The 56,920-nt window shown below is 71.7% G+C and carries 46 protein-coding genes and 1 pseudogene; 26 read left to right on the forward strand and 21 right to left on the reverse strand.

Annotated elements, in window-relative coordinates:
* Window positions 1-178 (forward strand): non-reducing end alpha-L-arabinofuranosidase family hydrolase (locus Afe05nite_RS38275; protein WP_275407547.1); only part of this gene is annotated, 178 nt, incomplete at its 5' end.
* A 156-nt stretch (window positions 179-334) separates the two neighbouring features.
* Window positions 335-2,392 (forward strand): amidohydrolase family protein, encoded by a 2,058-nt coding sequence (locus Afe05nite_RS38280; RefSeq protein ID WP_239118512.1) that lies wholly within the window; start codon window positions 335-337, stop codon window positions 2,390-2,392.
* Window positions 2,393-2,457: 65 nt separating this feature from the next.
* Here the strand turns inward: Afe05nite_RS38280 and pip are convergent, their stop codons facing one another.
* A complete protein-coding gene (gene pip, locus Afe05nite_RS38285) occupies window positions 2,458-3,417 on the reverse strand; it encodes a prolyl aminopeptidase (RefSeq protein WP_203822225.1) in 960 nt (319 codons plus the stop codon).
* A 105-nt stretch (window positions 3,418-3,522) separates the two neighbouring features.
* On the opposite strand from pip, the gene Afe05nite_RS38290 reads away from it, so the two are divergent.
* Entirely contained in the window at window positions 3,523-4,617 is a 1,095-nt protein-coding gene (locus tag Afe05nite_RS38290) for a spore photoproduct lyase family protein (RefSeq protein WP_239118513.1), read from the forward strand.
* Window positions 4,618-4,765: 148 nt separating this feature from the next.
* On the opposite strand, the gene Afe05nite_RS38295 is transcribed toward Afe05nite_RS38290, so the two are convergent.
* Window positions 4,766-5,602, reverse strand: a complete 837-nt coding sequence (locus tag Afe05nite_RS38295) for an alpha/beta fold hydrolase (protein WP_203822226.1) — start codon at window positions 5,600-5,602, stop codon at window positions 4,766-4,768.
* 64 nt (window positions 5,603-5,666) lie between these two features.
* On the opposite strand from Afe05nite_RS38295, the gene Afe05nite_RS38300 reads away from it, so the two are divergent.
* Entirely contained in the window at window positions 5,667-6,077 is a 411-nt protein-coding gene (locus tag Afe05nite_RS38300) for a MarR family winged helix-turn-helix transcriptional regulator (RefSeq protein ID WP_203822227.1), read from the forward strand.
* A gap of 6 nt (window positions 6,078-6,083) precedes the next feature.
* On the opposite strand, the gene Afe05nite_RS38305 is transcribed toward Afe05nite_RS38300, so the two are convergent.
* Complete coding sequence (locus Afe05nite_RS38305; protein ID WP_203822228.1) at window positions 6,084-6,689, reverse strand: TetR/AcrR family transcriptional regulator; 606 nt, start codon at window positions 6,687-6,689, stop codon at window positions 6,084-6,086.
* Window positions 6,690-6,822: 133 nt separating this feature from the next.
* Here Afe05nite_RS38305 and Afe05nite_RS38310 point away from each other — a divergent pair, with 133 nt between their 5' ends.
* The 3 genes from Afe05nite_RS38310 to Afe05nite_RS38320 all read left to right on the forward strand — a co-directional run bounded on the left by Afe05nite_RS38310 (window position 6,823) and on the right by Afe05nite_RS38320 (window position 9,580).
* Window positions 6,823-7,380: a hypothetical protein gene (locus Afe05nite_RS38310; protein WP_203822229.1), complete on the forward strand. Its 558-nt coding sequence runs from the start codon at window positions 6,823-6,825 to the stop codon at window positions 7,378-7,380.
* Between the two features lie 275 nt (window positions 7,381-7,655).
* Window positions 7,656-8,306, forward strand: coding sequence for a hypothetical protein (locus Afe05nite_RS38315; RefSeq protein ID WP_203822230.1), 651 nt, complete (start codon window positions 7,656-7,658; stop codon window positions 8,304-8,306).
* Between the two features lie 797 nt (window positions 8,307-9,103).
* Window positions 9,104-9,580: a GvpU-like protein gene (locus Afe05nite_RS38320; RefSeq protein ID WP_203822231.1), complete on the forward strand. Its 477-nt coding sequence runs from the start codon at window positions 9,104-9,106 to the stop codon at window positions 9,578-9,580.
* Here the strand turns inward: Afe05nite_RS38320 and Afe05nite_RS38325 are convergent.
* The 3 genes from Afe05nite_RS38325 to Afe05nite_RS38335 are packed head-to-tail and all read right to left on the reverse strand — an operon-like array spanning window position 9,571 to window position 13,058.
* Complete coding sequence (locus Afe05nite_RS38325) at window positions 9,571-10,740, reverse strand: endonuclease (protein WP_203822232.1); 1,170 nt, start codon at window positions 10,738-10,740, stop codon at window positions 9,571-9,573. The genes Afe05nite_RS38320 and Afe05nite_RS38325 overlap by 10 nt on opposite strands.
* Before the next feature lie 52 nt (window positions 10,741-10,792).
* Window positions 10,793-11,980: a fatty acid desaturase family protein gene (locus Afe05nite_RS38330; RefSeq protein WP_203822233.1), complete on the reverse strand. Its 1,188-nt coding sequence runs from the start codon at window positions 11,978-11,980 to the stop codon at window positions 10,793-10,795.
* A gap of 7 nt (window positions 11,981-11,987) precedes the next feature.
* The gene (locus Afe05nite_RS38335; protein WP_203822234.1) at window positions 11,988-13,058 is read right to left on the reverse strand and encodes a ferredoxin reductase; all 1,071 of its coding nucleotides are present in this window, start codon (window positions 13,056-13,058) and stop codon (window positions 11,988-11,990) included.
* Window positions 13,059-13,142: 84 nt separating this feature from the next.
* On the opposite strand from Afe05nite_RS38335, the gene Afe05nite_RS38340 reads away from it, so the two are divergent.
* Complete coding sequence (locus tag Afe05nite_RS38340; RefSeq protein WP_203822235.1) at window positions 13,143-14,315, forward strand: PucR family transcriptional regulator; 1,173 nt, start codon at window positions 13,143-13,145, stop codon at window positions 14,313-14,315.
* Between the two features lie 159 nt (window positions 14,316-14,474).
* On the opposite strand, the gene Afe05nite_RS38345 is transcribed toward Afe05nite_RS38340, so the two are convergent.
* On the reverse strand, window positions 14,475-17,738 hold the full coding sequence (locus Afe05nite_RS38345; protein ID WP_239118514.1) for a S8 family peptidase: 3,264 nt from the start codon (window positions 17,736-17,738) through the stop codon (window positions 14,475-14,477).
* Window positions 17,739-17,971: 233 nt separating this feature from the next.
* Here Afe05nite_RS38345 and Afe05nite_RS38350 point away from each other — a divergent pair, with 233 nt between their 5' ends.
* The 7 genes from Afe05nite_RS38350 to Afe05nite_RS38380 all read left to right on the forward strand — a co-directional run bounded on the left by Afe05nite_RS38350 (window position 17,972) and on the right by Afe05nite_RS38380 (window position 27,697).
* The gene (locus Afe05nite_RS38350) at window positions 17,972-21,331 is read left to right on the forward strand and encodes a CARDB domain-containing protein (protein ID WP_203822236.1); all 3,360 of its coding nucleotides are present in this window, start codon (window positions 17,972-17,974) and stop codon (window positions 21,329-21,331) included.
* 685 nt (window positions 21,332-22,016) lie between these two features.
* Window positions 22,017-22,352: an RNA polymerase sigma factor gene (locus Afe05nite_RS38355; protein WP_239118515.1), complete on the forward strand. Its 336-nt coding sequence runs from the start codon at window positions 22,017-22,019 to the stop codon at window positions 22,350-22,352.
* Window positions 22,352-23,335, forward strand: coding sequence for a CU044_5270 family protein (locus tag Afe05nite_RS38360; protein WP_203822237.1), 984 nt, complete (start codon window positions 22,352-22,354; stop codon window positions 23,333-23,335). The genes Afe05nite_RS38355 and Afe05nite_RS38360 overlap by 1 nt, the downstream gene beginning before the upstream one ends.
* Window positions 23,336-23,345: 10 nt before the next feature.
* A complete protein-coding gene (locus Afe05nite_RS38365) occupies window positions 23,346-24,638 on the forward strand; it encodes a cation:proton antiporter (RefSeq protein ID WP_239118516.1) in 1,293 nt (430 codons plus the stop codon).
* 83 nt (window positions 24,639-24,721) lie between these two features.
* Entirely contained in the window at window positions 24,722-26,362 is a 1,641-nt protein-coding gene (locus tag Afe05nite_RS38370; protein WP_203822238.1) for a sensor histidine kinase, read from the forward strand.
* A gap of 58 nt (window positions 26,363-26,420) precedes the next feature.
* A complete protein-coding gene (locus tag Afe05nite_RS38375) occupies window positions 26,421-26,594 on the forward strand; it encodes a DUF1059 domain-containing protein (RefSeq protein WP_203822239.1) in 174 nt (57 codons plus the stop codon).
* Window positions 26,595-26,596: 2 nt separating this feature from the next.
* Window positions 26,597-27,697, forward strand: coding sequence for an EAL domain-containing protein (locus Afe05nite_RS38380; protein ID WP_203822240.1), 1,101 nt, complete (start codon window positions 26,597-26,599; stop codon window positions 27,695-27,697).
* Between the two features lie 12 nt (window positions 27,698-27,709).
* On the opposite strand, the pseudogene Afe05nite_RS44300 reads toward Afe05nite_RS38380, so the two are convergent.
* The 6 genes and pseudogenes from Afe05nite_RS44300 to Afe05nite_RS38405 form a co-directional block, all read right to left on the reverse strand.
* Window positions 27,710-27,991: pseudogene (locus Afe05nite_RS44300) on the reverse strand (STAS domain-containing protein); the annotation flags it as partial.
* 53 nt (window positions 27,992-28,044) lie between these two features.
* Window positions 28,045-28,587 carry a GerMN domain-containing protein gene (locus Afe05nite_RS38385; RefSeq protein ID WP_239118517.1) on the reverse strand — a complete coding sequence of 181 codons (543 nt, stop codon included), beginning with the start codon at window positions 28,585-28,587 and terminating at the stop codon, window positions 28,045-28,047.
* On the reverse strand, window positions 28,584-29,927 hold the full coding sequence (locus Afe05nite_RS38390) for a sensor histidine kinase (RefSeq protein WP_203822242.1): 1,344 nt from the start codon (window positions 29,925-29,927) through the stop codon (window positions 28,584-28,586). The genes Afe05nite_RS38385 and Afe05nite_RS38390 overlap by 4 nt, the downstream gene beginning before the upstream one ends.
* Window positions 29,924-30,601 (reverse strand): response regulator transcription factor, encoded by a 678-nt coding sequence (locus Afe05nite_RS38395; RefSeq protein WP_203822243.1) that lies wholly within the window; start codon window positions 30,599-30,601, stop codon window positions 29,924-29,926. Before Afe05nite_RS38395 ends, Afe05nite_RS38390 begins: the two co-directional genes overlap by 4 nt.
* Before the next feature lie 81 nt (window positions 30,602-30,682).
* The gene (locus tag Afe05nite_RS38400; protein ID WP_203822244.1) at window positions 30,683-31,336 is read right to left on the reverse strand and encodes a flagellar brake protein; all 654 of its coding nucleotides are present in this window, start codon (window positions 31,334-31,336) and stop codon (window positions 30,683-30,685) included.
* A 133-nt stretch (window positions 31,337-31,469) separates the two neighbouring features.
* A complete protein-coding gene (locus tag Afe05nite_RS38405; RefSeq protein ID WP_203822245.1) occupies window positions 31,470-32,132 on the reverse strand; it encodes a DedA family protein in 663 nt (220 codons plus the stop codon).
* Between the two features lie 177 nt (window positions 32,133-32,309).
* On the opposite strand from Afe05nite_RS38405, the gene Afe05nite_RS38410 reads away from it, so the two are divergent.
* The 3 genes from Afe05nite_RS38410 to Afe05nite_RS38420 all read left to right on the forward strand — a co-directional run bounded on the left by Afe05nite_RS38410 (window position 32,310) and on the right by Afe05nite_RS38420 (window position 35,074).
* The gene (locus Afe05nite_RS38410) at window positions 32,310-32,942 is read left to right on the forward strand and encodes an O-methyltransferase (protein ID WP_239118518.1); all 633 of its coding nucleotides are present in this window, start codon (window positions 32,310-32,312) and stop codon (window positions 32,940-32,942) included.
* 229 nt (window positions 32,943-33,171) lie between these two features.
* Entirely contained in the window at window positions 33,172-33,726 is a 555-nt protein-coding gene (locus tag Afe05nite_RS38415) for a DUF1062 domain-containing protein (protein WP_239118519.1), read from the forward strand.
* Window positions 33,727-33,808: 82 nt separating this feature from the next.
* The gene (locus tag Afe05nite_RS38420; RefSeq protein WP_203822247.1) at window positions 33,809-35,074 is read left to right on the forward strand and encodes an alpha/beta hydrolase; all 1,266 of its coding nucleotides are present in this window, start codon (window positions 33,809-33,811) and stop codon (window positions 35,072-35,074) included.
* Between the two features lie 7 nt (window positions 35,075-35,081).
* On the opposite strand, the gene Afe05nite_RS38425 is transcribed toward Afe05nite_RS38420, so the two are convergent.
* From Afe05nite_RS38425 to Afe05nite_RS38440, 3 genes are all read right to left on the reverse strand, one after another.
* Complete coding sequence (locus Afe05nite_RS38425) at window positions 35,082-35,756, reverse strand: GTP pyrophosphokinase (RefSeq protein WP_239118520.1); 675 nt, start codon at window positions 35,754-35,756, stop codon at window positions 35,082-35,084.
* 1,013 nt (window positions 35,757-36,769) lie between these two features.
* On the reverse strand, window positions 36,770-37,675 hold the full coding sequence (locus tag Afe05nite_RS38435; protein WP_203822249.1) for a polysaccharide deacetylase family protein: 906 nt from the start codon (window positions 37,673-37,675) through the stop codon (window positions 36,770-36,772).
* Between the two features lie 56 nt (window positions 37,676-37,731).
* A complete protein-coding gene (locus Afe05nite_RS38440; protein WP_203822250.1) occupies window positions 37,732-38,439 on the reverse strand; it encodes an HAD family hydrolase in 708 nt (235 codons plus the stop codon).
* A gap of 590 nt (window positions 38,440-39,029) precedes the next feature.
* Here Afe05nite_RS38440 and Afe05nite_RS38445 point away from each other — a divergent pair.
* Genes Afe05nite_RS38445 through Afe05nite_RS38455 form a run of 3 tightly spaced genes read left to right on the forward strand, consistent with a single transcriptional unit; the run spans window position 39,030 to window position 44,616 of the window.
* Window positions 39,030-40,892 carry a hypothetical protein gene (locus Afe05nite_RS38445; protein ID WP_203822251.1) on the forward strand — a complete coding sequence of 621 codons (1,863 nt, stop codon included), beginning with the start codon at window positions 39,030-39,032 and terminating at the stop codon, window positions 40,890-40,892.
* Window positions 40,892-41,542 (forward strand): hypothetical protein, encoded by a 651-nt coding sequence (locus Afe05nite_RS38450; protein ID WP_203822252.1) that lies wholly within the window; start codon window positions 40,892-40,894, stop codon window positions 41,540-41,542. Before Afe05nite_RS38445 ends, Afe05nite_RS38450 begins: the two co-directional genes overlap by 1 nt.
* The gene (locus Afe05nite_RS38455; RefSeq protein ID WP_203822253.1) at window positions 41,539-44,616 is read left to right on the forward strand and encodes a helicase HerA domain-containing protein; all 3,078 of its coding nucleotides are present in this window, start codon (window positions 41,539-41,541) and stop codon (window positions 44,614-44,616) included. The genes Afe05nite_RS38450 and Afe05nite_RS38455 overlap by 4 nt, the downstream gene beginning before the upstream one ends.
* Here the strand turns inward: Afe05nite_RS38455 and Afe05nite_RS38460 are convergent.
* From Afe05nite_RS38460 to Afe05nite_RS38475, 4 genes are all read right to left on the reverse strand, one after another.
* Window positions 44,613-45,848, reverse strand: a complete 1,236-nt coding sequence (locus Afe05nite_RS38460; RefSeq protein WP_203822254.1) for a 5'-methylthioadenosine/S-adenosylhomocysteine nucleosidase family protein — start codon at window positions 45,846-45,848, stop codon at window positions 44,613-44,615. The genes Afe05nite_RS38455 and Afe05nite_RS38460 overlap by 4 nt on opposite strands.
* A 162-nt stretch (window positions 45,849-46,010) precedes the next feature.
* Entirely contained in the window at window positions 46,011-46,694 is a 684-nt protein-coding gene (locus Afe05nite_RS38465; RefSeq protein WP_203822255.1) for an NUDIX hydrolase, read from the reverse strand.
* 36 nt (window positions 46,695-46,730) lie between these two features.
* A complete protein-coding gene (locus tag Afe05nite_RS38470) occupies window positions 46,731-47,417 on the reverse strand; it encodes a hypothetical protein (RefSeq protein WP_203822256.1) in 687 nt (228 codons plus the stop codon).
* Entirely contained in the window at window positions 47,390-47,992 is a 603-nt protein-coding gene (locus Afe05nite_RS38475) for a hypothetical protein (protein WP_203822257.1), read from the reverse strand. Before Afe05nite_RS38475 ends, Afe05nite_RS38470 begins: the two co-directional genes overlap by 28 nt.
* Window positions 47,993-48,123: 131 nt before the next feature.
* Between Afe05nite_RS38475 and Afe05nite_RS38480 the strand changes: the two genes are divergently transcribed.
* From Afe05nite_RS38480 to Afe05nite_RS38500, 5 genes are all read left to right on the forward strand, one after another.
* Window positions 48,124-51,078 carry an AfsR/SARP family transcriptional regulator gene (locus tag Afe05nite_RS38480; protein WP_203822258.1) on the forward strand — a complete coding sequence of 985 codons (2,955 nt, stop codon included), beginning with the start codon at window positions 48,124-48,126 and terminating at the stop codon, window positions 51,076-51,078.
* Window positions 51,079-51,266: 188 nt separating this feature from the next.
* Window positions 51,267-51,419 (forward strand): hypothetical protein, encoded by a 153-nt coding sequence (locus tag Afe05nite_RS38485; protein WP_203822259.1) that lies wholly within the window; start codon window positions 51,267-51,269, stop codon window positions 51,417-51,419.
* A 123-nt stretch (window positions 51,420-51,542) separates the two neighbouring features.
* Window positions 51,543-53,240 carry an AbeC-like domain-containing protein gene (locus Afe05nite_RS38490; RefSeq protein WP_203822260.1) on the forward strand — a complete coding sequence of 566 codons (1,698 nt, stop codon included), beginning with the start codon at window positions 51,543-51,545 and terminating at the stop codon, window positions 53,238-53,240.
* Window positions 53,237-54,130: a 5'-methylthioadenosine/S-adenosylhomocysteine nucleosidase family protein gene (locus tag Afe05nite_RS38495; protein WP_203822261.1), complete on the forward strand. Its 894-nt coding sequence runs from the start codon at window positions 53,237-53,239 to the stop codon at window positions 54,128-54,130. Before Afe05nite_RS38490 ends, Afe05nite_RS38495 begins: the two co-directional genes overlap by 4 nt.
* 10 nt (window positions 54,131-54,140) lie before the next feature.
* Window positions 54,141-55,130: an LLM class flavin-dependent oxidoreductase gene (locus Afe05nite_RS38500; protein WP_203822262.1), complete on the forward strand. Its 990-nt coding sequence runs from the start codon at window positions 54,141-54,143 to the stop codon at window positions 55,128-55,130.
* On the opposite strand, the gene Afe05nite_RS38505 is transcribed toward Afe05nite_RS38500, so the two are convergent.
* Window positions 55,131-56,726, reverse strand: a complete 1,596-nt coding sequence (locus Afe05nite_RS38505; protein WP_203822263.1) for a glycosyl hydrolase — start codon at window positions 56,724-56,726, stop codon at window positions 55,131-55,133.
* Window positions 56,727-56,920 lie beyond the last annotated feature (194 nt).

Consider the following 56,920-nt stretch of genomic DNA (forward strand, 5'->3'; position numbering starts at 1 on the left):
CGGGGCGACCTGGACCACCGACATCAGCCACGGCGACCTGGTGCGGACCAACCCGGACCAGACCAAGACCGTCGACGCCTGCAACCTGCAACTGCTCTACCAGGGCAAGAACCCCAACGCCGGCGGCGACTACAACAACCTGCCGTGGCGACCGGGCCTGCTCACCCTGCAGCGGTAACCCGTCGTTCGAGCACCCGCACCACCCCCGTCCCGCCGGTCCAGAACCGGCGGGACGGTCGTCTTTCCGGCAAGGCATACGTGTAAAAGTTTCATATAGCTAATGCCTTCGATCTTTTGCTGGCGTTGCACAGGCATGTCCACATACTCAGTGGCCATGCGAACTCGATCGCGCGGCGCTGCGGCGCTTGCCATCATCACCCTCCTCGCGCTGGTCCTGGCGCCGCTTCCGGCCGGCGCCGCCGCCGGCGAGACGGCCGCGACCGATCTCGACGGCGGCTGCTACAAACTGCGGGTGACCACGACCGGCACGACCGCCGGTTCCAGCAACTACGTCGAGAAGGCGAGCGTCGGGTACGGGACCCGCGGCTCCGCCACCACCGCCGAGCCGATCGCGTTCGAGGCCACCCAACTGGGCCGCTACCGCCTGTACGACCGGACCGGCGGCATCCTCTACCAGAGCATGCTGTCCTACGTGTGGGCCGGCACCTCCTACGGCGACCGGGCCGACTGGACCATCGCGCAGGGCCCGGCCGGCTACCGGATCCGCGGCACCCTCACCGGCGACCTGATCGGCAGCGTCTCCGGCAACCTCACCACCTCCGACGCCTCGTTCACCCTCGCTCCGGCGACCGGCTGCTACCAGCCGTACGAAATCGGCACCGGGCTCGTCAGCGCGGGCACCGCACCCGCCGTGAACAGCGACGGCACGCTCAACGGTTTCATCGACGCGCACGCGCACGCGGTGGCCAGCGCCGGGTTCGGCGGCAACTTCATCTGCGGTGAGCCGTTCGCCGCCGGGGGGCCTCAGGTCGCCCTGGCCGGCTGCCCGTCGCACGCGGCCGGCGCCGGGGCGCTGTTCGAGGCGATCATCGGAGGCACCGACCTGTTCGGCGGGGACGCCGGCTGGCCGACCTTCACCGATTGGCCGACCACCAAGAGCATGCTGCACGAGCAGTCCTACTACACCGGCATCCAGCGGGCCTGGCAGAGCGGTCTGCGGGTGTTCAACACCCTGTTGGTGGCCAACCGGGTGATCTGCGAGCTGTACCCGAGCCGGATCACCAGCTGCAACGAGATGGACCAGATCCGGGCCCAGGCCGCCCTGCTCTACGAGATGCAGGACTACATCGACGCCCAGAACGGCGGACCCGGCAAGGGCTGGTTCCGGATCGCGAAGACCCCGGAGCAGGTACGCGCGATCGCCGCGCAGGGCAAACTCGCGGTGACGATCGGCGTGGAGAACTCCGAGCTGTTCGGCTGCCGGGAGATCAACGGTGCGGCGCAGTGCACCGAGGCCGGCATCGACGCGGGCCTCGCCGAGCTCCAGTCGATCGGCGTGAGCGGCGTCTACCCGGTGCACAAGTTCGACAACGCGTTCGGCGGCACCCGCTTCGACTCCGGTCTCACCGGCGCCGCCCTCAACGTCGGGAACCTGCTCAGTACGGGCCACTGGTGGACCGCGACCAGCTGCGACGGGGCGTCCGACAACGAGCAGCCGATCACCAGCGACGCCCTCGCCGAACTGCTCACCTCGGTCACCGGGCTGCCGCCGGGCACCGTGCTCCCGGTCTACCCGACCGGCAAGATCTGCAACACGCGCGGCCTGACCACCCTTGGCGCGTACCTCGTCAATCGCCTGATGGACCGCGGCATGATCATCCACATCGACCACATGGGGGTGAAGACGGCGAAGGCCGTCCTCGACCTCACCGAGCAGGCCGGCTACCAGGGCGTGGCGGCCGTGCACAACTGGTCGGACCGGTCGATCAACGCGCGGATCGCCAAGGACGGCGGCTTCGTCGCCGGCTACGCCTACTCGGCGTCGGACGCCGGCAACACCCTGCCGGACTTCCTCACCGAGTGGCGGGCCAACCGCGCCGCCGCCGGTCCGAGCGTGCTGACCTCCTACGGGTACGGCTCGGACGTCAACGGCCTCGCCGAGCAGCCCGGCGCCCGCCTCGACGCGGCCGCCAAACCGCTCGTCTACCCGTTCACCGCCCCGAACGGCGCGGTCTTCGGCAAGCAGGTCTTCGGCCAGCGCACCTGGGACCTCAACACCGACGGCGTGGCCCAGTACGGCCTCTACGCCGACTGGATCACCGATGTGCTGCGCTACGCCGGCTCCGACAGCGCGGAGCTCAAGCGCGAGTTCATGAGCGGTGCCGAGGCGTACGTGCGGATGTGGGAGAAGTCGATCGCCTGGCAACGCTGACTTCACCGAGCGCCGTCCGCCCCGTGTCCCGGGGTGGGCGGCGCTCGGCGTCGGGCCGCAAGCCGTCAGCCCGACCGGCCGAAGCGGTCCAGCGCCTCGATGACGACGTCGCCGACGCCTCGGCCGGTTCCGTGCCCGGCCTCGTCGATCAGCTCCAACCTGGCGTCGGGCCAGGCCCGGGCCAGCCTCCACGGGATGTCGGCGGGACTGCCGAGGTCGAGCCGGCCATGCACGAGCACACCGGGAATGCCGGCGAGCCGGGCCGCACCCGCCAGCAGCTCGCCGTCGGCGAACCAGCCGTCATGCGCCCAGTAGTGGGTGACGAGGCGGGTGAAGGTCATCCGGAAGGCCGGCTCGTCGTAGCGCGGGTCGGGCCGGCTGCCGGGCACGTTGGAGACCAGCGCGTCCTCCCAGGCGCACCAGGCCCGCGCGGCCCGATCCCGCACGCTCTCGTCGGGATCGGCGAGCAGCTTCGCGTACGCGGCGGGCAGGTTGCCGTCGCGTTCACCGGCCGGCACCACGTCGAGGAACCGCTCCCACTGCTCGGGGAAGATCCGCCCGAGGTCGCGGGTGAGCCACCGGTGCTCGGCCGGCGTGCTCGTGACGACGCTGAACAGCACGATCTCGGTGACCCGCGCCGGGTGCCGCTGGGCGTAGCCGAGCCCGAGCGCACTGCCCCACGACCCACCGAGCAGCAGCCAGCTGTCGATCCCCAGGTGCTCGCGCAGCTTCTCGATGTCGGACACCAGATGCGGCATGGTGTTGGTGGACAGATCACTGCGCACGTCACCGGCGTCCGGGGTGCTACGCCCGCACCCCCGCTGGTCGAACAGCACCACCCGATAGACCGCCGGGTCGAAGAACCGCCGCCAGAACGCGCCCGCCCCCGAACCGGGCCCGCCGTGCAGCACCAGGGCCGGCTTGCCGTGCGGATCACCGCAGCTCTGCCAGTAGACCTGATGGCCGTCGCCGACATCGAGCAGGCCGTGGGCGAACGGTTCGATCTCCGGATACAGACGACTCATCCCGGTATCCAACCGGCTCGGCGCCGGCCGCGCATTCCCGTTTCGCCCGCCCGACCCGGCGCCGGCTCCGCGGTACACCTGCCGTACCAGGGGTAATGCCCGAGCATGACCGATCTTGACCAGCCGCTCGCCCGGCCGGCGGCCCGCCGCTGGGTCCCGCGGCGGGTGGTGGCCACCCCGCCGGCGTACGACCACCCGCACGGCCGCCGGATCATGGCACTGGTCGAGGCCCAGGGCATCGAGGTCGAACGGCTGCGTTCGGCCCGGCTGACCGGGGTCCGCGGGGAGAGCGACCGGGAAACGTACGCGCGGGCCAAAAGCACCATGGCGATCGTGGTGAGCCCGCCGTCCCGCCGGCGCCTGCAGCCGATCGCCCCGAGCGCCGACTGGCGGTTCGACCTCGCCGAGGGGTGCCCGGCCCACTGCCAGTACTGCTACCTCGCCGGCTCGCTGTCCGGGCCACCGGTCACCCGGGTCTACGCCGACCTCGACGAGATCCTCGGCGGGCTTGCCGAATATGCCGGTCGCGGCACTGTCACCAGCCGCCGGCCGGCCCGGCGCGAAGAAGGCACCACGTTCGAAGCCTCCTGCTACACCGATCCGCTCGCCCTGGAACACCTGACCGGCAGCTGGCGGCGCGCGGTCGAGCACTTCGGTGGGTGGGACGCGCCGGTCCAGTTGCGCTGGACGACCAAGTTCGACGATGTGGGCACCTTCGTCGGACTGACCCACCACCGCCGGACGAGGGTGCGGTTCAGCGTGAACTGCCTGCCGGTCACGATCCGCTTCGAGGGCGGCACGAGTCGCCTGGCGGACCGGCTGGCGGCCCTGCGGCGGCTCGCGCTCGACGGCTACCCGGTCGGCCTGACGATCGCGCCGATCATGCCGGTCGACGACTGGCGGACGTCCTACGGCGCGCTGCTCGAGGCGGTGGCGGCAGCCGTGCACGGCGTACCCGACCTCGACCTGACCGCCGAACTGATCACCCACCGGTTCACCCCGGGCAGCAAGGAGGTGCTGCTCGGCTGGTATCCGCGGACCCGGCTGGAGATGGCCGAGGACGCCCGGACCCGCAAGCACGGCAAGTTCGGCGCGGTCAAATACGTCTACCCGGCCCCGGTGATGGCCGAGCTACGCGGTTGGTTCGAGGCCGGGATCGCTGAGCGACTGCCCGGCTGCCGCATCCTCTACTGGACCTGACCGGCGTTCCCTGACCTTGTCGCCGGGCGTTCCTTCGCCGGGCGCCCCATTTCCGGGCGGCCCATTTCCGGGCGGGCCGTTCGGGCGGGCGTTCGGGCGGGCGGTTCGGGCGGGCGGTTCGGGCGGGCGGGCCGTTCGGGCCGGCCGGTCAGGGGTGCAGGAGGGCTTGCAGCAGGGCCTCGGGCGTCTCGAGCTGGGGCAGGTGGCCGGAGGCGGGCAGGACGGTCAGCCGGGACCGCGGGAGCGCGGCGGCAAAGGCCTTGGCGTGGCTGACGTCGACGATCCGGTCGCTCTCGCCCCAGATCACGTGGACCGGCAGGTCGAGGTGGGGCAGCCGGTCGAGCAGTGTCGGATCGGACATCGTCGGGCCCGCGTACACAGCCAGAGCTTGCAGGTCGGGTCGGGGCCCGCTGCTGCCGGCCGGCTGGGCCGGCGCGCGCCCGGGACCGGTCTGGTCGGCCGGCGCGGGCGCGGGGCCGGCGGCCGGTGGCGGGGTCGGGGCGCGGCGCGGGTCGTGCCAGGCGTGGGCGGCCAGTTCGGCCGGGGACAGCCGGCTGACGTCGGTGGCGGGGTGGCCCTCGACGTCGATCCCGATGGCGTCGATCAGGACCGCGGCGCTGACCCGGGGGCTGCCCAGCAGGGCGATCTCGGCCGCGAGCCAGCCGCCGAACGAGTTGCCGACGACGGTGACGCCGGTCAGGTCGAGCCGGTCGAGCAGAGCGACGTACGCCCTGGCAAGCACCGCGACGGAGTCGAAGCCCTCCGGTCGCGGGGTGCCCCCGAAGCCGGGGTGGGTGGGCAGCAGGACCCGCGAGCCGGTGCGCTCGGCGAGCAGCTCGGCGAAACCGGCCATGGTGGCGACGCCGCCGCCCCCGTGCAGCAGCAGGAACGTCCGGGTGCGGTCGGGCTCGGCGGGGGTGATCTCGACGGCGGTGATCTCGACGGCGGGGGTGTCGAGGTGAACTGTGGTGGAGGTCGAACTCATATCAGGAACCTTAACTAAGAAACCTTATATACGCAACCTGAGATCGGTCCGCTAGGCTGAGGTCATGTCCTACCGCCGCGCCGACGTCGGGCTGGCCGTGAAACGGCTCCAGCACCGCCACCACCGGGCGCTCAGTCAGGCGCTCGCGCCGCTCGGTCTCTCCCTGGTGCAGTGGGACACGCTGCGCCACCTGCACCGGCAGCCGGAGTCTTCGCTGCACGACCTGGCGGTGCTGACCTTCCAGACCGACCAGTCGTTCGGGACGCTGGCCGCCCGCATGGTCGATCGGGGGCTGATCGAGCGCGTACCGGGACCGGGTCGCGCCGTCCGGCACCGGCTCACCGACGAGGGCGAGCGCCTGCGCCACGCCGGCCAGGAACGGGCCGACGAGGTGGTCGCCCGGTCGTTCGCGGCCCTGTCCGACGAGCAGATCGACGAGCTGGGCGCCCTGCTCGACGCCGCTCTCGGCGCCTGACCTTCGTCAGGCCGACGGCGTACGCGCGGGACGCGTGCCGTGGATCTCGACCAGGCCGTCCACGCCGCGCAGGAACGTGTCGACGATCCGGTCGGGGTCGAACAGGCAGCCCGCCGCCATCGCGCCGTCGCGGAGCATGACGAAGTGCTGCGCGGCCGGTTCTGCCTTGTGCTCGTCGATGCGGGTCATCAGCTCTCGGACGGTGTCGAGGAACCACTGCCGGTGCGTGAGGACGGCCTGGTGGACGGGGTGGGCTGGATCCGGGTACTCCGCCACCGCGTTCAGGAACGCACACCCCCGGAAGCCGGGGGAGCGGATCCCCTCGGCGATCGATGCGGCGATGGCCCGGACCGCGTCGCTCGGCGGCAGGTCGTCGGCGGCCGGCTGGACCTGCGCGCGGATGGCCTGGTCGGCCGCTTGGAGATAGGCGAGGACGAGGTCTTCCTTGCCGGGGAAGTGGCGGTAGAACGTCGCCCGGGTCACCTTGGCCTCGGCGATGATCCGGTCCACCGGCACCGAGTGGATGCCCTCCGCGTAGTAGATGCGCGAGGCCGTGCCGAGCAGCCGGAGTCGTGCTTCGGACGGCCGGGGCTCGGTCTCGGTGCGTGCCATGGGTCCGATCGTAGCCAGTATCAACCCCCGATGGTGCGGGCATGAGATAGAACGTTCTGTCTTGACATTGTACGGGCCGAGGAGTCATCTTGTTCCAAGACAGAACGTTCGTTCTCCCTCCTTGAGGAGCCCCATGACCGCCGTGGCCGTACCCCGCCTCGCCCCCACCGCGTCCGCCCTGCGCCGCCTGTACTTCGTCCGCTTCGCGTTCGCCCTCGTCTGGGCCCTGGTGATGATCCCGCTGGCCAAGGACCTCAACCCGCTCACCGCGACGCTCCTGGTGGTCTACCCGCTGTTCGACGTCGCCGCCGCCGTGGTCGACGCCCGCGCCTCCCGAGCCACCGGATCGCCCACCCTGTTGTACGTCAACATCGCGATCAGCCTGCTGGCCGCCGCCGCCCTGGCCGCCGCCGGCGCCTCCGGCATCCCGGCCGTCCTGCGCGTCTGGGGCACCTGGGCAGTCGTGGCCGGCCTCATCCAACTCGGCGTCGCCCTCCCGCGCCGCCGCCTGGGCGGCCAGTGGCCCATGATCATCAGCGGCGCAATCTCCGTACTGGCCGGCGCCTCCTTCATCGCCGGCGCCGCCGCCGACCACCCCACCCTCACCAACGCCGTCGGCTACGCCCTCCCCGGCGCCCTCTTCTTCCTGATCGCCGCCCTCCGCCTGGGCCGCGCCGCCAAGTCCAACTGACGCCCCACCGTCGCTCCGCTCCGCCCCGCCCCGCTCCGCCCCGCCCCGCTCCGCCCCCGCCCTTGCCCGCTCGATGGCCCACCGCGCTGCGGCTCACGCTCCGTGGCCCACCGCTCCGTTGCCCCGGGTGACGCGAACGGCCGGTTCGCGGTGCTCGGCTGGGCGAAGGGATTCAACACCTCCGGGTACGTCGAACGCGACGTCTACTGGACGGTCGGATCGCCGAGCGGTGCCTACGTCCGGAAATCGCCGTCGCGATGATAAGGTCCCGCACCATGCCATCCGGACGTCTCGCCGCGGTGTCGGCGTTGATCCTCGCCCTGGGCTGCGCTGCCTGCGACAGCTCGGGCGGGGCCGCCGACGGCGGGTGGACGCCGTTGGAGGCACCCACCGGGCTGCAACCGGGCGCGTCGATCGCCGCCGACGCCCCCGATCGTGTCGAGAAGTCGCTGCTGACCACGCTGCCCGGCCTCGACCGGGTGGCGATCGACCCGGAGTACGCCGACGACGTCGCCTCGCCGGTCTGCGGCAACAAGCAGGGCCCGCAGGCGTACAGCAGTGAGTCCGGGATGCGCCGCGAGTGGCGTGGCCCGCAGGTCAAGGTGCACCAGTTCGCCGGCGCGTTCGGTGCGGTCACCGCCGAGCAGGCGATCGACCAGGTCGCCGGCAAGCTGGCCTGCGGCTCCTACCCGGCCCAGGACCGCGACGGCGGCGAATACACCGGTGTCCACAAGGTCACCGTGCCGTCCACCCGTCTCGCGTTCTGCGAGACGTCGCCCGGCAAGAACGCGTTCTGCACCGGCCTGCTGGCTCGCGACGACATCCTGGTGCGCATCCAGGTCGCGGCCGTCGACGAGGCCGCCGCCACGAAGCTTCTCGGCGACGTGACCGGCCAGTCCTCGGAGGTTCTGCGGAAAGCCTGGTAACGCCGCCACCGCAAGTTACGGTCCTGGGTGGGCCGGTTGTCGTTGCGCGATCTCAGCAAGATCGCGGAGCGGCGCCGGCTCGCCGACGGCGGGCGCACCGAGCTGCTGCCGCCGAGCACCACATCGGAGGTGCTGGCCGCAAGCGCCTGCCGAGACTCCCGCGGCTGGAGTTCGTCGAGGCGTACGTCTCGGGGTGCCGGTCCGCCGCCGAGCTCGACGAGCCGCGGATCGAGGCGGAGCTGGCCGGCTGGCGGGGGTGGTGGCGTGCCCTGGCCGAGCCGGAGCCCGACGGCGCGGCCGGCCCCCGGCGTCGTGGCGCCCGGCTCGGGTGCTCCTCGCGTCGTCGCGTTCGGCTCGGGTGCTTCCGGCGTCGTGGCGCCCGGCCTGGTGACTTCCGGTTCGGGGGCCCGGTCCGGGGGCGCCGGCTGCTGCCGCGGCCGATCGCGATCGCCTGGCCGGTGCTGGTCCTGCTCTTCCTCACCGGCGCCGGTGAGGGGGTGGCCGGCACCCGGTGGTGGAGCGTGCGGCATCCGGCCGCCGGCCGGCCCACCGGGGTGGGTGACGTCGTGAGCATCACGGCCGGAGCCCCTGCCGCCACATCTACGAGTTCACCGGCGGCCGGCCGAGCTCGCCCTCGGAGCTGCCGTTCCAGGTGGGCGGCCAGCCCGCCCGGTTCCACCTGTCGGTCTCCGAGGTGACCCTGGTGGAACGTCCGTCCTGATCCCTCGAAGCGGACAAATCTGGCAGTTGACTTGGCTAGAATTGCCGGAGATCGGACGACATGGCCGGAGGGTGACGTGACCGCGGAGACGAAGACGATCCGGGAATCAGCTCCCGACCGTGTTCTCGGCTTGATGATCGACGCCCTGAACTCCAGCCGCGAAGCCGTCGACACCGGCATCTGGGTGGCCCTCACCGTCCGAGGCACGATGATCACCGGCGAGATGATCCCGCACTGGCAGTGGTTCGACGAGCAGACCACGCTGTTCGGCGAAGGGTCCCACGTCGCCTACTTCGCCTCGGTGATGAAGGAATCCCGGGACGAACACGTGGCCCTGATGGGCAAGGACGACGCCGACTTGACGCCGGAGGAACGCTGGGAGCTCAACCAGCCCCCGGCGTTCGTCCATCTGCGTAAGGCGAAGACCTACCTGCCCGACCCCGTGTCCGAGGCCGGGCATTACTGGCGGGGGCGCCTGGAGGACGTGTCGGGCTGGTCCTTCGGGCAGTTGAGCCAGGTCACGCCGGGACCGGCGGAGCCCGCTCAGCCGTAGATCGACGACACCCACTCCGGGTGGTCGATGAACGGGTTGCGGTTGTGCTGGTAGGACGCGTAGATGACCTGGTTGCGGTTCTTCTCGAAGGCGTCCGGCGGGTCCTGTGCGTTCCACGCCAGCAGCTTGGAGAGCTTGCCGATGTAGGGCTTGGTCCCGTTCGAGACGGCGTCGTTGACCTCGAGATCGGCGAAACCGTCGCCACCCTCGTAGCGCACCGCCATGTAGAAGATCATGCGGGCCACGTCGCCCTTGACCGCGTTGCGGGGCTCCCACGAGTCGGAGTCGGTGTAGTTGCCCGCGGCCCCGGAGACCGCGCTGCCGCCGCTGTCGAAGTCCTTGTTGTCGCGCAGGGCGTTGACCGTGACGTCCTCGGGGCGCAGGTGGTGCAGGTCGGTGCCGGGGCCGGCGGTGGTGCCGAAATCGCCGTGCGACTTGGCATAGACGTGCTCCCGGTTCCAGTCGCCGGCATCGCCGCCGTTCAGTGACTTCGACCGGCTGATGCCCGAGTACAGCAGGATCACGTTCGACGAGTTCGACGGGTCCTGGTCGGTCACCTTCAGGGCGTTCCAGACCGCGTCGTACGACAGCTTCGTGACGCCGGTCGAGATGATCGTGTGCAGGGCGCTCCTGAGGCCGGCCCCGGACTTGCCGAGCGCGGCCGCGTAATAGGCGTCGGTCGAGCTGGACGAGGTCGGGGTGGCGGTGGTCGGGGCCGTGGTCGGGCTGGAGCCGCCCGGGGTCATCGCGGTCGGCGACTTGAGCCCGGGGTGGGAGAAGTAGGCGGTGAGCGTCCCGGTGACGGTGATCCGGGTGCGCAGCAGACCCGGGTTGCTGAGCAGCCCGAACGACGCCCGGTAGGAGCTGGTGATCTGCACGTACAGCATGGAGCCGGTGCTGGTCTGGCCGCTGCTGTCGGCGAGCGCCAGGGCGGTGTCGCCGGTGAAACCGCTGGTGCGGACCGTGGTGGTGGCGGTGGGCTCACCGACGACGTAGCCGGTGACCGTTCCGGTGCCGCCGGTCTGGCCGCTGATCGCCTGCGCGACCGTCAACGCGGCCGCCGCGTTCGCCTCGGGGGCCCGGACGAAGGTGACGACCAGAGCCAGGACGGCGAGCAGGGCGGGCGTGGCCAGCGCCGCCCTGCCTCGGTAGCGGGTCATGAGCACTCCGATCGCCAAGGATATAGATGGCGATCATGCTATGACGATTGGCTTAGGAGTTGGCCATATCAGAATTGTCATACGCGGGCCGGCGCCAGCGGACGGCGACCGCGGGCGCCTTCTTCTCCACCGGGCGCCGGGCGGCGGCGGCCCCCCGGTTGGGCAGAGCCAGCCGGAAGACCTTGGCCCAGGCGGAACCGACCTGCTTGGGCAGCGGACCGGTGACGTAGGTCAGCCCGTACCGCTGGAAGAGGTCTTTGATCCTGGGGGCGATCTCGTGGTAGCGGTTGCTCGGCATGTCCGGGAAGAGGTGGTGCTCGATCTGGTGGGAGAGGTTGCCGGTCATCAGGTGCATGGCCTTGCTGCCGCTGATGTTCGCCGAGCCGAGCATCTGGCGCAGGTACCACTCGCCGCGGGTCTCGCCCTCGATCGACGTCTTCTCGAACGTCTCGACGCCGTTCGGGAAGTGGCCGCACATGATCACCGAGTGCGTCCACACGTTGCGCACCAGGTTGGCGGTGAAGTTGGCGGCGATGGTGTGCAGGAACGACGGGCCGGACAGCGCCGGGTGCACGACGTAGTCCTTCAGCAGCTGCTTGCCGATCTTGCGGCGGGTCTTCTTGAGCTCACCCCGGAACCGGGGGTCGCGGCGGCGCTCCTTGGTGGCCAGGTTGCGGCCCAGTTCCAGGTCGTACGCGGCGATGCCGTACTCGAAGAAGCAGGCGTTCACGAAGTTCCACAGCGGCTGGCCCAGGTGCATCGGGTGCCACTTCTGGTCCTCGTCGACGCGCATGATGCCGTAGCCGAGGTCGTTGTCCCGGCCGACCACGTTGGTGTAGGTGTGGTGCAGCTCGTTGTGCGAGTGCTTCCACTGCTCGGACGGCGACGCGTTGTCCCACTCCCACTTGGTCGAGTGGATCTTCGGGTCCCGCAGCCAGTCCCACTGGCCGTGCATGATGTTGTGGCCGATCTCCATGTTCTCGAGGATCTTGGCGATCGACAGACCCGCCGTGCCGACCAGCCACGCCGGCGGGAACAGCGAGAACAGCAGGATGCCGCGACTGCTCAACTCCAGACCGCGCTGCCAGGCGATCACCTTGCGGATGTACTTGGCGTCGCTTTCGCCGCGGCTGCCCATCACCTCGTCGCGCAGCGCGTCGAGCTCGACGCCGATCCGCTCGATGTCCTCCGGGGTCAGGTGGGCGATCGGGTTGCTGGCCTTGCGCTGGAGCGTCGTCATCTTTTGATCAACCTTCGATTGAGCAGGGGCCGGCGGCGGCGTTGATGCAGGTCTGGATGGGGATGCTGTCGCCCGCTTCGGCGACCGTCAGCTGTCCGTCGCGCAGGTCGCGCACGGCACCCTCGCGCAGCGGCAGCACGCAGCTGAAACAGATGCCCATCCGGCAGCCCGACCGCATCAGCACGCCGGCCGCCTCACCGGAGTCGAGGATGGGGCCCGAGCCGTCGTTCTCGACGACGGTGCCGGACCTGGTGAACGTGACCGTGCCTCCGCCACCGGCCCCGCTGAGCAGCACCGGCCGGAAGCGCTCGGTGCGCAGCAGATGGGCGTGGCCGGCGTCGGCCCAGTGGGTCTCGAGGTCGTCGAGCATCCCGTTGGGCCCGCAGGCCCAGGTCGCCCGCTCGGCCAGGTCGGGGACGAGGTCGGCGAGGTCGGCGGGTTTGAGCCGGCCGTCGGTCGCGGTGTGCCGTTCGATCAGCCGGATGCGGCCCTCGGCGGCCAGGGTGCGCAGCTCGTCACCGAAGACGGCGTCGGCCCGCGTCCGCGCCGAGTGGGCGACCACGACGTCGGACATCTCGGCCAGCCTGCTGCGGAGCATGCCCATCACCGGGGTGATGCCGCTGCCCGCCGTGACGAACAGGGTCTTGCCGACATGTCCGCCGAGGAGGAACTCGCCCGCCGGCCGGTCGAGGTGCAGGATCTGGCCCTTGCGCGCGGCCCGGACGAGCTGAGTGCTCACCGCGCCGCCGGGAACCGCGTTCACCGTGATGGTGATCCGCCCGTCGGCCCGTGCGGGGGAGCTGGTGATCGAGTAGGAGCGCCACAGCCGTACGCCGTCGACGTCCACGCCGACCCGGACGTACTGTCCCGGCTCGTGCCGCGCCCAGCCGCGGCCGGGTCGCAGCACCAGGGTGACGCTGTTCGCCGTCTCGGGGCGGACCGCCTCGACCCGGGCCCGCAGCACCTGCGCGTTGCGCAACGGGGCGATCACGTCGAGGTAGTCGGCGGGCACCACCGGGGTGGTGACCAGCTCGACAACCCGCCACGCGCCGGCTCGTAGGTTGTTCAGCACAGCCATTGCTCAAGCTTTCCTGCGCGTGCGGGGTAAAGTCCTGACCACTCGAAGTGAATCTGGTCGGGCCTTTCTGTTCGCGGAGTACAAATGACACTTCCTGATGTCCGCGCGTACCGCCTGTCGCCGGAAGTGGTCGCCCCCCTGCGCGAGCGTCTGCCGCACGTCGCGACCCAGACCATCGACGCGATCATGACCGAGGTCCCGGCCTATGCCGAGGCGTTCACCGGCGGCCTCGGCGCCAAGATCGAGCGGGCCGTCCGCACCGCGCTGGGCACCTTCCTCGGACTGGTGTCGCGCGCCTACGGGCCGGAGCCGCAATCATCGCGCGGCTATGCCCCCGAGCCGCAATCGCCGCTCGCCCCGGCGCTGGAGGCGGCGTACGCCCTGGGCCGCGGCGAGGCCCGCAACGGCCGCAGCCTCGACGCGCTGCTCGCCGCCTACCGGGTCGGCGCCCGCGTCGCGTGGCACGAGCTGGCCGCGATCAGCGTCGCGGCCGGCCAGCCCGCCGCGATCATCGCGCACTTCGCCGAACTGGTGTTCGCCTACATCGACGAACTCTCCGCGGCCAGCGTCGCCGGGCACGCCGACGAACTCGCCTCGGCCGGCCGGGCCCGGCTGCGCGACCTGGAACAGCTCGCCCAGGCCCTGCTGGCGGGCGAGCCGGAGCACGCCCTGCTCGCGGCCGCCGAGCGCGCCGACTGGACACCCCCGCGCACGCTGACCGCCGTGCTGGTCCCGGAGCACGCCGCCCGCGGCGTGGTCGACCTGCTCGACAAGCGCACCCTGCGGCTGAGCGAGGAACTGGCGGTGTTGCTGGTCCCCGACGCCGACGGCGTGTCCCGGGCCGCGATGCTGGGCCGGCTGCGCGGCCGGACGGCGGTGGTCGGCCCGCCCCGGCCCTGGCTCGCGGTCAAGGCCTCCTACGACCGGGCCGTGCGCACCCGGGAGATCGCCGGCATGCCCGCCGGCCGGCTCGTCGACACCGAGGACCACCTGGCCGCCCTTGTCGTGACCGCCGACCCGCAGGCCCTGGCCGACCTGCGCGCCAAGGTCCTCGAGCCGCTTGCCGACGCCCCCAAACTGGCCGAGACCCTGCGCTGCTGGCTGCGCCACCAGGGCCGGCGCGACGAGGTGGCGGCCGAGCTGTTCGTCCACCCGCAGACCGTGCGCTACCGGATGACCCAGCTGCGCGAGATGTACGGCGACCGGCTGCGTGACCCGGAATGGACGACGGCCCTGCTCATCGCGCTGAGCACCTAGCCGTCCCGGCAGACCGGGCCCTCGGTGCTGAGGAACTGCATCAGGCGGACGGGCCGGTGGCCGGGACAACGTGAACCTCGAAGCCGAGAGCGGGCGGAAAGCCCGTCAATCCATTCTCCGTCCGGGATCCGCGCTGCCCCGTGCCACCGGCCCGGTCTCCTACCGGTACGCGTCGATCACGGTCTGCTCGATTCCGCTGCCGGCGCTACCGGTGGCGGTCACCTTCAGCGAGACGGTGCCGCCGGTGCGCGGCCTGGGCAGGGTGGCCCGGAACGTGTCGGGGCCGGCCCCGGTGACCGTCGCGGGCTGCCACGTCCGGCCGCCGTCGAGCGACGTCGCGACCGTGCACGCGGTGACTTCCTGCGCCCGTACGCCATGGGACTGCCGGACCGAGAACGTCGCCGCACCGGTCGGCAGGGGTTTGTTGGCCGCGTCGAGCGGCAGCTGGTAATCGACAGCGAACAATGGCAATGCGACGGTGCCGGTGTCCGCCGGGCCGGCCGAGCGGAAGGTCCACGACGTCGAGACGCGGGTCGAGACCGGAATGGCCCGGCTCGCGTCCACGTCGAAGGTGAGCCGGTAGTTCGCGGCGTCGCGAGGGACCGGGAAATCGGCAATCGAATCGGTTGCCGTGCCGATCACTTTGCCGTTCCTCGACAGCGTCAGCGTGCGCGGGATGTCGAGGCCGAAGCCGCCGGACAGGCAGTCGAAACGCTGATGCTGGTCGGTCAGCGTGACCAGACCGAAGCGCATGACTCCGCTGGTGCGGCTGGGCGGCGCGGGGGCGCAGCCGCTCGTCGAGCCGGCCGGATCGTCGAACCAGTCGGAGCGCAGCGGCTGCCGGACCCACGTCTTCTCCTGGCGGCTGCCCGGCGCGTAGTGGGCGATTCCCTCCTGCGTCACGATGTCGTTCCAGAATGCCTCGTCGAGCCAGGCGAATCCGGGGCTGACGTAATCGATGCGGTCACCGGCCACCGAACGGGTGGTGTTCTCGGCGACGAACTCGCCCTCGGGGCTCAGACCGTAACGCTTGTGGCCGGTCACCGAATCGGGCTGGTCGAGCAGGTGGAAATGCTGGTCGATGCGGGCCAGCCGGGCCCGTTCGGCGGCCGTCACCCGATAGGCCGGGTCGGCCGGCAGACCGCTGCCGGTCCGGTCGACCAGATCGTAGTGGCGCCCCGGCGCGTCCAGCCCGAACGCCGAGTAGAGCCGGAACTCGCCCATCGTCGCCCGGCCGGCGCTCGGTAGCACGAACACGTTGCCCTGCTCGGCCGGCTCGCCCCAGGCGAAGGCGTAGTCGGACCACGTCGGACCGCGCCGCCCGGTCTGCACGTAGGTCAGGCCCAGCGAGGTCGTCTCGGTCGGCACCCCGTCGACTGTCGCGCTCAGCCGCTTCGCCTTGGCCAGGTCGAACCGGAGTGTCGTGTCGGTGCTGACCACGAAGTCCGGTTCGCCGGCCAGCGCGGCGCGCTCGTCACCGTCGTCGGAGAACGAGTTGGCCGAGACCATGATGCTGTAGCGGCCGGCCGGCACCCGCAGGGTCGCGGTGTCGCCCGGGTCGCCGTCCAGGGTGGTGGCGAACAGCGCGGGGTCGTCGAGGTTGACCACGTTGAGCGTCGACCAGCCGAACGAACCGTCCGGCGTTCCCGGGATGGCGGTGGTCTGGATCGTCAGGTCGAAACCGGCCGGCTCGACGTAGAAGGTGACCGGCGTACGGGTGCTCCCCGTGGTGACCAGGGCCGTCCAGAAACCGGGCCGCAGCTTCGTCTTGTCGATGTTCAGCCGCACCCCGCCGGTGGCGCCCTTGTCGAGTCGCAGCGTGCTGTTCGACAGCGTGACCACGCCCGCCGGTGCGGCGGTGCCGTTGTGGTCGGTCGTGGTCACGGCGACGTGCACGGTGGTCGTGGCGGTGCCGGTGTTGGTCCAGCTCAGGTCCGGGGCGGCGACAACCCCGGTGAGGGTGCGGGCGGCGTTCAGGCGGCCGGAGCCGAGGGCGTACGCGTCGCCGGCCGGAACCGGATCGGCGGCCCCGACAAGCGCCGCCTTGAGTTGCGCGCCGGTCCACCCGGGGTGCCGCTGGGCCAGCACCGCCGCGGCACCGGCCACGTGCGGGGTGGCCATCGAGGTGCCCGACGACGCGACGTAGTCGTTGTCGATCGCGGTGCCCAGGGTGGTGCCGGCCGCGCGGGCCGCGACGATGTCCACGCCCGGCGCGGAGATCTCCGGCTTGGCCGCGTGCGACCCGATCAGCGGACCGTGACTGGAGAAGCCGGCGATCCGGCCCTGACTGTCCACCGCGCCGACGGTGAGCGCGTCCGCCGCCGCCCCCGGCCCCGAGACCGAGCCGTCGGCCGGGCCGCTGTTGCCGGCCGCCACCACGAAAAGCGTCCCGGTCTGCTCGCTCAGCGCGTCCACGGCGAGCGAGAGCGGATCGGTGCCGTCGCTCGGTTCGTCCCCGCCGAGGCTCATGTTCACCACGTCGGCGCGGCCGGCGGCCCACTCCATGCCCGCGATGACCTGGGCGTCGGTGCCGAATCCGTAGTCGTCGAGCACCTTGCCGACGGCCAGCCGCGCCCCGGGCGCCACCCCGCGCCGCGCCCCGTGCGAGGCCGCCCCGGTGCCGGCGATGGTCGCCGCCACGTGCGTGCCGTGTCCGAAGTGGTCGCTCGCGTCCCCGCCGTCGACGGTGAAGTCCGCTTTCTCGGCGATCTGGCCGGCGAGGTCGGGGTGCGTAGCGTCGATCCCGGTGTCGAGCACCGCGACCCGGGTGCCGCGCCCGGTGTAGCCGGCGGCCCAGGCCTGGGGCGCGGCGATCTGCTGGAGGTTGTCGTCGAGTTCGGTCGCGGTCGCCCGCACCCGGCGGTCGAGCCAGACCCGCACGCTCGGCGTGGCGCTCCGCTCCCGGGCCGGGGTCCGGGCGGCGAGTGCGTCGAGCAACGCCGGACCAGCCGACTTGGCGCGGCGTCCGGCCACCGCCGAGATGCTTGACAGCACGCGGGGGCGGGTGAGCCCGGCGGTGAGCGGGTCGCCGGTGAGCCGGGCCGAGCTACCGGATCGGATGATCAGCGGCAGGTCCGTGGTGCGGGCGTCGTCGTAACCGTTGGCGATCAGCGTGGTCACGTCGAACAGGGCCGGATCGAGCTGTTCGCCGACCATCGCGGCAACCCGGCCCGGGATGACGTGCACATGCCCGTCCGGGGTGCAGGTGCGGTGCAGGATGCCGCTCTTGGCCGCGGGCGTGACGCTGACAGTCGGACAGCCGGACGCCTTGGTCCGAACCGTGACCACATCGCCGGTCAAGAGCGTGACCTGGTAGGAGCTTCCGCCGGGCGGTGCCGCCGGCGGTGCCGCGGAGCTCACCCCCGGCACCCCCAGCGCGGCGACCAGGATCCCGACAGCGGGTAACGCGCGGATCATCGACATATTCACACGTCTAAGTCGTGTTCGGGCGGCCGGCAGGTTGCCCGCCCCGCCGACCGTTGACGAACTGGTCACACATCTGAAATCTTAGATGCCTGTCAACGCAAAAACTCGGCAGCGACTACGAAAATTATATGGATCAAGCCGAAACTTCGTGGCAGACATCCCATCCCCATCCCCTTTTGGCCGCCGCGGACCCCGACCGAGGCGGCCAGGCGCGCAGAACTGAGGGCTCCATGAGAGTTCGACCGCTCCTGCACACCCTGCTGGCCGCGACCCTGATCGCGGCCGGCCTCGCCCCCGGCACCGCCGCCCACGCCGCCGGCGGGGCCAACCTCGCCCAGGGCCGGCCGGCCACCGCCTCCGGCACCGCCGACGTCTACGGCGCCGGCCACGTCACCGACGGCAACGCCAACACCTACTGGGAGAGCCCGAGCAACGCCTTCCCGCAGTGGGTGCAGGTCGACCTGGGCGCCGCCGTCGCCGTCGACCAGGCGAAACTGAAACTGCCGCCGGCCACCGCCTGGGCCGCCCGCACCCAGACGCTCACCCTGCAGGGCAGCACCAACGGCTCGACCTGGAGCACGCTGTCCGGCTCCGCGGGCCGCCGCTTCGACCCGGCCACCGGCAACACCGTCACGATCGACTTCACCGCCGCCACCATCCGCTATGTCCGCGTCACCGTCACCGGCAACACCGGCTGGCCCGCCGGCCAGCTGTCCGAACTGGAGATCTACGGGGTGGCCGGGCAGAACCCGGACCCCGATCCCGATCCCGAGCCGCCCACCGGCACCAACCTCGCGGCCGGCAGGACGATGGAGGCCTCGTCCTCGACGTTCACCTTCGTCGCGCCCAACGCCAACGACAACAACACCGGCACCTACTGGGAGTCCAGCGGCTTCCCGGCGACGCTCACCGCCAAGCTCGGCGCCGACGCCGACCTCACCGGCGTCGTCGTCAAGCTCAACCCGGACCAGGCGTGGGGCACCCGCACCCAGAGCATCCAGGTGCTCGGCCGCGCCCAGGGGGCGACCGCGTTCACGACCCTGAAGGCCCGCGCCGACTACGTCTTCAACCCGTCGGCCAACCAGAACACCGTCACCGTCCCGGTCACCGGCCGGGCCGCCGACGTGCAGCTGCAGATCTTCGGTAACACCGGGGCGCCGGGCGCACAGGTCGCCGAGATCCAGGTGGTCGGCTCGTGGGCACCCGGCCCCGACCTCGTCGTCACCGGCCTGACCTGGGCGCCGGCCGCGCCGGACGAGGCCACCGCGATCACCGTCTCGGCCACGGTGCGCAACGCGGGCACCACCGCGTCGGCGGCGACCACCATCGACGTACGCGTCGGGGGCGTCACCGCCGGAAGCGCCGCCGTCGGCGCCCTCGCCCCCGGAGCCGGCACCACCGTGACCGTCAACGCCGGCCGGCTCGCCCAGGGCAGCTACCCGGTGTCCGCCGCGGTGGACCCGGGCCACACGGTGGCCGAGCAGAACAACGACAACAACACCCTGACCGCGTCGTCCCCGCTCGTCGTCGGCCAGGCCCCGGGCCCCGACCTGCAGGTGCTCAGCGTGACCTCGACACCGGCCAACCCGGCGGCCGGTGCCGCCGTCACCTTCTCGGTGGCGGTCGACAACCGGGGCACGAGCGCCGCGGCGGCCAGCGTCACCCGAGTGGTCGCGGGCAGCACCACGCTCACCGCGAACACCGGCTCCGTCGCGGCCGGCGCGACCGTCCACGTCAGCCTCGGCACGTGGACCGCCACCAGCGGCGGAGCCACGATCACCGCCACCGCTGACGCGACCGGCGTGGTGACCGAGACCAACGAGACCAACAATTCCCGTACGCAATCAATTGTCGTCGGTCGCGGAGCGGCCGTTCCCTACGTGTCCTACGAGGCCGAAGCCGGCCGGTACACCGGCACGCTGGTCGCGGCGGACCCGCTGCGGACCTTCGGGCACACCGACTTCGGCACCGAATCGTCCGGCCGTAAATCGGTGCGGCTGACCAGCACCGGCCAGTTCGTCGAGTTCACCTCGGTCAACCAGGCGAACTCCATAGTGGTGCGCAACTCCATCCCCGACGCGCCCGGCGGCGGTGGCCAGAACGCGACGATCAGCCTCTACGCCGATGGCCAGTTCGTGCAGAAGCTGACCCTGTCCTCGCGCAACAGCTGGTTGTACGGCACGTCGGACGACACCGAGTCGCTGTCCAACACCCCGTCCACCGACGCCCGCCGGCTGTTCGACGAGTCGCACGCGCTGCTGGCGTCGTCCTACCCGGCCGGCACCCGCTTCAGGTTGCAGCGCGACGCCGGCGACACCGCGGCGTTCTACTACCTCGACCTGATCGACCTCGAGCAGGTGGCGCCGGCCCTGGCCCAACCGGCCGGCTGCGTCTCCATCACCAACTACGGGGCCGTCCCGAACGACGGGATCGACGACACGGCCGCCATCCAGCGGGCGGTCACCGACGACGAGAACGGTGTGATCAGCTGCGTCTGGATCCCGGAAGGGCAGTGGCGGCAGGAGCAGAAGATCCTGTCCCCGGACCCGGCCCGCGGCCAGTACAACCAGAGAGGCATCCGCAACGTCGTGATCCGCGGCGCCGGCATGTGGCGCGCGCAGCTCTACACGAACACCGAACCGCAGAACGTGGTCGGCAACATCAACCACCCGCACGAGGGCAACGTCGGCTTCGACATCGACGACCACACCCAGATCTCCGACCTGGCCATCTTCGGAATGACGACCAACCGGGCCAACCGCGGCCACGGCATCAACGGCCGGCTCGGCAAGAACACGAAGATCAGCAACGTCTGGATCGAGCACGTCAACGTCGGTGCCTGGGTGGGCCGCGACTACTCCGACACCCCGGCCTACTGGAACCCTGGGGACGGCCTCGAGTTCACCGGCATGCGCATCCGGGACACGTACGCGGACGGCATCAACTTCAGCAACGGCACCCGGAACTCCAAGGTGTTCGACTCGTCCTTCCGCACCACCGGCGACGACTCCCTGGCCGTCTGGGCCAACCCGCGGGTCAAGGACACCTCGGTCGACATCGCCTCGAACAACCATTTCGTCAACAACACGGTCCAGCTCCCGTGGCGGGCGAACGGCATCGCGATCTACGGCGGCTTCAGCAACTCGATCGAGAACAACCTGGTGTACGACACGATGAACTACCCGGGCATCATGCTGGCGACCGACCACGACCCGTTGCCGTTCACCGGCACGACGCTGATCGCCAACAACGGCCTCTACCGGGCCGGCGGCGTGTTCTGGAACGAGGACCAGGAGTTCGGTGCCATCACACTCTTCCCGTCCTCCAAGGACATCGTCGGCGTCACCATCCGCGACACCGAGATCGTCGACTCCACCTACGACGGCATCCAGTTCAAGACCGGCGGCGGCAACATGCCGAACGTGGCCGTCACCAACGTCAGAATCGACAGGTCGACGAACGGCGCCGGCATCCTCGCCATGAGCGGCGCCCGTGGCAACGCCACCCTGTCCAACGTGACGATCACCAACTCGGCCGACGGCAACGTCGTCATCCAGCCGGGCTCCCAGTTCGTCATCAGCGGCAGCTGACATCTGGTGCCCCGGACTCTTCCCGGATTCCGGGGCGCCATTCCCGTCCCCGCTTTCAATCGGCATGATTCAACCTGGGGGCGCATCTTCGGGTGCGCCACAATTCCGGGATGCGGCAGCTCGAGCTGTCACCCGAGCCGAGCTCGCAGCCATGCGCGACCCACCCGAGCGCACAACTATTCCCTTGATCGCCCCAATTCCGCCGCGACCAGGCCCGCCACCGCCGGGGCCTCGCCGTGCGGGACGCCCGCAACCGGTGGCCCGCGTTGCGCCCTGGCCTGAGCCGCGGGTTGCGGCTCGCCAGTGCAGCTCGCGTCCGCACCCGCTCGAGGCCTGGCGGACTCCACACCACCCCGGCGCCAGCCGCAGCCGCAGCCGCAGCCGCAGCCGTACAGTTTTGCGCCCGATGAAGGGCGGGTGCAACGGCATCTGCGGAATGCGTCGACCTGACGTGTGCGGCTGGGCGGGAAAAGATGTCGAGCGGCTGGAGATATCGCGTATCGGAAATGGGCGGCGCATCGGCAGATCGGCATTATCGGCGGCGTAAGCGTGAGCCTATTATCGGGTAATTCTCGGCCGGTGATTCGTCGGGCATGCCGCGGGAGCGACCGCAAGGGGAGCGCGAGGGGTCGGGTCGGGGGGCGAACACTTTTCGCGCAGCGGCGAAGTACGGGTGTGATGCACCTTGGGAAGCGACATCGACGGGTCCGGTGGTGAGATGGTGGCGCAGCTGGGACACACCTACCTGGACACGGACGCTCACCTGATCGAGCGGGCGCCGGCGGCGCCGGAGCTGTTCACGGCGATTTTCGACAGGCACTACCGGGACATCTTCTCCTACGTGGCCCGCCTGCCGGAACCGGTGCGGGCGGTGCTGCTCCTGGTCGCGTGGGCCGGGCTCAATCAGCAGGAAGCCGCGGTGGCGCTGGGCATCCCCGCCGGCACGGCCCGGTCGCGGCTGCACCGGGCGCGACAAGAGATGCGGCAGGCGCTGGGCGCCGATATCGAGATGGGTGAGTGATGGACGAGATCAGTGTTCTGCGGGAGACCTTCGAACCCGGCGCCGCACCGTCGGCGGAGGCGGAGCAGCGGGCCCGGCTGGCGCTGCGCAACCGGATGGCCGCGCCCGCCCCGGCCCGGCGCCGGGTCTCGTGGCGGCTGAGCATTCCGGTCGCGGTGACGGCCGCCGCCGCGGTGACGGCCATCGCGATCGGCACCGCCGGTGGGCCGGCTCGGGTCGGGTCGCCGGGGCCGGCGCAGTCGGCCGGGCCGGTGCCGGCGCCGCCCTATCTGAAGCCGGTGAGTGCCGCCCAGGTCCTGGAGAACGCGGCCTGGACGGCCGAGCAGGAGACCTGGGTGGATCCGCGCCCGACCCAGTTCATGTATGTCGAGACGCTGGAGATGCTCAACCCGCCGGAGATCCAGCGGAAGAAGCCGAACGGCGCGATGATCCCGGGCAAGGCGCAATACCGGAAGATCCAGCAGTGGGAACGCATCGACGGGCAGGTGCGGGGGGAGATCCGCGACGGCCGGCTTCAGGTACGTACGCAGGGGCAGAACAAGTCCTACTGGGCGTTCGTACCGTGGTCGCAGATCGTCGAACTGACCTCACCGGAGAAGGTGGCCTACTACCTCGAGCATCCCGAGGGCGGCGTGCTGGCGATGCCGGAGGCGCTGGCCGGTCAATATGTGCTGCCCCCGGACGTCAAGGCGGCCCTCTTCCGGTACCTCGCCGAGCGGCCGGGCATGCGGGTCAACCCGGACGCGGTGAACCTCGACGGCCGGGCGGCGATCGGGCTGGGCCGGACCGTGGAGGGCTATTTGTCCGAGGAACTGCTGTTCGACAAACAGACGTACACGCTGATCGGGGATCGTCTGGTGGCGGTGGCCGACCACGTGAGCCGGAGTGACGACGGAACCTCGTACACGACGAGGGGTGATCTTTTCCGGCAGGTGATCTATCAAGACATGATGATCGTCGACAAGCCCGGCGAGACGAACTGAACATCGACGCATGCTTGGGGCCCCGGTGGGCACCAAGCAAGCCGTGCAAACGTCGGACATGATTTTCGCGGTCGTCGGGCTCGGCGCCCTGCTCGCCGGTATCCTCCCGCGGGTGCTGGAGAAGCGGCCGCTCTCCATGCCGATCGTCTTCGTCGGCCTCGGGATGCTGGTCTTCGGGCTGCCGCTGGGACTGCCCGAGGCCAACCCGCTGGACCACCCCAAGCTCACCGAGCACCTGACCGAGGTTGGCGTGATCGTCGCGCTGATGGGTGCGGGGCTGAAGATCGACCGGCCCTGGGGCCGGCGGGCGTGGAAGTCCACCGGGCGTCTGCTCGTGATCGCCATGCCGATCACGATCGCCGCGATGGCGCTGCTCGGCTGGTGGTGGATCGGCTTCGTGCCGGCGACGGCGCTGCTGCTGGGCGCCGCGCTCGCCCCGACCGACCCGGTGCTCGCCGCCGACGTGCAGGTCGGCGAGCCGACCGACGAGGAGGACTCGGAGGACGAGGTGCGGTTCGCCCTGACCTCCGAGGCCGGGCTCAACGACGGCCTGGCGTTCCCGTTCGTGTACGCGGCCATCGCGATGGCCGGCAGCGCCGGGCTCGGCTGGGTCGGCGAATGGGCCTTGCGCGACGTCCTTCTCAAGGTCACCGTCGGCGTCGTCGGCGGCGTGCTCGTCGGCAAGCTGCTGGGCCGGCTGTTCTTCCGGGCCCGCAAGGAAGAGCTGCGCCTGGCCAAGCACTCCGAGGGCTTCCTCGCGCTGGCGGCGACCATGCTTGCGTACGGGGTGGTGGAGGTCGCCCACGGTTACGGCTTCCTGGCCGTGTTCGTGGCGGCCCGGACGATCCGGGCGGCCGAGAGTTCGCACGAGTACCACCAGGTGCTGCACAACTTCGCCGAGCAGACCGAGCGGCTGCTGACCGTACTGTTGCTGCTGTTGTTCGGGGGTGCCCTGGTCGGCGGCCTGCTGGCCCCGCTGACGTGGCCGGCGGTCCTGGCCGGGCTGGCACTCATCTTCGTCGTCCGGCCGCTGTCGGGTTTCCTGTCGTTGCGGGGCGCGCCGGGCCACCCGGCCGAGCACTGGGTGATCGCGACGTTCGGCATCCGGGGGATCGGGTCGTTCTACTACCTGTCCTACGCCCTGACCCTGGCCGACTTCCCCCGCGCCGACCTGGTCTGGGCCACCATCGGCTTCGTCGTGCTGGTGTCGGTGGTGCTGCACGGGGTGGCCGCCACCCCGGTGATGCGGCGGCTGGACCGGGCCAACGAGCGCACCGGACGGCAGGAGGCGGTCGCGGCCTGACCCGGCGGCAGGTGTGACTCTTGTCGATCGGGCAGGGCACCGCTCAGGCGTTGCTGAGGCCTGCCGATTTGTCTGGTATGCGGGTGTGGTGGCGCCTGGTTCTGGTGCCGCTGCTGGTGTGGATGCTGCTGGTGACGGTGGGCACGGGCCTTCTGCTGTGGCAGCAGGGACACAGCCGGCAGGCGGTGGCGCAACGGTTCGACAGCGGGGTGCGTGCCCTGGGTGACTTCATGTCCAGCATCGCCGCCGACCAACTCCTGCGGGAGCGGATCCAGGCCGAGACGTGGCTGGCCGCACCGGAGGTCAGCGCCCACGATTTCCAGCTGGTCGTCGGCGGCTTCGGCTACCCGTCCGCGGTCCTGCTCGATTCCACCGGGCGGGTGCTGCGCAACTACCCCGCCGAACCGTCCCTGGTCGGCCGGGACCTGGCCGCTCGCTACGCGCACCTGCGGGCCGCGGTGGACGGCCGCCCGACGGTCTCGGCGGTGGTTCCGAACGCCGCGCGCGGGCTGCCGGTGGTCGCGTTCGCGGTGCCGTTCACGACGTCGTCGGGGCGGCGGGTGCTCTCCGGGGCCATCCCGGTCCGGGCCAGCCCGCTCGCGCCCTACCTGGCCGGCGCACTGGCCCTGACCGACGCCCAGGTGCAGCTGACCGACACCCGCGGGGACATCGTCGCCGCCACCGAGACCTTCGGCAACGCCGAGCCCAGGCTGGCCGACGAGAACGGCCGGCTGGCCACCGCCCTGAACCGGCGGCCGGGCGGCCGGTACCGGGCCGACGGCACGTGGTGGCACTACTCGTCGGCGGACATCGCCGGGACGCCCTGGCGCGGTTCCGCCACCATCCGGGAGAGTGATCTGTACGCGTCGCTGGTCGCCAACGAGATCGCCGGCCGGGCCGCCCTGGCCGGTGCCGCGCTCGTCGGGCTGGCCGTGGTGGCGGCGGTCGGCCGGACGCGGGTGGGCCGGCGCGCCCTCGAGGTCAGCGAACGTCAGCTCGCCCGTCGCGCCGGGGAACTCGAGGACGCGAACACCAATCTGGCCGACGTGATCGCGATGCTCAGCCATGACGTACGTCAGCCGCTTGCCAAGATCGTGGGGTTGGGCGGCCTTCTCCAGGAGGAGTGGGGCGCCATCCCCGAGCACACCCGGGTCAACTACGTGCAGCGGATGACCGTCGCCGGGCTGCGGGCGAACGACCTGGTGACCGACATCCTGATGCTGGCCCAGCTGGACGCGGGCGCGATGCTCGCCCGCCCGGTGCGCCTCGACGTCGCGCACGCCGTCCGCGAGGCGGTGGCCGCCCACCATGTCAGCGAGGGCACCCCGATCTCGGTGGCCGCCCCCGACGAGACCGCGGGCCTCGCCGACCCGGCCCAGCTCCAGCTGGTCCTGGGCAACCTGCTGTCGAACGCCGCCAAATACGGCCATCCGCCGATCGAGGTGACCGTGGTCGCTGCGGGGGAGCAGGTGTCGATCCGGGTCGCCGACCACGGCGAGGGCGTGCCGCCGGAGTTCGTGCCCCGCCTGTTCGACCGGTTCGCGCGGGCCGAGTCCGGCGTGGCGACCACCAAGGCGGGCACCGGCCTCGGCCTCTACCTGGTGCGGCAACTCGCGCAGGCGGGCGGCCTCGACGTCGCCTACGAACCGGGCGAGACCGGCGGCGCGGTCTTCGTCGTGACCGTGCCACGAACCCATGTCGGCGAGGAGATCGGTGTCTCCTGACCCGGGGAAGTGCCCGGCAACTTTCAGGTCGCCGGTCACGGTGCCGATTCTGTCCGCCATGAAGCTCTTTTCCTGCGGTGACGTCGTTCCCGGCTGTGACGCTCAGTTCGAGCACGACAGCGAGGACGGCATCCTCGCCGCCGTGGCCCAGCACGCGAGGGACGTCCACGGGCTGGCCGCCGTGTCCGCCGAACTGGTCGCCGCGGTGCGCTCGGCCATGGTCAGCCGCTGAGCATGCGCGTCGGAACCGACCTCGACTGGCCGGCCATGCTCGCCGCCGCTCTCAGCGGTTCCGGCATGCGCGCGGTCTTCCAGCCGATCGTCGACCTCGCCCGCGGGGTCGTGGTCGGTTACGAGGCGCTCACCCGGTTCGACGGCCCGGTGCGCAACCCCGAGGTCTGGTTCGACGCCGCCCGCAAACACGGATGCGGCGCTGAACTGCAGGCCATCGCCCTGCGCGCGGCCCTGCGGGAGCGTTCGTCGCTGCCCCGCAACTGCTTCCTGACCGTCAACGTCGGCCCCGAGGTGCTCACCCACCCGGCCATCCGCCGGATCTGGGCCGAGGAGGGTGACCTGCGCGGACTCGTGGTCGAGTTGACCGAGCACTACGCGGTCGACGACTACACCGCGCTGGAGCCCGACCTCAACCGGCTCCGCGCCGCCGGGGCCCTGATCGCCGTCGACGACGCCGGTTCCGGTTACGCCGGGCTGACCGCCCTGCTCGCGCTGCGCCCCGCCATGATCAAGCTGGATCGGGCGCTGGTGCACGACGTCGACCGGGACGAGGCCAAGCGGGCCCTTGTCGAGATGGTCGGCACCTTCGCCGGCCGGATCGACGCCTGGCTGCTGGCCGAGGGCATCGAGCGCGCCGGCGAGCTCGAGGTGCTGGCGGCCCTGGAGGTGCCGCTGGCGCAGGGCTACCACCTGAGCCGTCCGGCCGACCCGTGGGCGCTGATCACCGACGAGGCCGAGCGCGTCCTGGCCGTCGGAGCCCAGGACCGCGGCGGGCGGGGCCTGCGCCCGCTGCTGGAGCACCCACCGGTGGTCACCGACGCGGTGGCGGCCCGCGCCGCCTTCGCCGACCCGGCGGTCGACCTGGTCGTGCTCTGCGACGAGTACCGGCGCCCGATCGCGACCATCGACGACCGTTCGACGTCGACCCCGATCGTCCTCCCGGACATCAAGGTCAACGTCGACACGTCACCGGGCGACGCCGCCGAACGAGCCATCACCCGCGCGGACTGGACCCGGCCACTGCTGTGCACCGACGACGCCGGCCGCTACCTCGGCGTGGTCCGCATGCCGCGGCTGATCCACGCCCTCCGCACCGGCTGACTCCACCACCTCGAAGACGTGTTCGAGCCGGGCCAGCTGCAGGATCCGCCGCACCCGAGTGGTCGGCGCGGCCAGCACCAGCCGGCCACCCTGGCTGATCATCCGGCGGTGGGCACTGAGCAGCAGCGCGATCGCGGCCGCGTCAACGAGCGGGCTCGCCCGCAGATCGACGGTCAACCGCCGGGGCGCCAACTCCACCGCCTCGTTGATGATCCGCCGCCACCGGTCGACCGCGAAGCCGTCGAACGGCTCGGTGACGATGACGACCGCCTCGGGAATTCGCTGATCTGTCATGGCTCAAGACTCGGCCGGCCATGTAGCGGCGATTCCCCGAGGACATGACGATTTCATGACGTCAGCAGGTCGGCGTAGTCGGCGATGGTCAGCGGGCCGGTCGACAGCGAGCCGTCGCCGCGGGGCACGCTGAGCGGACTGCCGCCGCTGGTGAACTGCACCGTGCCGACCTCGGCGCCCTGGCTGGTCAAAGTGCAGACGATCTGGCCGTACGCGAGCATCTCGTCGGTGCGCCCGCCGTACTCGGACGGCTCGGCGACCGCGACCGTGGCCCGGTGCTGGGTGATCGTCATGCCACCGATCCGGGTGGTGGTCAGCGCGCTGGTGAAGCCGTCCCGCTGCTCGGCGCTGCTCGGCCCGGCGAGCAGGTCGGCGAGCATCTGCTGGGCCGACGGGGCGACCGGAACCCGCCGGACCACCCGGACGAGGGCGCCGTCGCGCACCAGGTAGACGCGTTCGAGGGCGGAGCCGAACCGGTCGGGGACCGGCGCCGACGACACCGACGTACGGGGCCGGTCCAGGTCACGGGGCTCGTCGTCGACCGGTACGCCGCACCCGGCCGCGAGCAGCACCACCGCCAGCAGAAGCCGCTTCACGACGCGCACCCCGGCAGGTCGACCCGGAACCGCGCGCCGCCGCCGGGCCGGTCGAGCACCGACGCGCTCCCGTCGTGCGCGGCCGCGTGCTGGGCGACCAGGGCCAGACCGAGGCCGGTTCCGTCGGAGTTGCCGCGGGTGTGGGCGGCGCCGCCCCGGACGAACCGGTCGAAGATCACCGGCTTGTCCTCGGGCCGCACCCCGGGCCCCTCGTCGTCGACCTCGAGACGCCCGTCGCCGCCGTGCAGTTCCAGCCGGATCGCGGTGGCGCCACCCCCGTACGCGGCCGCGTTGTCGAGCAGGTTGCCCAGCAGCTGATTGAGCCGCCGCCGGTCGACCGACCAGATGAGGTCGCCCGCGGGGTGCACGATCCCGGGCGGCAGGCCGCGCTCCCGGCACGCCCGCCGGGCCAGTTCGGCGACGTCGACGGCGGTCCGCTCGGCCGGCTGGTCGCCGCGGGCGAGCGTGAGCAGGTCGTCGACCAGGCGCTGGAACCGGCTCACCTCGTCGGCGACCAGCCCGGCGGCGGTGGCCGTCCGGTCGTCGAGGCTGTCCTTGCGCCGGGTGAGCACGCTGGCCGCGGCCGCGAGCGTCTGCAGCGGCGAGCGCAGCTCGTGACTGACGTCGGCGGCGAAGCGGCGATCCCGTTCGAGCCGGGCCGACAGCTCGTCGACCATGTGGTTGAACGACGTGGTCAGCCGGGCCAGGTCGGGCTCCTGGGCGGGGTCGAGGCGGGCGTCGAGGCCGCCGCGGACGATGTTCTGCGCGGCGTCGGCGACCCGCACGAGCGGCCGCATGACATATCTGCTCGCGTACGCCCCGAGCCACGCCCCGCCGAGCGCGGTCGCGATCGCCACTCCGGTCAGCACCACCGTCAGCACGCGCAGTGTGTGATCGAGCTCGGCCAGCGAGTCGACCTCGTAGAACGTGGTGTCCGCGCTGATCGGCAGGGCCACCACCAGGGTCGGCACGCCGTCGTCGAGGATCCGCTGGACAGCCGGCCGGCCCTCGCCCACCCGCTCCTGCAACGCGGCCGGGACGACCTCGCCGGTGTCGGCGTTACGCGAGTACCAGGCACCGTTGCGGAGCACCAGAGCGCGCCTGTTCTCGCCGGTGTCCAGGGCGCGCAGCACGGCCGCGAGGTCCGGGTTGACGGCGGTGATGCCGGCCCGCACCACCGAGGCGTCGTAGTAGGCGGCTCGCACGGCGGTGTCCTCCCGCTCGGCGAGCAGGGAGTGCCTGGTGATCTCGTACGAGACGAAAGCCATCGTCGACGAGAGCGCGAGCGCTCCGGCGGCGAAGCCGCTCACCACCCGCGCGCGCAGCCCGGCCCGGATCATCGCTGCAGTTTGTAGCCCAGGCCGCGCACGGTGACCAGGTGCCGCGGTGCGCCGGAATCCGATTCGATCTTCTGGCGCAGGCGTCCGACGTGCACGTCGACGAGCCGTTCGTCACCGCCGTCGTAACCCCAGACGCGCTGCAGGAGCTGCTGGCGGGAGAGCACCCGGCCGGGATGGTCGGCGAGCTCGCACAGCAGCTGGAACTCGGTGCGGGTGACGGCCACCGGTTCGCCGCCGAGCCGCACCTCGCCGGCGTCCGGCAGGATCTCCAGGTCACCGAAGCGGTGCACCGGGATCGCGTCCGGCCCGGCGACCCGGGCCCGCCGGCGCAGGGCCCGCAGCCGGGCCGTCAGCTCCGGGATGGCTATCGGTTTGACCAGATAGTCGTCCGCGCCGGCCTCCAGCGCGGCGACGATGTCGTGCGTCCCCTCCCGGGCCGAGACCACCACGATGGGTACGTCGTCGGTGCGCCGCAGCTGCCGGATGCACTCGAAGCCGTCGATCCCGGGCAGCATCAGGTCGACCAGCACGGTGTCGGCCGGCCGGCTCTGCTGCAGCGCGATGCCTTCCTCGGCGGTCGAGGCGCCGGCCACCGCGTATCCCTCGTCCTCCAGCGCGAGCTGCAGGGAGAGCCGGATCCGGTCGTCGTCTTCGATCACAAGTACGGCGGACATCACCCCATCTTGTCCGGCGGCGGCCCGGATCGACGAGGATCCGGTGGCGGAACCGGAACTGTGTCACGCAACTGTCATGATTCAGGCGCCGTCGTGGTGCCGGCGCCGCTCGTTGATCTCCCAGGTCATCACGTAGAGACGGATCGCCTGGGCGAGGCTCTCCTCGGTGTGGAAGGTGAGCACCATGTGCAGGCCGGGATCGCCGTGCGGGGCGTCACGCACCGTGTAGACCTTGCCGCTCAACGCGACCTCGCCGGAGTCCCCGAGCCGTACGGTGGCCCGCAACTGGTCGCCGGGGGTCAACGCGACCGGCTCGTCGATCCAGCAGCGCAGCCCGCCCTCGCTGATGTCCAGCAGGGCACCCTCGATCCGGCGGTCGTCCTCGGTGGTCAGCTGGACCGCGGCGCCGCCGCCGCCACGCACGAACTCGCGGCGGTTGCTCTGCCGGGGCTCCGCGGTGGGTGCGAGCCGCCAGCGGAAGGGGGCCTCGTCGGAGACGGCGACGAGGCGGGTGGGGAGCACGACGCGGGTGCGCGGCGGCGCCCAGAAGATGTCGAACTGCTGGCCGGGCGCCATCGCCGCGGGGCCGGCGGTCTCGAGCGGGGCGGCGACGGTGAAGGTGTCACCGTCGATCGACTCGAGGCGCGACCGGAAGTTGATCCCCTCGCCGAGAACGAGGTAGACGGGCGCGCCGAGCGCGGGCAGCTCAGTGGTGGCGGAGACGGACGCAGTCATCGGGAAGGCACCTCACCAAACGGGGATCCGGTCGAGTGCTCTGTTCGGCCGCCGGCCCCGCGACGTGAGAGTTTCGGTAGCGATTCGGTGGTGACCCGGGTCGCGGCGGGTGCCGGCGTCGCCCCGGGCGCCGTCAGCTGAGCTCTTCGGCCAGCTCGGCGGGGGCGGGGGAGACCGGTTCGGGCAGCTTGCCGCCGCGGCGGGCGCGCAGCCGGAACAGGGCCGGGATCAGCCAGATGGACAGGCGCTTGGCGGCGCTGTGCAGGCCGGCCAGCACGAAGCCGAGGGCGATGCCGAACCCGGCGGCCAGCAGCGGCGAGTCGGCGAAGGCCATCCCGCCGACCCGGCCCAGGCCGATCGAGTAGGCCGCCCACAGCCCGCTCGATACGAGGCTGGCCAGGTAGAACGGGCCGAGGGGCAACTTCACCGAGCCGGCGGTCAGGGTGGTCGCGGTCCGGCCGTACGGGATGAACCGGCCGACGACGATCGCGATGCTGCCCTGTCGTAGCAGGGCCCGCTCGGCCTTGGCCTTGGCGGCGGCCAGCCGGCCCATCTTGATCCGGGCGCCCGCCTTGCCGCCGACGTAGTACGAGATGCGGTCGCCGGCCACGCCGCCCGCGATCGCGGCCCCGGCGAGCCCGGCGACGTGCGGGGATCCCGAGGTGGAGATGGCGGCGAGGCCGATGAGGATGGCCTCGGACATGGCAACCGGGACAAAGCCGTCAATTGCCACCAGGACGAAGATGATCACGTAGAGCCACGGCGACGAGATCAGTGGCATCAGGTAGTCGATCATCCAGGGCCCTTCGTAGCTTCGTTGCCTCGACCATACGAATTCTGCAGGCCCGGCCGCGATCTTGCTGTCCGATAATGCCTGGTGAGGTCAACCCCGCCAACCTGTGAACCGGCCCGTTCGGCGGTCCGCGAGCTGCCCGAGCGTGCGCAAGCGTCGAGAATGGCCGACGCTTTACCGATGACTGTCGATGAATACGTTCAGGCGCACTGCACGCCCGCCGACGATGTCCTTCGTGAGCTGGCCGCGGAGACGGTCGCGCTCTTCCCGGACGCCGCCGGGATGCAGGTCTCGCACGACGAGGGCCAGTTGCTCACCATGCTGGTGCGGCTGACCGGGGCGGCGTACGCGGTGGAGGTCGGGGTCTTCACCGGTTACTCCGCCCTCTGCATCGCCCGGGGCCTGCCGGCCCACGGCAAGCTGCTCGCCTGCGACGTGTCCGAGGAGTGGACCGGCCTCGCCCGTGAATACTGGCAGCGCGCCGGCGTCGAGCACCTGATCGACCTGCGGATCGCCCCGGCGATCGAGACCCTGCACGCGCTGCCCGCCGACCCGGTCGTCGACTTCGCGTTCGTCGACGCCGACAAGACCGGTTACCCGCAGTACTACGAGAGTCTCGTCCCGCGCCTGCGTCCGGGCGGCCTGCTGGTGCTCGACAACGTCCTGCAGGGCGGTCACGTGCTCGACCCGGCCCCGGAGCGCCCGGCCCATGCGGTCGTGCAGCAGCTCAACGAGACGGTACTGGGCGACGACCGGGTCGAGTCGGTGATGCTCCAGGTGCGCGACGGCGTGACCCTGATCCGGAAACGCTGATCCGGAAAGACTGGGCTGAATATTCGGTGGCCGGGCCGGCCGGAGCGCTGCTAGCTTCGCCGGAACTGATCGCCGAACAAGGGTGGACCCTTGTACCTCTGCTGAGACATGCACCGCGCCGGGCCGGCACAGGCCCGGCGCATCGGCGTCCCGCATCGTGCGTTCCTTCGCCGTGCGCGGATCTCCTCCCGCGAAGCGTCGTCTTCGCACGCAATGTCGAAGCAGATCGGTGTCTCAATCCATGCTGTCCACCACGTGGCTGGTGTGCCGCGAAGGCCTGCCCGTCATCCGCCGCCGCTGCCTGAACTGCAGCTCCGACAGGTATCGCCCGAACGGCAAGTTCCGGATCAACGCGAACCACAAACTCCTCGACGTCTGGCTGCTGGCGCTGTGCGCCGGATGCGGGAAGACCATCAAACTGACAGTCCTGGAACGGGTCCAGGTCCACACCATCGACCCACCGACCCTGGACCGCTTCCACGACAACGACCTGACCCTCGCCGCCGAACTCCTGGCCGACCCGCTCCTGGCCCGCCGCAACTCGGTGACGCTCGACTGGGCCGATGCCTGGACCCTGCGGCGGACGGCCGGCGACGGCCCGGTGGTCGAGGTCGGCTTCGCCGAGCGGATCCCGATCCGGGTGACCACGTTGCTGGCGGCCGGCCTGAACGTGTCCCGGACCGAGGTGCGCCGTTTGATCGCCGACGGCAGTCTCCAGTCCAAGCGCCGCCTGACCGGAACGGTGTCCGCCGACTTCACCTTCGAGGACCGCCGCTCCACCTAGCCCGCCGGGGGCGGTTATCCCCACCAGAAAGACGGGTGCTGGCTCGGTTCTGCCGGGCCGGCCACCTTCCTAGCGTGACCCCATGAGGATTCGCACAGCACTTTTCGCCTCGTTGCTCGTCGGCTGCGTCACGGTCGCCTCGGCCCCGTCCGCGTCCGCCGCGGCCGGCGACGCCCCGGTTCGGCTCACGCTGCCGGCCCCCACCGGTCCCTACCGGGTGGGCACCACCGACCTGCACCTGATCGACCGCTCCCGCGCCGATCCGTGGACGACCACGCCGGCCTACCGCGAGCTGATGATCAGCATCTGGTACCCGGCCGCGGCAGCCGGCCGGTTCCCCCGCGCCCCGCACATGCTGCCCGGCGCGGCCGCGCACTTCGGCAGCGCCGCCGGTGCCGGTCCCGGCCTCTACGGCATCCCGGCCGGATCGGTGGACTTCGCCGGCACCCGGACCGGTGGCCACCTCGGGGCGCCGGTGGCCCGGCACCACCGGCCGTTCCCGGTGGTCGTCTACTCGCCCGGCGCCGGCGATCCGCGGACGTGGGCGACGACGGAGGTCCAGGACCTGGCCAGTCGCGGCTACGTGGTGGTGACCGTCGATCACACCTACGACGCGTCCGAGGTGGAGTTCCCGGGCGGTCGCGTGGTCGAGGGCCGATTGCCGCAACTCTTCCAGGAGACCACCGACTTCCAGGCCCTCGCGAAGAAGATCTTCGACGTCCGGATCGCGGACATTCGCTTCGTCCTCGACCTGCTCGCCGCCGTGAACCGCGGCACCGACCCGGACGCCGAACGCCGGCCCTTGCCGGCCGGTCTCACCGGCGCGCTCGAGCTGCGCCGGACCGGCCTGTTCGGGGTCTCCGCGGGCGGGCTGACCGCTCTGCAGACGATGGCCGAGGACTCGCGGATCAGGGCCGGGATCGACATCGGCGGCAGCATCGAGACCCCGCTGATCCCGGATGCGATCTCGTTGTGGCCGGTGGCGCGGCGCGGCCTGGACCGGCCCTTCATGGTCATGGGCGACGCCGGCACCGACCACCATCAGACACCGTCCTGGAAGATGTTGTGGGACAACAGCACGGGCCGGCGCCTGGACGTGTACCTCACCGGGGCCAAGGGGGAGGACTCCTACAAGGACGCCGTCCCGCTGATGCCGCAGATCGCCCGGCAGCTCGGTCTGCCGGACAGCTTCGTCACCGACGCCATCGGGACCGTCGATCCGGGCCGGGCCGTCCGCGCCGAGGAGACCTTCGTCGCCGCCTTCTTCGACCGCTGGTTGCGCGGCCGGGACAGTCACGTTCTGGACGGACCGTCCCCGAACGCCCCGGACGTCACTTTCGTCCCCTGAGCCGAGCTCAGGTGCGGTGCCGGGGACCGTGGATCTGCGCGTGCAGGCGCTCCATCCGCTCGTCCAGGCGGGCGGCGTCGTGGGCGGCCGCGGTCAGCTCCGCGCGCAGGTGGTCGGGCACGTCCTGCTCGTACTTGTAATGGATCTTGTGTTCGAGGCTGGCCCAGAAATCCATGGCCACGGTGCGCAGCTGGACCTCCACCGGAACCGTCACCACCCGGTCGGAGAGGAAGACCGGGATCTCGACGATCAGATGCAGGCTGCGGTAGCCGTTCGCCTTGGGTTCGGCGATGTAGTCCTTGGTCTGCAGCAGCTTGACGTCCTGCTGACGGGTCAGCATCTCGGCGACCGTGTAGACGTCCGACACGAAGCTGCAGATCACCCGCACCCCGGCGATGTCGCGGATCCGGGCCCGCACGGTGTCGAACGCCATCGGGCAGTTGATCCGGCGGGCCTTCGCGGTGAGGCTCTCCACCGTCTTGAGGCGGGTGATGACGTGCTCGATCGGGTTGCCGCGGCCCCGGTGCTGCAGTTCCTCGGCGAGGATCGTGATCTTGGTGCCGATCTCGGCCAGCCCGAACTTGTAGACCAGCATGAAATGGGTCAACTCGTCGGCCGGCAGCCGCAGCGTGTCGAGCTCGGCGGCGGTCTTCGACGCCAGCGCGGACCGGTCGATGGTCACTGTCTCGTCCCCCGGAGTGTCCTGCTTGCGCCACCACGGTATGCGGCCCGTGCTCGTCCCGGCGGGGCAACCGCCAAGGCGGGGCCGGTCCGGCACGCCCGCACCGCTGGAACCGGCCCGGCCGGGGAGGAGGCGAGGCGTGGATTGTGCCGAAGCCCCGGCCTCGATCGCAAGCGAACCCGGCACCGATCCCTCGGCCGGGTTCCTCGCGGGGGTGGCGGCGCCGACATCACGCCCGGCCGCCGCCGGTGCCGTTGACCAGGGGCGGCCGCTCGGGCCGGAGGAGGTGACGCACTTCGCCAGCCTATCCGGGTGGGCGCCGGGAGCCCGGTGACACCGGCCGCCGCCGCTCTCCGGGTCGGGGTCGATGCCGAGCGCCTGCGCGGTCGGGGAGGACGCCTCCCCGATGATGTTGCTCGGGCCCCCGTCGGCGAAGACCGCGTAGCCGACCTTGTTGTTGCAGTTACCGCCGCCACGCTGCCCGGCTTGATGCCGCTGCTCGAGTAGTTGAACCGCGGGCTGGGGAGCGGAATCACGAAATAGTGGGTCTTGTCGGCTTGGAACGATTTGCCGGCCGACGTCTGGAGCGATGTCTGGTTCTGGTACCGCGGGTCGGTGCTCTCGCTGCAGTTCGACGTGCGTACGCCGTCGCGGTCGATGTCCATGTCGGCCTTCCGGAAGAACGCCGGCCCCTTCTTGCGGATGTTGACGGTCGACGAGCCGCCGTCGTCGGTGGCGTACTTGCCGGTCGAGACGACGCCGCAGGAGCTGACCTCGGCGAGCAGCCCGGCGGCGACGAACCCGGTGGGAAGTTTGCGTTCCCCGTGTCCTCCTTCGGGAGTGGGATCTGACGCAGGGAAGTGTGCCCACAATGGACGGACAGCCGTCGCAGTATCAGGCAACTTTCCAAACAATTACCCGGGGCGAACGGTATCGATCCTCCGAACGGGGCCGCAAGGTAGCGGACTCGATCGATTGCCGGCGGGCTCCTCCGGTGGCCCCCGAGTGAGCCGTCAGAGGGCGACGAAGGTCAGGCCGCGTGCCTTGAGGGCCGGGATGACCGTGCTGAGCGCCTGGTAGGTCTGTGACCGGTCGCCGCCGCCGTCGTGGCAGAGCAGGATCTGGCCGGGCCGGGCGGCCAGCAACCGGTTCTTGATGGCGGCGGTGCCGGGGCGCGCCCAGTCGCGGGGGTCGTCACTCCAGTCGAGCGGCACCAGACCGGCCCGCGCGGCCTCCTGCATGACCGCGGGCGACCAGTCCCCGCCGGGCGAGCGGAAGATCTTCGGCGCGTACCCCGTGGTTTTCTGGATCTTGCCCTGCGCTCTGGCGATCTCCTTGCCGATCGCGGCGCCGGGCTGGCCGGCCAGCTTGGAGGGATGGCTCCAGGTGTGGTTGGCCAGCTGGTGACCGGCGCCGGTGACCGATTTGGCGACCGGTTCGTGACCGAGCACCTGGTTGCCGATCATGCAGAACAGCGCCGGTACGTCGTACTTGTCGAGCAGTCCGAGAATCTTCGGCGTCCAGATCGGGTGCGGACCGTCGTCGATGGTCAGCGCGATCGCATCGGTGGGGAAGGCCGGCCCGCCGGTGACCCGCTGATAGTCGGTAAGCGTGTAGATCGGGCGTTTCTGCACCACCAGTGAATGCCGCACGGGTGCGAGGGTGCCCTTCTCGGGTTGGCGGGGGCGGGGCACGGCGGTCGCCGGGCCGGGCCCGGGTGACTGGTCCGAGCCGGTTCCGGCGGCCGCCGCGCCGGCCAGCAGGGTCAGGCCCGCCGCCCCGGGCACGGCGGTCAGCAGCCGCCGCCGGGTCAGGCCGTTCGGCCCCGCCGTCAATCGCTGTCGGGCCTGGTCGGCCGCCGCGGGCAGGGCGGTCCGCAGCCGCGTCACCTTGGCCTCGATGCCGAGCCGGCGGAACATGGGAAACCTCCATCAAGATCCCTGGGGCTGACCGCGGGCAAAGCTAGCAGCCTTGATCAAGCTCGCCCAGCGGCATCCGGCCGGAATTCAGGCGGCCGCGATGCCGGATCTCCTTCGAAAGCGGCCTGGAGCAGCGTCTGGACGTCGAGGCGGGCCAGGTCCTGGGCGGGCAGAATGGTCGTGCAGCACTCCGGGCCGGTGTGTCCCAGGTGGATGACCGGGCAGCCGGCGGCGATCGCGCTCGCCACCCCGGTCGCCGAGTCCTCCACCGCCACGCAGTCCGACGCCGACCGGCCGAGCAGGTGGGCGGCGAGTCGATAGGGCGCGGGGTCCGGCTTGCGCTCGTGTTCGGGCACGTCGTCGCCGGTGACGATGACATCGAAGAGCCGGCCGCCGCCGTTCGGCAGCACGCAGTCGACCAGAGCCCGGCTGCTGCTGGTGACCAGACCGGTGGGCAGGCCCGCGGCTCGTACGCCGCGCACCACCTCGAGCGCCCCGGGCAGCCAGTTGGTGTGCCGGCGTAACGCCGCCCCGACGTTCGCCTCCAGCCAGGCCACGTCGGCCAGCACGTCACCCTGCCAGCGGAGGCGGCGGTGGACGGTGGCGACCGCGATCGGGGTGGCCAGGCCGACGAGGCCGTCGAGGGCGCCGTCCGGAAGGTCCGCGGCGCGCTCCTCGGTGAGCGCCCGCCATGCCGCGAACCAGTAGGGGTTGCTGTCCACCAACGTACCGTCAAGATCGAAAAGTACCGCCCGGCGGGACATCGATCCTCCTTCATGTCGTTCGCTCCCCCTAGCTCATGTCATGACGCTGCGCAGGGTCAAGACCACGCAGCGTGCGGATTGTCGCCGGGTCGGTGCGGCGGCGGCGTATCCGCGGCGTCCCAAGCGCTCTCCGGTCGAGCTGGACAAGGCGAATTCGAGTCGTGTCAATTGCCATCCTGGTGAGTTCTGTGGAGCAGTTCACGCACCGGTCCGAGGGCATTGGAAAAGGCCGGGACAACCACGGAGAAGTGCAGAGAGGGCTCGTCGCCGAAGCCGCTCGAGACGAGTCCGGCGGGCGGCTCGTGTCTTGTTCCTCGGTCCGCCGGGAACGCGAGATGCGGTGCGGCGAGCCGGGACCGACCGCGATCCGGCGACGGGTTCAGCAGCCGGAACGGGGTCCGCCGTGCCCCGCGGGCGAGCTGAGCAGGACCGGTAGGAAACCGGTAGGGATAAACGGCATTCTGGCGAGAATGGCCTCGATCAGAATTGCCGAACGGTGCCGAATCAAATAGCCCGGCACTGCTGGTGATCACTCGCGAAGATGCGGTAGCCTTCCGTCCATCGCCGGCGGAATTAAATGGAGGCAGGCGATGCAGGGGGCCGAAATTGCAGGCAATTCAACACCCGATCGGCTGCGCGTCGACGCGGCCACTCCGCGCGAATTAGGCATTCACAGTGCCGCGCACAGTGCCGGCGGCGATTTCGACCTGCCGGCCTATGTGGAGCGCAGCTTCGACTTCCAGCTGCGGGCCGCCCTGACCGCCAACCAGCCCGACCGCGGCAACTTCGTGGTCATGGTCGGCGGTTCGTCGACCGGCAAGACCAGGTCGCTCTACGAGGCGATCTACGAGCTGGTGCCGGACTGGTGGCTGGAGCAGCCGGCCGACGCGGCGGGCCTGCTGGACCTGCGGAACGCGCCGCCGCGCCGGACCGTGTTCTGGCTCGACGAGCTGCAGCAGTTCCTGGGCGGCCATCCGGCGCTGACCTCGGAGTGCGTCCGTGCGCTGGTGCGGCACGGCAACCTGGTCGTCGGCACGCTCTGGCCGGATCAATACGCGAAGTGGACGGCCGGGCGCGACGACATCAACCGGCTCGTGCACAGTGCCGTGCTGATCCCGGTGCCGGAGACCCTCGACCAGTACGAGCTGTCCAAGGCGCGGGCCGTGGCGGTGCGCGACAGTCGCATCGAGGACGCCCTCAACGCGCGTGACGACGGCATGACCCAGGTGCTCGCGGGCGGGCCTCGCCTGGTGATGTGCTGGGAGCAGCCGGCCAACCCGTACGCGAAGGCGATGCTCACCGCCGCGGCCGACGCCCACCGCCTCGGCGTGCAGGCGCCGTTGAGCACCGCCCTGCTGGCCGAGGCGATGTTCGGCTATCTGCGGCCGCACCACCGGGTGCGGTCCGCCCAGCACTGGTTGTCGGAGGCGTTGCCGCCGGCGACCCGGGCGGTGCACGGCGACGTGTCGCCGCTCTACCCGGTCGACGACGGCCGGGCCGGCACCCTGGCCGGTTATACGATCGCCGACTACCTCGCCCAGCACGTGCGGCGGGAGCGGCGCAGCTCGCCGGTGCCGCACGAGTGCTGGACCGCTCTCGTCACGCATCTGCGCCGGCCGGAGGACCTGCGGCGCCTGGCCGGCAGCGCCGTCGCCCGCCTGCGTTACCGCTATGCCGAGGTCGCGCTGACGCGGCTCGCCGACGAGTTCGGCGACGGCCGGGCCGCGGTCGAGCTGGCCGACCTGCTCGTCCGCCAGGACCGCCTCGGCCCCGCCCTCGACGTGCTGCGGCGCCGGCTCGACGCGCGGCCGACCGACCGGCTGGTCGGGCAGAAACTCCCGCAGCTGCAACGGTTGTGGGAACGCGCCGACGAGGTCCGCCGGCACGGCAGCGCCGCCGAGCTGGCCGAGATCCTGGCCGACGGCGGGGTCTGCGACGAGTTGCGCCGTGAGGCCGACGCCGGCCACGCGATCGCCGCCGAGCGTCTCGTCGACCTGCTCGCCGACCGCGGTTGCCGGCGCGAGGTGGAGCAGCGGGCCGACCGGGGCGAGCGCCGGGCCGCCGAGGCCCTCGCCGACATGTACGCGGCGTGGGGCGAGGCCGACCTGCTGCGGGCCCGTGCCGAGGCCGGTGACGCGGCGGCCGAGCTGCGCCTGTCCAAGCTCCACCGGGTCTTCGCCCGGCACGAGAGCGCGCGCTTCCAGATCGGGGAGCTGCGGGCGGCCGTCGACGAGGGCCGGGCCGAGGCGTCGATGGAGTTGTGCACCCTGCTGTTCGAGCTGCGCGACGAGGCCGGCCTGCGCGCCGAGCTCGACGCCGGCACCGCGGGCGCCCGGGAGCGGCTGATCGCCCTCCACACCGCCACCGGCCACCGGTCCCTGAGCCGGCTGCGCGCCTTCGGCCTCGACGCGGACGGAAACCCCGTCACGCACGCACGTGGAAAGGATTTTTGATGACTGACGAGCAGCGGGTTCCCGCCGAGTACGCGTTCCTGCTCATCCTGCGGGCCGAGGGCCGCAACATCTCCAACTCGGAGATGGACGAGCTCTACCACGTCCGGCTGGTGAGCCCGAACTACGAGAAGCTCAACGCCGACGGGCTGGTGTTCACCGACAAGGAGAAGAAGCCCTACCGCCACCGGATCACCGAGAAGGGGTTGGCGGCGCTGCGCCGCCCCCTGCCGGCCGAGGCGGGCCCGGGGGAGGAGCGCGGAGCCGGTGCGAAGCGCGCGCGGGGTGAGACCAAGCAGCTCTACTGGGCCGCCGCGGTCGCCCAGCAGCGGTACATCCAGAACCTCCGGATCGACCGGGACGGTGCCGAACCGGTCGACGAGGAACCGGTGGATCTCGAGGGCCGCGTCCGCGAGACGTACGCGAAGCTCGCCGGCCGGGCCGGTGCCTGGGTCGACCTGGCCGCCCTGCGGCCGTTCTTCCGCGAGGTGCCCAAGGACGAGCTCGACAAGGTGCTCGTGCACATGCTCGACGCGAGCGAGGTGGAGCTCGAGCCCGATCCGCTGCGCGGGCGGGTCGGCCCGGCCCAGCAGGAGGCCGCCGTCCGCGTCAACGGCGAGGACCGGCACAAGCTGGCGATCGGCCGGCCGTGACCGAGGAGGAGCGCACGGCGCTCGCGGCCCTCCGGCTCAACTGGGCGGTCACGCCCGACGACGTGTGGCGGCATTCGCCGGTCCACGTCGACGGACTGCACGAGGCCGTGGTCCGGGACGTGCGCGACGGCATCGCCGACGCCGAGGCGAGCGTCGACGCGAGCCCGATCGGGCTGGTGCTCGAGGGCCGCAACGGGACCGGCAAGACGCACCTGCTCGGCTGGGTCCGCGAGCAGGTGCAGAACCGGGGCGGCTATTTCTTCCTGATCGGCCTGATCGACGGCCGGCACTTCTGGGACAGCCTGCTCCACTACCTTCTCGACGGGCTGGCGCGCGAGGTGGCCGCCGGCGAGACCCAGCTCCAGTTGCTGCTGCGGCGGCTGGCGTCGCGGATCGGGGCGCCGCGCAACGACCGCCGGGCGGTGATCGGCGAGACCGAGCTGACCCGCACCGCCCTCGACACCTACGTGATGGGCCTGCGCGAGGTCGACTCCACGCTGGCCCACGACTGCCGGGACACGCTGCGTGCCCTCGCCCTGCGGGCCTCGGCGAACGAGGAGCACCAGGACATCGCCGACGACTATTTCGCGGGCATGGCGGAGACGTTCGCGGGGGAGCGGCAGAAGTGGGGCATGCGAAACCGGCAGCGCACCGCCCAGGAGCTGGTGCGCGAGATCTCCCGGCTGCTGGCCGCGACCGGGCCGTCGGTGATCGCCTTCGACCAGCTCGACGCGGTGATGGCCCAGGCCGCCATTCAGGACGAGTGGTCGAAGGTCTCGCCCGCCGCGGCCGACCTGCGGGTCGCGATGATGGTGGTGGAGCTGGCCGGCGGCCTGACCGATCTGCGCGACAGCACCCGCCGCACCCTCACCGTGATCGCCACCCTGTCGGTGACCTGGGACCTGATCGAGAGCAAGGCGCCGGCGTCGTTCCCCGACCGGTTCCGCCGCTGCCGGGCGTTGCAGGGCATCCGCGACCCGCGCATCGCCCGCGCGCTCGTCGAGAAGCGGTTCGCGGCCCGATTCGCCGCCGTCGACTTCATGCCGCCCTACCCGACGTGGCCGATCCGCGAGGAGGTCTTCGGCGAGGTCCGGGACATGACACCGCGGCGTCTGCTGATCGCCATCGACCGGCACATCCGGTCCTGCCTGATCGACCGGGAGGTGCGCGAGCTGCACCACATCGACGACGTGCCGAGCGGCCGGCCGGCGGCCAAGGAGCCGGCCGAGACCGCGCCGGCGATCTCCGACGACGAGCTGGCCCGGATCGAGACCCGCTTCGAGCAGTTGCGTCGCGACGCCGACGTCACCTCGCCGCTCGAACGCGACACCGAGGACAGCACGTTCCCGGCGCTGCTCTCGGCCGGTCTGCGGGCGTGGATCGTCGAGCGGGGCGACCGCGGTGAGGGGTTCAGCCTCGACCCGCCGCCCAGCTCACGGCCCGACCTGCACGCGCGGCTGCGCTGCTCGCTCGACGAGAGCACCGACGACCAGGTGCACTGGTCGTTCCGGGCGATCAGCGACACCCACCACGGGGTGGCCGCGCTGCACCGCATCCGCCGCGCGAGCACCGCCGCCGGCCTGTCCGGTGACGTCGCCCGCCGCAAGCTCTTCCTGCTGCGCAACGGCGAGTGGAGCCAGTCGGCCAAGACCCGGGAGGCGATCAGCGAGCTGCACCGCCTCGGCGGGGTGACGGTCGGCGTCGACGAGGCCGACCTGCGGGTCATGGCCGCGTTGCACGGGCTGCGCGACGAGAAGCCGGCACAGCTGCAGGCGTGGCTGGTGCGCTACCGGCCGGCCGAGCAGATCACCCTGTTCAAGGAGGTCCTGGCGGACGAGTCGCCGCCGCCGGCCAAGATGCTGGAGAAGGCCGGGTTCGCGCTCGGCGACACCCGGCTGTCGCTGAGCGCGCTGCGCAAGCACGCGATCCTGTTCGCCGCCTCCGGGTCGGGCAAGACGGTGCTGCTGCGCCGGCTCGTCGAGGAGTGTGCGCTGCTCGGTGTCTCGGCGATCGTGCTCGACCCCAACAACGACCTGGCCCGGCTCGGCGACGGGTGGCCCGAGCCGCCGGCCGGGTGGGGTCCGGGGGATGCCGATCGGGCGGCGCGCTATCTGGCCGGCACCGAGGTGCTCACGTGGACGCCGATGCGCGAGACCGGGCGGCCGCTCAGTTTCCAGCCGCTGCCCGATTTCGCCGAGGTGCGTGACGACCCGGACGAGCTGGGCGCGGCGGTGGAGGCGGCGGTGGCCGCGCTCGCCCCGCGGGCGAAACTCCTCGGCCGCACCCGCTCGGTGCACCTGGGCACGGCGGTGCTCCGGAAAGCGGTCGAGCACTTCGGCCGGGGCGGCGGCCGCGATCTGCGGGCGTTGATCGCTCTGCTGGCCGATCTGCCGGACGGGGTGAGCGCCCTCGACGGGGCCGGCAAGATCGCGGCGGACCTGGCGCAGACGCTCACCGCCTCGATGGACAACGACCCGATGTTCGGCGGCACCGGCACCTCCGCCGACCCGGCCACGCTGCTGACCCCCACGGCGGGCAAGCGGGCGCGGATCTCGGTGATCAGTTTCATCGGGCTCACCGAAGAGGCCCGGCCGGGCTTCGTCAATCAGCTCCAGATGAGCCTGTTCGCCTGGATCAAGCGGCATCCGGCCAAGGACCGCCCGCTGCTGGGCCTGTTCGTGATGGACGAGGCGCAGATGCTCGCCCCGTCCGGCGGGATGACCGCGTGCACTCAGAGCACCCTCGCGCTGGCGTCGCAGGCGCGCAAGTACGGCCTGGGGCTGATCTTCGCCACCCAGGCGCCGAAGAACCTGCACAACCGCATCCCCGGCAACGCGTCGACGCACTTCTTCGGCAAGCTCACGGTGCCGACCCAGATCGATGCGGCCCGCGAGATGGCCCGGGTCAAGGGCGGCGACGTGCCGGACATCGGCAACCTCACGGCGGGGGAGTTCTACGTCGCCCTCGAGGGGGAGGCACCACACAAGACACGCACCCCCATGTGCCTGAGCTATCACCCCAGCAGCCCGCTCACCGACGAGGAGGTCATGGCCAGGGCAAGAACAGACAGCTAGACGTACGCGCGGAGCAGGCTCGCCAGGTCGGAACGGCCGATCTCGTCGAGCGCGTCCGGCAGGTCGGGCAGCCGTTGCCGGGTGGCGAGCCAGGTCCACAGGTCGTACGGCTCGTCACCGGCCCGGAACCGCCGTGTCTCGTAGGACGGCACCCCGACCACGTCGGCCAGGTCCTGCCAGTAATAGGTGAGCTGGCGCACGACCTCGTGCATCACCCCGTCGGGCACGTGCGCGGCCGGCCCACCCGGCGCGTGCGAAGCCGTCAGCAGCCGGCCGAGCAGCGCGAACAGCACCTCGGCGGAGGCGCGGGCGGCGAACGCCTTGAACCGGTCGTCCTTGTCGCGGTCGGCGTGGTCCATCACGCCCTTGGCGACCAGCCAGTGCGGCACCGCCCGCTGGTGCGCGACGGTGGCGATGGTCGCCGCCTCCATCTCCAGGGCCAGGGTGTCGCGCTGGCGCGCCTCGAGCCGGTCCCAGATGCCGGGCTCGGCGATCACGGCGCTGCCGCTGGCCATCGCCCCGTCGACGACGTCGAACGGCAGCCGCTCCGGCCCGTCCACCCCGTGGTAGTAGAGGATCTGCTGGATGTGGTCGCGGCCGTCGCCGGTCAGCTCCAACTCGCTGTCGCGCCACCGGATGAGGCCGGCGGCGCGCAGCCGCTCGAGCCGTGGACCCCAGGTGGCGTGCGGGAAGTAGCGCTTGCGTGCGGGGTGCTTGCGGGGGTCCTGTCCACGGTGGAGCCGTTCCAGGTACCAGACCGCGGCCTCCTGCTCGGTGGCGACGCCGTAACTGGGCAGGCCGTCCGGGTGGAAGTCCTGCACGGCTCGCACCCATCGGCTGTCCTGCGGGAACTGCTGCGGCGCGGCCCGGAACCCGGCGTCGGTGTGTTTGCCCTCGTCCCACTCGTAGGCCGGGGCGGCGACGATCACGTCGCCCGGCGCGGTGGCCCCGGGGTTGCCGGCGCAGACCCCGCACATGGCGAGGCAGGTGGGCCGGAGGCGGTCGGTCAGCGTGGTGACGAGCGGGCCGGTGCTGCGGCCGCCCATCCGAACCGGCCGGGCGAGCGCGACGGTGAGCGTCTCGCCGGTCGCGGTGCGCAGCCCGGCGGTGGCATAGGGGGTCGGCCCGCCGGCCTCGTGCTCCGCCCAGGAGGTCAACCCGGCGAGCTGCAGGACGGCCTCGTGCTCCTCCTTGATCGCCGTGATCACCAGGATGTCGGTCCGGCTGCTCAAATGACGCTCCTCGTGCTCTCCGGGCCGCCCGCGGGCCCGCCAGCCAGCGGGCGGCGTCTCGGATTCTCACGCGGCGTCCTTCCGCATTCCTTCCGCGCGCCCGGTCAGCCCTCCGCCCGGTCGGCCCCGCCCGGTCAGCCCCGCCCGGGCGGCCCCGCCCGGTCAGCCCCGCATGATCGGCGGATTGAGCGAGGTCTCGGCACCGGCCCGGTAGAGGGCGGCGGGCCGGCCGATCTCGGGGATGCGGCGTTCGCCGGTCTGCTCCACGAAACCGGGGGTGCCGATCACCTTGCGGCTGAAGTTGCGCGGGTCGACCGCCTGGCCCCACACCACCTCATAGACGTTGCGCAGGTCGCCGATGGTGAACGAGGGGCCGCAGAAGGTGGTGGCCAGGGTGGTGAACTCGAGGCGGGTGCGGGCCCGCTCGACCGCCTCGTCGAGGATCTCGTCGTGGTCGAAGGCCAGGGTGCCGCGGGCCTGCTCGACCGGCACCCAGGCGGCGCTGCTCGCGTCCGAGCCGGCGGTCGGCAGCGGCAGGTCGGGCATGATCGCCAGGAACGCGACGCTCACCACCCGGCCGCGCGGGTCCCGGCCGGGCGCCCCGTAGGCCCGCAGCTGTTCGAGGTGCAGGCGGTTGCCGTCGAGGCCGGTCTCCTCGGCCAGCTCGCGGACGGCGGCGTCGGGGATGTCCTCGTCGCCGCGCAGGAAACCGCCGGGCAGGGCGGGCCGGCCGCGGAACGGTTCGTTGGCCCGGGTGATCACGAGCACCTGGAGCGTGTCCTCCCGCACGGTGAGGATCGCCAGGTCGACGGCGAGCCGGAGGTAGGAGTGCTCCCGATCGATCATCCGCCGAGCGTACGCAAATTGTCTTTTTGACACAAACTAGCGTGGGCGGGCGGCGGCCCAGATCTGCTCGAACTCGCCGCGGAAGTGCTGGTACCACGTGTGGTCGCGGCGGGCGTGCAGGGTCAGTGCCGGTTCGGTGCCGCTGAGCGCGTGCGAGTAGAGGTCCACCCGCAGGCTCCCGTTGGCCGACAGCAGGCCGAACGCCGGCACGAAGTCGAGCAGCCGCACCTCGAGCCGGCCGCGGCCCGGGGTGGCCGCCAGTTCCGCGAGCAGGTCGAGGGTGGGGCGTACGCGGTGGGCGAAGATCTCGGCGGCGTCCGGGGTGGTGCTGCGCCGGGCCGCCTCGTCGAGCACCGGCCCGTGCGGATCGATGACCGCGATCCGCACGGTGCCGCCCCGGCGCAGGCACTGGGCGAGGGCGGCGGCGTGGTTGCGAACAGTGCGGTTGAGGGTCACCCCGACGATGTCGATCTCGCCGGCGCCGGCCAGGTCGGCGAGCGGGCCGGCGTCGGCGCAGTGCAGCAGCCGGTCGGCGGGCGGCGGCTCGATCAGGGCGCTCATCTGGAGCCGGGTGTGCAGCGTGCCGGCGGCGAGCACGCCCAGGGTGGCCAGGGTGGCGCCGGACAGGATCGGGCCGCCGGCGAGGTCGAGCATGCCGAGCGTGCCGACGACGAGGGAGACGGCGAGGGTGGCGATCAGGTCGAGGGACTGCCAGAGACGCACCACGGAGGTCCTTCCGGGGACAGTGACGGCCGGTGAGGATGAGCGTACCAGGAGTTAATGTCATTCGGACAGAAAGTGTTCTCGCGGCGCCGGAGCCGCAGGCGGTTCGCGATCCGCGCGCCGGCCTCGGCCGGCGGCAGCCAGGCCGGGCCGGCCGGCAGTGCGGGTGTGCCGGAACCGGACGGGTGCACCACCACGACCGCGCCGACGTGCCGGCGGCGGGCCACCCGGCGCAACTGCCGCACCGAGCCGAGCAGAGTCTGCACCGACTGGCCGATGTAGGTGCCGTCGCACAGCACCTGACCCTGCGGGGTGAGCGAGTAGGCCCCCGACGGCCACGCGACCGACTCCACGAGCAGCAGGTGGGTGGCGGTGCTGACGGCGAAGCCGATGCGCGGCGTGCGCTTGGTCACCCGTACCCCGGCGAAGAGAACCACCCCCGGGGTGCCGGCCAGCCGGTCCAGCAGCGCGCCGGTGAGCGTCGCGGCCTGCCGTACGCTCATTCCGATCGGCCGCAACGACCGGCTCTCCTCGTCGTCGAGGCCGGCCAAACTGCCACGTACGCGCTGGACCATGGCACACTCCCGTCACGATGGGCTGATTGGACGATTGCCCTATGTGATTTGGTCACACGGAGCTACCGGTTTGCTTCCGCGACCTGAAGGCTGAGGGCTCGACGTTGTGGCGGCGGCGAAGAGGACGATCGATGCGTTACCGAATTCTCGGCAATCTGGAAGTGTGCGACGCGGGCGGCGGCCCGGTCGAGCTGCCTCCCGGGCGGGCCCGCGCGGTGCTGGCCACGCTCCTGTTGCGAGCGAACCGGCCGGTGTCCGCGGAGGACCTGATCACCGCGGCGTGGGGCGAGGGCGGCGTCAAGCCGGCGCAGCTGCACAAGGCGGTCTCCGCGCTGCGGAAGATCCTCGGACCCAAGGTCAAGACCCACAACCGTTACGGTTACGAGGTTCAGGCGCGCGACGACGAGCTCGACATGCTGCTGTTCCGCCGGCTGGTCGAGCGCGCCGACGCCCGCCGCGACGGCTCCGGCGACGAGATCGGCGACCTGCGCGTGGCCCTCGCCCAGTGGCGCTCCGGCACGCCGCTGTCCAACGTGCCGATGGAGGTCGTGCCCGGTGACGTCGAGAAGCTGCGCAACCAGCGCCGGCGGGCCGCCACCCGGCTGTTCGAGCTGGAGGTCGGCCGGGGCGCGCACGCCGAGGTGATCGAGGACCTGGCCGGTTTCGTGGCGACCTACCCCGGCGACTCGAAGCTCGTCCGGCTGCTGATCACCGCACTGCACCGGGACGGGCAGCTGTCCGAGATCATCCCGGTGTTCGAGCGGTACGAGGAGGCCGGCGAGGCCCCCGACCAGGGGTTGCGGCGTTTCGCGTACTCGCTGGTGCATGACGCCTCGCCGGCCCTGGCGGCGCCGGTTCCCCGGCAGTTGCCCCCGCCGCCGCCCTATTTCGTCGGCCGCGACGGCCTGCTCGCCGAGGTCCTCTGGCTGCTGCGCCGGCCCCGCCTGCCGGTGCTGACGCTCACCGGGCCGGGCGGCATGGGCAAGACCGCCCTCGCGCTGCGGGCCGCCCACGACGCCGCCGGCTCCTATCCCGACGGCCAGCTCTGGGCCGACCTGCGCGGCACCCGCGACCACCCGGCCGACCCGGCCGAGGTGCTCGGCGAGTTCCTGCGCGCGCTGGGTGTGCCGTCGGTGCCGGAGACCCGCAACGAGCGCGCCACGCTGTTCCGCACCATCATGGCCGGCCGCCGGGTGCTGGTGCTGCTCGACGACGCCGCCGACGGGGCCCAGGTCCGTGACCTGCTGCCCGGCGGCGGCAACTGCGTCGTGCTGGTCACCGCCCGGCGCCGGCTGCCGGACATCGGCGCGCCCGCCCACCACGTCGCGCCGCTCGCCGCGTTCGACGAGGGCACCGCGGGCGAGCTGTTCCACCAGATCGCCGGTGGCCACGTCGACCTGACGGGTGAGCAGGACGCGATCGGTGCCGTGGTGCGGCTGTGCGGGGGCCTGCCGCTGGCCGTGCGGATGGCCGCCCTGCTGCGGGTGGACGCGTTCCACTCGAGCACCGGCGAGCTGCTCGGGCGGCTCACTTCGCAGGGGCCGACCGCGTTCGCGTACGGCGAGGAGAGCCTGGCCCGCACCATCGGCGCCGGACTGATCCCGCTCGACGACCGCGCCCGCCGGCTGTTCCTCGGGCTGGGCTCGCTCGCCCTGCCGCTGTTCGCCGAGTGGACCGCGGCCGCGGTGCTCGACGAGCCGGGCCCGGCCGCCGCCGCCGCGCTCGCCCAGCTCGCCGCGATCGGCCTGGTCGACCCGGTCCGCGGCGCCGCGGCGTCCGGATCGCCGTCGACGGCGTCGGCACCGGCCACCCAGTTCCGCTTCCACGACCTGACCCGGCAGTACGCGGCCGGTCTGGCCGCCACCGAACCGTCCGACGACGCCTCGCTGCGGGTCTGCCGGGCGCTGCTGTCCCTGGTCCGGCACGCCCACACGGCGTTCTACGGCGGCGACTTCGACGTGGCGCACAGCGACGCGGCCGACGTCGCGGTGCCGGCCGCCGAGCTGGCCGAGGCCGCCGCCGAGCCGCGCGCCTGGTTCGAGCGGGAACGCGCCAACATCCGGGCGACGGTCGAGCAGGCGGCCGCCCTCGGGCACGCCGACCTGTGCTGGGACCTGGCCGTCTCGGCGCACGAGTTCTATGCCATCGGCGGCTACTTCGACGACTGGCGGGCCACCCACGAGGTCGCGCTGGCGGCCTGCCGGGCGGCGGGGGACCGGCGCGGCGAGGGCGTGGTGCTGACCATGCTCGGCATGCCGCCGCTGGTGGCCAGCGGCAGCACCGGGGTCTCCGGGGTGCCCGAGCTCGAACGCGCGGTGGAGCTGCTGCGCGAGACCGGCGAGCGGCACGCCCTGCCGGTGGCCCAGCGCACCCTGGCCAACGCGCTGCGCCGCAACGGCGAACTGGCCCGGCCGCTCGTGCTGTTCACCGAGGCGTACGCCCACTATCACGAGAACGGCGACCTGGTGGGCTGCCAGCAGGCGTTGCGTTTCATCGGGCAGACCCGCCTCGACCTGGGCGAGGCGGCCGCCGCGGTGTCGGTGCTGCGCGAGGCCGAGCGGCTCGCCCGGGACACCGGTCAGGCCCGGGTGCTCGCGCCCGCGCTCTACTGGCTCGGCCAGGCCCACCTCGCGGCCGGCCGGCTCGACGCGGCGTCGGCCGGGTTCGGCGAGGTGTTGCGGCTCTCGCCGCCGGAGAGCGGACTGGCGCACGCGTACGCGCTGCACGGTCTCGGCGACCTGGCGCTGGCCCGGGGCGACACCGACGAGGCGCGGACCCGGCTCGAGGAGGCCGAGGTGCTCGCCCGGGACAGCTCCGACGCCGGGCTCGAGGTGCGGGTCTGCCTGTCGCTCGCGGCCGTCGCGGCGCACCTGGGGCAGCAGCGTGACCGGGTGGCGGCGCTGCGCCGCGCCCTGATCCCGGCCCGCTCGTACGGCTACGCGAAGTTCCAGGTGCGCGTCGAGACGGCGCTGGCCGATGCGTACGACCGGCTCGGTGACCCGGCGGCGGCGGCGGCCGCCCGGGGCCGGGCGGCCGAGCTGCTCGATCGGGGCAATGTGCCGGCCGAGGACCGAAGGCACGCCTGAGCCCTCTTAATGTCTTCTTGACACAAACCCTCGTGACGACTTAGTGTCTTCTTGACAGTAAAGCTGTCGAACGCGCGCAGGGCATGCGCGAGGAGGCCGGCCAGTCTCCACCGCCCCGTTCGGCCGGACGAGGCGATCACGCGTGCCGATCAACCGTCAACTCGCCACCTCTCCCGAAAGGAAAGGTCATGCGCGCACGTCGTCATCACCTCCTCGTGACCCTGATCGCGGCTGTCGTGGTCGCCCTGACCAGCCAGTTCGCTCCCGCCCCGGCGGCCGTCGCCGACGGCGTCTGCCCGGCCAGCACCACCTGGGACAACTTCCTGAAGCGCTGCGTCTGAGCACGGAGGTGTGCCGGCGGCCTCCCGGGAGCCGCCGGCACACCATCGGGTGACCACGGCAGAAAAACGGAAGAGTTCGTCGCTATGTTGCGGCCCGCACCGATCCGCACCGGGAGCTGACAGATGACCTTGCCCGCACCACGTCCAGCCCAGTCCACCGAGTCACCGCCCTACGAACCGGATCCCTGGTCCGCCACCCGGCACCTGTGCGCCGCCGCCTACCTCGACGACGGATTCCGGGAGATCGCCCTGAGCGAGGTCTACTACCAGCCGCGCCGGATGGTCGCCCCGTCCTACGGGTTCGACCTGATCCCGGTGCTCGGGCACTGCCTGCGGGCGCGTAACGCGGCGATCTTCCGGGACGCGGCGATCGTGGCGACGTTCGTGGTCGTCCTGTGCGCCTCGTGGGCCACTCTGCTGGGCGTTCTCGCGGTGCTCATCGCGCTGCAGGTGGTGGTCGAGACGCGCGGGCTGGCCCGGGACGTGTTCGACCGGCTGCGCGGCGGGACGGCCGCCGACCTCGGCACGCTCGGCACGCGCGCCGCCGTCGTCGGCCTCGGCTGGGTCTTCGTGTTCCTGCTGCTGGTCTTCAGCACCGGCGTCCTCGCCGATCCGACGGCCGCGTTGCTGGGCAACGAGTTCGGGGAGCCGTCCGAGGCGCCGTCGAGCAGCCTCACCGGGGCCGTGCTGGTCGCCGGGGTGCTCCTGGCGTTCCCGTTCTCCTTCAGCCTCTGGCGGCAGAACGAGCTGTCCGGGCTGACCCCGGGCAACCGGGTCACCACTCCGGTCACCACGCCGCGGCTGGAGCAGATCGGCCTGCATCAGCGGGGCAACACCGTGGTCTACGCCGGGTTCCGGCCGTTCGTCGGGGCCGGGGCGCTCGTCGACAGCTGGGGGTTCGCCCAGCGCCTGATCCGGGCCGAGCCGCCCGCCGAGGAGTCGCTCAACGGACTGGGCGCCGCGCGGCCACGTGCCGCGACGGAGCGGGATCGCGAGTTCGCCGAGCCGCCCTTCAGTGCCGCCGAGGTCATCGACCACGTACGGCAGGACATGGCGAGGCTGCTTCCGCGGCGGGCGGCCGAGGAGCAGATCGCCGGGCTGGGCGTCGACGACCGGGTCTTCGTCGCCGGCACCGAGGTGAGCCACCTGACCTCGGAGACCGACGACGAGACGATCGCCCGGATCATCCGGCACCCCACTACGCCGGCCCGCCACCAGCTCGTCTGCCAGGTCTTCGCGTGGGGCGGCGAGCTGATCACCACCGTCTACGTGCACATCGCCGTGCAGGGCCGCTCGCTCTATCTGGAGCTGTCGACGACCGCGCTGCCGCCGTGCGCCGACCGCTACCGCATCGTCGACACGATCGAGGGGTCGGGCGCCGGTGCGTCGTGGCGGGCCGCGCGGGCCGGGCTGTTCGGCGCCCCCGGGACGATCTGGCGCGCACCGCTCGCGCTCAGCCGGGCCGTGCTCAGCCTCTTCCGCACGTCGGTGGGCCCGATCAGCTCGGTCCGGCTGCCCAAGGGCTACGACTACGGCGCCCGCCTCGGCATCCGCGAACTGGGCAGCGAGACCCGGGTACGCAACTTCGTGCAGCTGCAGGACGTCGAGAAATATCAGCGGCTGATCGAGCGCCGGGTGATCGCCTCGGTTCTCGACTTCCTCGACCTCAAGGGCGTCGACACCACCGAGTATCGGGCCCGGGCCGCGTCGGTCCTGCAGGTCAACACCGTCAACAACGTCAACGGCCACTTCGCCAACATCGGCGGACGCAGCCAGTTCGCCGCCCCGGTCGAGGTGCGCGGCAGCGGAGGAACTTCGTGACCTACGACCGGAACAACGTCACCGGGCACTTCGCCAACTTCGGCGGCCGGCAGAACTTCGAGGGGCCGATCACCATCGGGGCGCCCGCTCCGGTGGTCGCGGCCGAGCCGGCCCGCCGGACAACCGCCGAGGTCGGCGTGCTCACCGTCATCAACCCGGAGATCCAGGCGGTCGTCGCGGCACTCCGCAAGATGTACGACTATCGCGAGCGCCGCCTCGCGCACGGGCCGCTGGCGTACGAGGCGTGGCTCCCCGGGCGGCACGGCCGGCAGGTGCGGGTCGCCGCCGTGCAGACTCTCGAACAGGGCAACGAGCAGGCCGCACTGGCCTACCGCCGGCTGGTCGAGGAGTACAACCCCGCGATCGTCCTGCTGGTCGGCGTGGCCGGTGGGGTGGCCGCCCGGGTGCGGATCGGCGACGTCGTCCTCGGCGACCAGGTGATCTCCTACGACCACCGGAAGGAGACCGAGCAGGGCACTCTGCGCCGCGGCCGCTCCCAGTCGGTCTCGGCCGACCTCGGCCACCGGCTCAACGAGTTCTTCACCGCGGTGCCGGCCGAACAGCTCCGCGCCGGCGACGGGACGTTCCATCTGCATCGGGGGCCGGTCGGATCGGGCAACGCGGTGGTGACCGACGCCGACTCGGAGATCCGGCGCTGGTTGTACGAGTTCCACGACAAGGTGCTCGCCGTCGAGACCGAGGCGGCCGGGGTCGCGCAGTCGTTCCATGAGAGCGTCCGGCACGACGGCGTGCGCGGCTGGCTGACCATCCGCGGCATCTCCGACACCGCCGACAGGGCCAAGGCCGACAGCCACCAGTCACTGGCCGCCGGGCACGCCGCCGAGGTGATGGCGATGCTCCTGCCGTTCCTGGATTTTCACGCGAGCTAAGTTCGGTTCCATGTCACTCGCTCTTTCGCTGCTCGACCTTGCCTCGGTGCAGCACGGAACATCGGTGCGGGGCAGTTTCGCGGCCTCCGTCGAGCTTGCCCGCGCCGCCGAGCGCAGCGGATTCCGCCGCGTCTGGTATGCCGAACACCACAACATGCCGTCGATCGCCTCCTCGGCGACCAGCGTGCTCATCGGGCACATCGCCGACCACACCGAGTCGATTCGGCTCGGGGCCGGCGGCGTCATGCTGCCCAACCACTCCCCGCTGGTGATCGCCGAACAGTTCGGCACGCTCGCCACCCTGCACCCCGGCCGCATCGACCTCGGGCTGGGCCGCGCGCCCGGCAGCGACCAGAACACGATGCACGCCCTGCGGCGCAACCCGGCCACCGCCGACACCTTCCCCGACGACGTGCTCGAGTTGCAGGGTTACCTCGCCGGCCACTCGCTGGTGCCGGGCGTGCAGGCGGTGCCGCGCGCCGACGAGGTGGTGCCGCTCTACATCCTGGGGTCGTCGCTGTTCGGCGCCCGGCTGGCCGCCCAGCTGGGCCTGCCGTACGCGTTCGCCTCGCACTTCGCGCCCGACCTGCTGCACCAGGCCGTGCAGATCTACCGGGAGACGTTCCAGCCGTCCGGGCAGCTGGACCGGCCGTACGTCATCGCCGGGGTGAATGTCTTCGCCGCCGAGGACGGTGACCTGGCCGCCAAGCAGAAGGAGGTCGCCTACCGCACCCGCACCCGGGCGTTCCTGACCCGGGGGCCGCTGGCGCACAACTTCACCGACGCCGAGATCGACGCGTTCCTGGCCTCGCCGAACGGCGCCCAGCTGGCCGCGATGACCCGCTACACGGCGGTCGGCACCCCGTCGGAGGTCCGCGACTACCTGCTCGCGTTCGCCGAGGGGTGCCAGGCCGACGAGCTCATCACGACCCACCAGGCGCCGGAGACCGACCACCGGATCCGCTCGATCGAGCTGACCAGCGCCGCGATGGGCGGCTGATCAGGCGACCGACATCGCGACGTCGTCGAACCACACCGTTCCGGTGTTGGCGCCCGACTTCAGGTGCACCTGAACGCTCGCGGCGCCCACCGGGGCGGTGCCGTCGACGGCCAGCTTCGTCCAGCCGGTAGTCCCGTTCGCCAGCAGCGCCGAGCCCTGCCCACCGAGCCACTTGTCGTTCGCGTCGAACCAGCTCAGCGCGATCTGCGTGGTGCCGGTCGCGGCGTTGCCGCGGGCCCACACCTCGGCGTGCCACTTCTGGCCGGGCTGCACCGCGGTGACCGGGTTGAGCCGGTAGGACGGCAGGCCGGCGGACGCCTTGCCGGTGCCCGACAGGCTCACCGACCAGCTGCCGGAGTGCGCCGCCGACCGGGTCAGGCTGGGCACGCCCAGCTCCGGCATGAACGAGCGCCACGGGGTCTGCCCCACGGCGTTCTCGAAGCCCAGGTCCTGCACGCTCGCCGGGAACGCGGTGCCGGTCCAGGCGGCCTTCACCACGGCGGCGGCCGGCTTGGCGGAGCCGTCCGTGCGGTACAGGCCGTAGTGGTACTCGCCCGGGGACTTCGCCACCGCCGAATCGGGGATCGCGCCCGGGGTGAAGTCGTAGAGCGTCCACGGTGCCACCGACCTGATGCCGGCCACCGAGGCCGCCTGGAACACCCGGGCCAGGAACGCGGCCTGCTCGCCCTCGCCCCAGGTGAGCGCGCTCACCCCGGTCTCACCGACGACCAGCGGGGCGGCTGACCCGACGACGGCCTGGGCCTGCCGGATCGCGGACAGCGCGCGCTCCGAATAGCCGTACAGGTGGAAGTCGTAGTAGTCGAGGGTGAGGTTCGCCCGGACCTTGGCCAGCCGGGCGACGGTGTTCGAGGAGACCGTGACCGGGATCGCCGGGGCGGCCGCCTGCACGGCCGGCACCAGCCTCTTGGCCCAGGCGAGGGCGGCGGCGTTGTCCGGGTCGAGCTCGTTCTGCAGGTCGACCGACAGGATCCGGGGATCGTTGCGGTAGGGCGCCAGGATCGCGGACGCCCAGGTGCTGCTGCCGGTGACGTCGCCGTAGCTGTTCCACCAGTCGAACAGGGTGAGTTTCACGGTCATCCCGTGCCCGGCGGCGGTCGTCACGAACTGGGCGAGCTTGGCGGTGTACTCCGGCTTGGGCGTCGGATAACCGAACACCGACGGAAACACCATCACTCGTACGCTGTCCGCGCCCATGCCCCGCGCCCGGGCGAGGTCGGCGTCGACCGTCCGGGCGTCGAAGCTCGTCCACATCTTCGTCCACCCGGCGGCCGACGGGTAGTAGTTGATCTGCTTGGCGACCTGCAGCGCGGCCAGGCGGCCGGCCGTGGCCTTCGCGGTCGCCGGCTTGGCGACCGTGGCCGGCTTGCTGACCTTGGCCGGGGTGGGCTTGCTGACCTTGGCCGGGGCGGTCTTGGACGGGGCGGTCTTGGACGGGGCGGCCTTGGCCGGGGCCTGCTTCGAGACCTTGGCCGGGGCCGGCTTGGGGACCGCGCCGGCTGGGGCGGCGGCCGAGAGCAGGAGAGCGGTGACGGTGGCCGGCAGCAGGCCGATCCGGAGTGCGCGCGGAAGATTCATTGAGGGGCTGGTCCTTCACGTGGCGAGTTCGATCAGGCGGTGAGTCCTGTCGGCTACGCGAGGGCCGGCAAAAGGTCTGTTAATTGCGGATGGGGTGCAGCATCGGCGCAGCCCGGATGATCGGCTCCGAACACGACCGGAAAGGACGACACATTTGCTTGTTGTCCGCTACTAACCTGCCTGCATGACTTCGG

The sequence above is a fragment of the Paractinoplanes ferrugineus genome, from assembly GCF_016862195.1.
Taxonomy (GTDB): Bacteria; Actinomycetota; Actinomycetes; order Mycobacteriales; family Micromonosporaceae; genus Actinoplanes; species Actinoplanes ferrugineus.

Excerpts from the sequence above, each read along its gene's own strand:
- Afe05nite_RS38330 (WP_203822233.1), bottom strand. The coding sequence starts at position 11,980 with ATGACGACGCTCCAGCGCAAGGCCAGCAACCCGATCGCCCACCTGACC.
- pip (WP_203822225.1), bottom strand. The coding sequence starts at position 3,417 with ATGAGTCGTCTGTATCCGGAGATCGAACCGTTCGCCCACGGCCTGCTC.
- Afe05nite_RS38480 (WP_203822258.1), top strand. The coding sequence starts at position 48,124 with ATGCGTTACCGAATTCTCGGCAATCTGGAAGTGTGCGACGCGGGCGGC.
- Afe05nite_RS38465 (WP_203822255.1), bottom strand. The coding sequence starts at position 46,694 with ATGATCGATCGGGAGCACTCCTACCTCCGGCTCGCCGTCGACCTGGCG.
- Afe05nite_RS38450 (WP_203822252.1), top strand. The coding sequence starts at position 40,892 with ATGACTGACGAGCAGCGGGTTCCCGCCGAGTACGCGTTCCTGCTCATC.
- Afe05nite_RS38395 (WP_203822243.1), bottom strand. The coding sequence starts at position 30,601 with ATGTCCGCCGTACTTGTGATCGAAGACGACGACCGGATCCGGCTCTCC.
- Afe05nite_RS38475 (WP_203822257.1), bottom strand. The coding sequence starts at position 47,992 with ATGGTCCAGCGCGTACGTGGCAGTTTGGCCGGCCTCGACGACGAGGAG.
- Afe05nite_RS38420 (WP_203822247.1), top strand. The coding sequence starts at position 33,809 with ATGAGGATTCGCACAGCACTTTTCGCCTCGTTGCTCGTCGGCTGCGTC.
- Afe05nite_RS38490 (WP_203822260.1), top strand. The coding sequence starts at position 51,543 with ATGACCTTGCCCGCACCACGTCCAGCCCAGTCCACCGAGTCACCGCCC.
- Afe05nite_RS38305 (WP_203822228.1), bottom strand. The coding sequence starts at position 6,689 with ATGGCACGCACCGAGACCGAGCCCCGGCCGTCCGAAGCACGACTCCGG.
- Afe05nite_RS38500 (WP_203822262.1), top strand. The coding sequence starts at position 54,141 with ATGTCACTCGCTCTTTCGCTGCTCGACCTTGCCTCGGTGCAGCACGGA.
- Afe05nite_RS38310 (WP_203822229.1), top strand. The coding sequence starts at position 6,823 with ATGACCGCCGTGGCCGTACCCCGCCTCGCCCCCACCGCGTCCGCCCTG.
- Afe05nite_RS38315 (WP_203822230.1), top strand. The coding sequence starts at position 7,656 with ATGCCATCCGGACGTCTCGCCGCGGTGTCGGCGTTGATCCTCGCCCTG.
- Afe05nite_RS38380 (WP_203822240.1), top strand. The coding sequence starts at position 26,597 with ATGCGCGTCGGAACCGACCTCGACTGGCCGGCCATGCTCGCCGCCGCT.
- Afe05nite_RS38360 (WP_203822237.1), top strand. The coding sequence starts at position 22,352 with ATGGACGAGATCAGTGTTCTGCGGGAGACCTTCGAACCCGGCGCCGCA.
- Afe05nite_RS38375 (WP_203822239.1), top strand. The coding sequence starts at position 26,421 with ATGAAGCTCTTTTCCTGCGGTGACGTCGTTCCCGGCTGTGACGCTCAG.
- Afe05nite_RS38400 (WP_203822244.1), bottom strand. The coding sequence starts at position 31,336 with ATGACTGCGTCCGTCTCCGCCACCACTGAGCTGCCCGCGCTCGGCGCG.
- Afe05nite_RS38390 (WP_203822242.1), bottom strand. The coding sequence starts at position 29,927 with ATGATCCGGGCCGGGCTGCGCGCGCGGGTGGTGAGCGGCTTCGCCGCC.
- Afe05nite_RS38435 (WP_203822249.1), bottom strand. The coding sequence starts at position 37,675 with ATGTTCCGCCGGCTCGGCATCGAGGCCAAGGTGACGCGGCTGCGGACC.
- Afe05nite_RS38295 (WP_203822226.1), bottom strand. The coding sequence starts at position 5,602 with ATGAGTTCGACCTCCACCACAGTTCACCTCGACACCCCCGCCGTCGAG.
- Afe05nite_RS38340 (WP_203822235.1), top strand. The coding sequence starts at position 13,143 with ATGACACTTCCTGATGTCCGCGCGTACCGCCTGTCGCCGGAAGTGGTC.
- Afe05nite_RS38335 (WP_203822234.1), bottom strand. The coding sequence starts at position 13,058 with ATGGCTGTGCTGAACAACCTACGAGCCGGCGCGTGGCGGGTTGTCGAG.
- Afe05nite_RS38300 (WP_203822227.1), top strand. The coding sequence starts at position 5,667 with ATGTCCTACCGCCGCGCCGACGTCGGGCTGGCCGTGAAACGGCTCCAG.
- Afe05nite_RS38440 (WP_203822250.1), bottom strand. The coding sequence starts at position 38,439 with ATGTCCCGCCGGGCGGTACTTTTCGATCTTGACGGTACGTTGGTGGAC.
- Afe05nite_RS38365 (WP_239118516.1), top strand. The coding sequence starts at position 23,346 with ATGCTTGGGGCCCCGGTGGGCACCAAGCAAGCCGTGCAAACGTCGGAC.
- Afe05nite_RS38350 (WP_203822236.1), top strand. The coding sequence starts at position 17,972 with ATGAGAGTTCGACCGCTCCTGCACACCCTGCTGGCCGCGACCCTGATC.
- Afe05nite_RS38325 (WP_203822232.1), bottom strand. The coding sequence starts at position 10,740 with ATGACCCGCTACCGAGGCAGGGCGGCGCTGGCCACGCCCGCCCTGCTC.
- Afe05nite_RS38345 (WP_239118514.1), bottom strand. The coding sequence starts at position 17,738 with ATGTCGATGATCCGCGCGTTACCCGCTGTCGGGATCCTGGTCGCCGCG.
- Afe05nite_RS38290 (WP_239118513.1), top strand. The coding sequence starts at position 3,523 with ATGACCGATCTTGACCAGCCGCTCGCCCGGCCGGCGGCCCGCCGCTGG.
- Afe05nite_RS38410 (WP_239118518.1), top strand. The coding sequence starts at position 32,310 with ATGACTGTCGATGAATACGTTCAGGCGCACTGCACGCCCGCCGACGAT.
- Afe05nite_RS38505 (WP_203822263.1), bottom strand. The coding sequence starts at position 56,726 with ATGAATCTTCCGCGCGCACTCCGGATCGGCCTGCTGCCGGCCACCGTC.
- Afe05nite_RS38485 (WP_203822259.1), top strand. The coding sequence starts at position 51,267 with ATGCGCGCACGTCGTCATCACCTCCTCGTGACCCTGATCGCGGCTGTC.
- Afe05nite_RS38280 (WP_239118512.1), top strand. The coding sequence starts at position 335 with ATGCGAACTCGATCGCGCGGCGCTGCGGCGCTTGCCATCATCACCCTC.
- Afe05nite_RS38405 (WP_203822245.1), bottom strand. The coding sequence starts at position 32,132 with ATGATCGACTACCTGATGCCACTGATCTCGTCGCCGTGGCTCTACGTG.
- Afe05nite_RS38445 (WP_203822251.1), top strand. The coding sequence starts at position 39,030 with ATGCAGGGGGCCGAAATTGCAGGCAATTCAACACCCGATCGGCTGCGC.